A 55485-nucleotide genomic window follows, 5' to 3' on the forward strand; every position below is an offset into this window, starting at 1 on the left:
GGGCCGCTTGCCCGAGAGCACGTGCGACACCGTCGTGACGCTGACCCCCGCCAGCTGCGCCACCTGCTGCATGGTCGGTCTGCTCGTCGGCATCGGCGCCCCCCTCACTGTGCACGGCGCAAATCGCTTTGCACCTGCCGCTCATCCCATCACATCGTCACGCGGAGGGGGTGCGCGATCGTCATTTCGCGACTCGGCCCAGAAGTCTCCCCGCTCGGCGGGCCGCGTTTCGACTCCGTTTCGTGCGGGAAAAAAGGACGTTACGAAGCGGCCGACGGCTCCACCGCGACCCTAGGCTCGGGAAATCCTCACGGGTGCAAAACGCTTTGCGCCCGGCACCGACCGGAACCCAGGTGACCGTGAAAGACCTCGACCTCGCCCGCGCCGCCCAGCGCGTCTCCGTGCCCGTCGTCGCCGTGCTGCTCGCCCTCGTCATCGGCGCGATCCTGATCGCGGTCTCGGGGCGCTCGCCGGGCGACGCGATGGCGGCCATCGGGCAGGCCGCCTTCACCTGCGACCCCGGCTACTGCAACTTCGGCACCGTGCTCACCACCGCGACTCCGCTGATCATGACGACCCTCGGCGCGGTGATGGTGCTGCGTGCGGGGCTCTTCAGCATCGGCCAGGAGGGGCAGTACGGCCTCGGCGCGATCGCGGCCGTGATCGTCGGCTACCAGGTGCAGCTGCCGGGCGGTCTGCACCCGATCGCGGCGCTCGCCGCGGCGGCGGTCGCCGGTGCGCTGGTCGGTCTCGTCCCCGCGGTCTTCCGGGTGTTCCTCGGAGCGAACGAGCTGATCGTGAGCATCATCGTCAACTCGATGGTGGCGCTGCTGCTGAGCTTCCTCATCAACTACCCGCTGCGCGACACCGGAGGCACCGCCTCCTACACGCCCCAGATCGACGAGACCGCGCGGCTGCCGATCTTCGACACCGCGACCAAGCTCGGGGCCAACCTCGTCATCGCGCTGGCCTTCGTCGCGCTCGTCGCGGTCTACCAGTCGCGCACGACGTGGGGGTACGAGCAGCGGATGGCGGGCGAGGCGCCGGTCTTCGCCCGCTACTCGGGCATGCGCACCCGCACCGCGGTGCTGCGGGCGGCCGCCCTCGGCGGTGCGCTCGCGGGCATCGGCGGCGGCATCCAGGTCATCGGGATGAACTACCGCGTCATCGACGGGTTCCTCGACGGCACGGGGTTCAACGGCCTCACGGCGGCGATCCTCGGAGGCACCACCGTCATCGGCGGGTCGCTCGCGGCGATCCTGTTCTCGGCCATCACGGTCGGGGCGATCAACGGGCTCCAGATCCTGATGGGCATCCCGCGCGAGATCGGCGCGGTCATCCTCTCGCTGATGATCCTGCTCGTGGCGATCCAGACCCCGCTCGCCGGCCGCCTCGAGCTCTGGCTCAGCAAGCGGCGCGGTGCGCGCGAGATCGCGGCGCGCGCGGCCGCGGCACCACCGCCTCCCGAGCCCGTCGACACCCCGCCCGACCCCGACCTCGTCCGCGCCCACGCGGAGCCCGAGGCCCCGACCCGCCCCCGGGAGGAGTGAGCATGGACTTCCTCTCGGCCTTCCTCACCCCCGAGCTGATCCACAACGGCATCCAGCTCACCACTCCGATCCTGTTCGGTGCCCTCGCGGCGGCGCTCAGCTCGCGCGCCGGCGTCCTCAACCTGGCGATCGAGGCGAAGATGCTGGTCGGCGCCTTCGTCGGCCTCGTCGCCCTCGACGGCACGAAGTCGCAGCTGCTGGCGATCATCGTCGCCGCCGTCGCGGGCGGGATCACCGGTGCGCTGATGGCCGCCGCGCACCGGGTCGGGGTCGACCTGATCGTCTTCGCGATCGGCCTCAACATGCTCCTGCTCGAGCTCTCGATCTACCTGATGCGGCAGTTCTTCGGCGGCGTCGGAGTGTGGACGCCCGACGTCGAGACGCTGCCCGACATCCCGCTGCCGTTCCTCGAGGACGTGCCGGTGCTCGGGCCGCTCGTCAGCGGCTACAACGGGCTCGTCTACCTCGCCTTCGCGTGCGCCGCCGCCTTCGGGCTGCTCTTCCGCTACCGGCCGGGCCGCCACCTGCTCGCCGTCGGCGAGGCGCCGGGCGCGGCGAGCGCAGCGGGCATCTCGGTGCCGAAGGTGCAGACGCTGGCGCTCATCGGCTCCGGAGCGCTGGCCGCCCTCGGCGGCGCGTTCCTCACCGTCGGCGAGCTCGGGCTGTTCGCGCGCAACATGACCGACGGCGCCGGCTGGATCGCGATCACCGCCGCGCTGCTCGCCGTCAACCGACCCGTGTTCCTGGTGCCGGCCTCGCTCCTGTTCGGCTTCTCGGACGCGTTCGCGATCCGGCTGCAGAGCACGACCGATCTGCCCCAGGTGCTCGTGCAGCTGATCCCGATGGCGGCGACGCTGATCGTCCTCGGGTTCGTCGGCTACCGCGGCCTCCGCGCGAAGGAGACCCTCGGCCTCCCGCGCCGGGCCAGGCGGCAGCTCGCGGCCGTGCGCTGACCCCTCTGCTGCATCTCTCTCCCGCACCTCTCTCTCGCACCTCCCTCCCCAGCCCCCTCCCTGCACCCGAGACCGAAGGACACCATGACCCACCGCAGCTCCGCTCCGACCGGCCGCCGCTCGCGGCAGATCGCCACCCTGGCCCTGCTCGCCGCCTCCTCGCTCGCCCTCGCCGCCTGCAGCAGCGGTGGTGGCGCCTCGGCCTCCTCGGCCGACCCCGACGCCTACTCGGTCGCGCTGGTCGGCGGCGTGGCCGGCGACCTCTCCTACACCGACTCCGCCCTGGCCGGCCTCACCGAGGCGAAGGACTCCCTCGGCGTCAGCACCACGCACATCGAGGCACCCGACGTCGCCCAGGGCGAGACCCTGCTCCGCTCGGCCATCCAGACCTCGCCCGACCTCGTGCTGAGCATCACGCTGCCGCTCGACACCGTCATCTCGATCGCCGAGCAGTACCCCGACCAGAAGATCGGGATGCCCGACCAGAGCCTCGAGGACTCCGAGATCCCCGACAACCTCGAGCTCTACACGATCAACACCCACGAGGGCTCGTTCCTCGCCGGTCTCGTCGCGGGCACGATGACGACCACGAAGAAGGTCGGCGCGGTCGTCGGCGGCGACGCCCCCGGCCTCAACCAGTTCGCCTGGGCCTACGAGCAGGGCGTGAAGGCCGCCTGCTCCGACTGCACCGTGCAGCGCACCTACCTGAACTTCACCTTCAACGACCCGGCGCTGGGCAAGTCGACCGCGCTCGACATGCACAGCGACGGCGTCGACGTCATCTTCCAGGTCGCGGGAGGCTCGGGAACGGGCGTCATCGAGGCCGCCGAGGAGGGCGGCTTCTACGCCATCGGCGTCGACAGCGACCAGGACTCGGTCGCCCCGGGCACGGTGATCACCTCGATGATGAAGCACGTCGACGCGAACGTCCTCAACATGGTCTCCTCGGCCAAGGACGGCGACTTCACCGCCGGAGCGACGAACGTCGGCCTCGCCGACGGCGCGACCGGCCTCTCGTGGGACGAGGGCTCGACGGTCTTCGAGGACGCGCACCCCGAGCTCGCCGACACCGTCGCCGCGGCGAAGGCGTCGGTCGAGGACTACAAGGCGCAGATCCTCGACGGCAGCTTCGAGGTCTGCGACGCCCTGAACGCCCCCGACTCGGCAGCCTGCGCCCCTTACGCCGGCTAGCCGCACGACCGCAGGAGCCGTCGTCCCCCCGCGGCGGCTCCTGCGCCTCCACTCGACGATCCAGTCCCGTCCGGAAGGGCAGCACCATGAGCACGTTCCTGAGGCTCGTCGGCCTCCGCAAGTACTTCGCCTCCTCGGGGGTGCTGGCCGTCGCCGACGTCTCGCTCGAGGTGGCGGCCGGCGAGGTCGTCGCGCTCGTCGGCGAGAACGGGACGGGCAAGACCACGCTGATGAACCTCCTCTTCGGCGCGTTCCCGCTCGACGCGGGCCGCATCGAGATCGAGGGGGAGGAGGTGGCGATCCGCGGACCCCAGGACGCGATCGACCACGGGATCGGCATGGTGCAGCAGCACTTCGCGCTCGTCCCCTCCTTCACCGTCGCGCAGAACGTGCTGCTCGGCCGCGAGCCGCGGCGGCGGGACGGCCGGGTCGACGACGCCGCCGCCGAGCGCGAGGTCGCGGCGCTCGCCGACCGCCTCGGCTTCCCCATCGACCCCGGCAAGCTGGTCGCCGCGCTCCCGATCGGGCTGCAGCAGCGGGTCGAGATCCTGAAGGCGCTCGCGGGCGACACGAGGCTCCTGATCCTCGACGAGCCCACCGCCGTCCTCACGCCCGCCGAGGCGGAGGACCTCCTCCGCGCCGTGCGGCACCTCGCCTCCCTCGGCACCGCCGTGGTGTTCATCAGCCACAAGCTCCCCGAGGTGATGGCGGTCGCCGACCGCATCGTCGTGATGCGCCGCGGGCACGTGGTCGGCGAGATGACGGCCGCGGAGGCGACCCCTCGCGCCATCGCGCGCATGATGGTCGGCCGCGAGGTCCTCCTCACCGCCGACATCCCTCCGAGCACCCCCGGCGAGACCGTGCTGCAGGTCTCCGGAGTGTCGACCCCGCAGGTCAGCGCGGGCGACTCCGGTCTCGACGACGTGTCGCTCGCGATCGCCGCGGGCGAGATCCTCGGAGTCGCCGGCGTCAGCGGCAACGGCCAGGGCGCCCTCGTCGACGCGATCGCCGGGCTCCGCCGGGTGCAGTCGGGCCGGGTCGTGATCGCCGGGAGGGACACGACCGGCCGCGGTCCGCGCGCCGCCCGCGACGCGGGGCTCGCGCACATCGCCGAGGACCGCATGCACGTCGGGCTCAACCGCGGAGCGACCCTCGAGGAGAACGCCGTCTCGGTCGCCTACCGCTCGAGCCGCTTCCACCGCGCGGGCCTGCTCCGCCGCGGTGCGATCCACCGCTTCGCCCAGCAGCTGATCGCCGACTACGTCGTGCGCGGCGCCTCCGCGCGGCGCCTCATCGGCTCGCTCTCGGGCGGCAACCTGCAGAAGATCGTGATCGGGCGCGAGCTCGACGGCGACCCCGCGGTCATCATCGCGAACCAGCCGACCCGCGGCCTCGACGTCGGCAGCATCGAGTTCGTGCACCGGGCGCTGCTCGCCGCGCGCAGCCGCGGAGCCGGTGTGCTGCTGATCTCGGCCGAGCTCGAGGAGATCCTCTCGCTCTCCGACCGCATCGTCGTGCTCTACGAGGGCCGTCTGGCCGGTCCCTTCCCGCGCGGCGCGCTCGAGACCTCCGAGATCGGCGCCCTCATGGCCGGCTCCGACCCCGCGGTGACGAGCCGATGACGCGCACGCTGGTCGTCGCCGACCACGTCCTCGCGCAGGCCGAGGCCGACGAGCTCGGCCCCGCCGTCGTCACCATCGAGGACGGCATCGTGCTCTCGGTCGACAGGCTCCGCGGCAGCCGGCCGACCGGCGCGGGTGTCGTCGACCTCGGCGCGAGCGTCGTGATGCCGGGCCTCGTCAATGCGCACGCGCACGCCCCGATGATGCTGTTCCGCGGCGTCTCCGAGGGGCACTCGCTGCTCACCCTCGAGGGCTGGCTCGGTGCCATCCGCTCGCTCGAAGCGCACCTCACCCCCGAGCTGCTGGCCGCCTCCGCCTCGGTCGCCTGCGCCGAGATGATCGGCAGCGGCACCACCTTCTTCGCCGACCAGTACCTCTTCGCAGAGGCGTACCTGCCGGCCGTCGAGGCGTCGGGACTGCGCTCCCGGGTCGCCTACGGCATCGTCGAGCTCGGCGACGACGACGCCCGTGCCGTCGGGCTCGCGGCCGCGGAGGCCTTCGTCGCCGCCTCGCAGGAGCACCCGCTCGTGCGCGGCTGGGTCGGCCCGCACGCCTTCTTCGTCGACAACCAGATCGAGGCGATCGAGGCCGAGGTGGCGCTCGCGCACCGCTACGGAGTGGGCCTGCACACGCACTACGGCACCTCGGGAGAGGAGGACGCGACCTGCCGCGAGCGCTACGGCCGCGGTGCCCTCGAGATGATGGGGGAGCTCGGCCTGTTCGACGTGCCGCTCCTGCTCGCCCACTCGAACGAGATCGTGGTCGAGGAGCTCGGCCTGCTCGCCGGATCGCGCGCCAGCCTGGTGGCCGCCGCCTCCGTCGCCATGATCAGCGGAGCCGCCGCGCCGCCCGTGCGCCAGACGCTCGACGCCGGCGTGAACGTCGCGATCGGCACCGACAACCTCTGCGGCAACAACAACGCCGACCTCTTCGAGGAGCTGCGGACCCTCGGCAAGCTGGCGGCGTTCGCGGAGCGGCGCCCGAACGCCATCACGTCGCGCGAGCTGCTCGGGATGGCGACGTGGCGCGGGCACCGGGCGCTCGGCGGCGCGACGGAGGACGGGACGCTGGCTCCCGGAGCCGTGGCGGATCTGATCGCGCTCCCCGTCTCGGCCCTGCACCGCGGACCGGTCGGCGCGCAGTCGCTGCACTCGGCGCTGGTCTACGGGGCCTCGGGCTTCGACACCTCGCACGTGATGACGGGCGGCCGGTGGCTGAAGCGCGACGGAGCCGTGCAGACGGTCGACCTCGCGGCGTCGCTCGAGGGGCGGCAGCGCGACTACGACACGCTGATGGAGCGGGTGCGCGCGGTGGCGTGAGCCTCAGTCTGCGGGGGCGAACACGATCTCGCCGGCGGAGTTGCTCCACACCGTGTCCGCGCCGTCGACGGTGATCGTGACGGGCTCGGCGAGGAGAGCGTCGACGAGGACGCTGATGTCGCTCGCCGGAGGCAGGCACGTCGAGAACGTCGCCGACAGCGTCGTGACGGTGAGGACGCCGTCCTCCAGGTGGAACGGACCCGACTTCACGTCGCAGCCGTCGTCGACGGTGAGGCGGTGGTTGCCGTCCTTCGTGAGGGTGAGGGCGAGGGGGACGACCGGGTCGGTGAAGTCGAGATCCGTCGTGCTGCTCGCGGAGACGCTGCGGTACACGCCGGGCTCCAGCTCGGCCACCGGTGCCGGCTCGGGGCGCGGAGCGGTGGCGGCGCACGCGGCGAGTGCGGAGGCGGTCACGGCCGCGAGGAGGAGCGCAGCGGAGCGGGTGGTGCGCACGTGGCCCTCCCGTCGTCGCCGCGCCGAGTCAAGCAGGAGGGACGACCCGGGACAAGGCCGCGTTGCGCCGGGCCGGCCGTCTGCGTGTCCTTCCGTCCGCCCGCTGGTCGAGTAGCCCCGAAGGGGCGTATCGAGACCCGCCGGCGTCAGCAGGTCCGGCGACGCGGGATCTCGATACGCCCGCTCCGCGGGCTACTCGATCAGCAGGCGACGGCCGGCTCGGGATGCGGCTGCGGCGTCGGACCACCGTCGGCCGGCCTCCTGTCCGCCTGCCTGCGCTGCCTCGCGCTCCTGCTGGTCGAGTAGCCCCGAAGGGGCGTATCGAGACCCACCACCTCCAGCAGGTCCGGCGACGCGGGATCTCGATGCGCCCGCTCCGCGGGCTACTCGATCAGCAGGCGGGCAGGAGGCGGCGCAGGAGGTGGTGAGACCGTCGAGCCCGCCGTCAGCGAGCCTCCCGCCCGCCCGCCCGCTGGTCGAGTAGCCCCGAAGGGGCGTATCGAGACCCACCGGCGTCAGCAGGTCCGGCGACGCGGGATCTCGATGCGCCCGCTCCGCGGGCTACTCGATCAGTAGGCAGGAGGCGGTGACACGGCAGTGTCGGTGGTCCCTGATTCAATACTCGTATGGATGGAGCGGGTGAGACCTCAGCGGCAGTCGCGGCGCGGCTCGGCGCGGTCGACGAGCTGGCCGAGCTCGCGGCGCGGGCGGGGTTCTCCTCGGCGCAGCTGCAGTTCACCCGCGCCACGGCCCTCCACCTCGCCCGCCGGGTCGCGTGGGAGATCCCGGAGGCGTTCGCCCGGAGTGGCCGGCTGTCGCGGAGCGAGTCGCGTGACCTCGTGGAGCGGTCCATCCGTGCCGACCTCGCGACCCGGCAGGGCATGACCGAGCGGATGGTGACACGCAACCTCGAGCTCGCCCAGCTGCTGTTCGAGGACCTGCCGCTGACCCGCGCTGCCCTCTCGGAGGGTCGACTGCTGTGGGAGGCGATCGAGGCGATCTGCGACGCCGCCGCCACCCTGCCCGCCACGGCCCGAGGCGCGCTCGACGAACGCGCGGTGGAGGTGGCGCTGACGAAGAATCTCACGCAGCTGCGCCGGGCCGTCGCACGGATGCGAGACGAACTGCACGACGAGCCTCTGGCCGTGCGGCACGTGCGCGCTCGGCAGGATCGCGGCGTGTGGGTGAGTCCCGAGATCGACGGCATGGCCACCGTGTGCGCACTCCTGCCAGCGCCCGTCGCGATGAGCGCGTACAACCGACTCGACCGGATCGCCCGCACCCTCCGCGACGGCGACGCCGAGGCCTCCGGCGACGAGCGCACGCTCGCCCAGCTGCGCGCCGACGCCCTCGCGGACCTGCTCTGCGACGGCGACATCGCCGGCACGACCCCGGTCGACGACGGCCCGGCCGCCCCGCCGACGTTCGTGCCCGGAGTGCGCGCTGACGTGCGGCTGACGCTCGCCGCGAGCACCGCCTCCGGAGCCGACGACGCCCCCGCGCACCTCGACGGCTACGGACTCATCCCCGCCGACACCGCCCGCGAACTCGTCGGCGTCGGAGCGTCCTTCACCCGCATCCTGACGGACCCGGACACCGGGATCGTCGCCTCCGTCGGCCGCACCCACCGCGTCCCACCCCACCGGATGCGCCTCCACCTCCAGCTCCGCGACCAGACGTGCCGCTTCCCCGGCTGCACCCGCCCGGCCTCCACCAGCGAGGCAGACCACACCCTCGAATGGCGCAACGGCGGCGACACCGCCCTCGCGAACCTTTTGAGCCTCTGCACCGCGCACCACCACGTCCGCCACGGCGACCGCTGGACCTACCGCCTCCACCCCGACGGCACCGCCGAGTGGACCACCCCCACAGGACGCCGCGTCACCACCCGGCCACCCGTTCTTCCCGGAGGCCCACCCCGGCCACCGTCTCGCCCCCGGTTCGAGGACGCGCCTCCGCCGTTCTGAGGCGCGCCGCCGCCCCGTGCGGCGCCACGCACCTCTTCCTCGCGCGGAGGCGCCGTCCTGCGAGGGATCCGCCGCCCACGATCCCGACTCGGAGCGGTCCGCTCCCGTGGCGTGCTCGACTGTCGACGCGGAGCCCTCCTGGAGCGACCGGAGCGCGACACCGCGGCTCGACAGGTCAGACGCCCCAGTTCGCCGACGGCGCTGCGATCCGCGACACCGTGATCTCGTCCTCCGCGACGGCCATCACGGAGTTGACGAGATCACCGCCGTTGTGCGAGCCGACCGTCGTCTCGTCGAACAGGAACAGCCCGAGACTCCCTCCCTCCGGGACGCCATCGGGGTGCTGCGCGACCACGTCCCGGGTCGCATCGCCGACCGCGACGCCGCCGAGCGTGCTGATGGCGACATCGCCGACCGAGGGTGCCGTCGCGTCGACCATGAAGTCCGGCTCGGGGAACTCCAGCTCCGGACCGCCCGCGTCGTACACCTCGGTGTCCTTGAAGGCGAACCCCGGCCACCCCGAGACGCGGCTGCGGAACCCCTCGTACGGCACGTCGTCCGACTCGGTCGGCGCGCTGCCGAACGCCTCGGTGAGCGCCTCGACCGCGCCCGTCCCGTTCCGGTAGTCCCAGGTCCCCAGCTCCGTCCCGGAGGCGTCCACGAGCGAGAAGGACGTCGGCCCGATCAGCAGGCTCACCGCGTCCGCCATCGCCGGCGAGGGAGTGGCGGAGCCACCGGGGGCGGGGGTCGCCGACCCGGAGGCGCTCGGGGTCGCCGACGCGGGTGCCGCCGCCCCGCCGGCCGCCGTCGGATCGGCGACCGGCTCGGCGGCGGTGTCGGCGGCGGGAACGCAGCCCGTCAGAGCGGCCAGCACGGTCGCTGCGAGGACGGCGGTCAGGAGCGGGCGCGAACGGATGTGCATGATGGAGGACCCCCGGGAGCAGACTGCGGGGGCTCGGATCGTCCCCCTCCGCTCATCCTCGGGCAGACGGGTCCACCCCGCGAGCGTGACCTGCTGACGATTCGCACCGGGCTCGATCAGCGTGCGGCTCTCACTCCGACGCCCGCGCGAACGACGGCGCGAGCCGCTCCTCCCGCAGCCGCTCGCGCCGCTCGTCGTCGAGGAACCCGGCGGCCAGCGCCGTGCGCTGCGCGCGCTCGATGTCGGCGAGGCCCCAGCCGAACCGGTCGACCATCACCCGCAGCTCGCCCGTGACCCCGGTCCTCGAGAGCAGCCGGTTGTCGGGGTGCACGGTCACCGCGACCCCGGCCGCGTGGAGCAGGCCGACCGGGTGCTGCGCGAGCGTGTCCACGACTCCGCCCGGTTGCGAGTTCGACGTCGGGCACATCTCGAGCGGGATCGCCTCGTCGACGACCCGCTGGGCGAGGGGGCCGAGGCGGAGGCTGTCGCGCCCGCCGCCCGCACGCCGCCAGGCGGCGGCGACCTCGCCGACCGGATGCACGCGACCGTCCACCGCGATGTCCTCGGCGAGCCGCGCTCCGTGACCGATGCGCTGAGCCGCGCAGCTGTCGAGGGCGTCCTCGATGGAGTCGGCACCCGCCATCTCGCCCGCGTGCACCGTCCGCGAGAGCCCGTGCGCCGCCGCGAGGCGGAACCACTCGGCGTGCTCCCGGGCCGGACGGCCCTCCTCGTGCCCGGCGAGGTCGATGCCGACGACGGCGTCGCGGTTCCGGAGCGCCGCGGCGACCACCTCCGGGCCGCGATCGGCGGTGCGCATGATCGAGAGCAGCTGGCGCACGAGCACGGGCCGGCCGTCGCGGGCCGCGTCGCGCATGCCCGCGTCGAGTCCGTCCTGCACGGCGGCGAGGGCCTCGTCCATCGAGAGTCCGCGGGCGAGGTGCTTCTCGGGCGCCCACCGCGTCTCGGCGTACACGACCCCGTCGGCGGCGAGCGTCCCGACGTACTCGCGCGCGATCCTCCGCAGCTGCGGGGCGGTCTGCATCACCGAGGTGGTCAGCCCGAAGAGCAGCTCCCAGTCGGCGCCCGGTTCGAGCTCGGCGAAGTGCGTGAACCAGTGCTGCAGCGCCTCCGGATCCTGGCGGGGGACGGGTGCACCCGACTCGGCCGCGAGCTCGAGCAGCGTCGCGGGGCGCACGGAGCCGTCGAGGTGGTCGTGCAGCGACACCTTCGCCAGCGCGGCGAGGGGATCGGCGGGGTCGACCCAGGTCGTGGTCATGAGTCGGTCCTTCCCGAGAGGCGGAGCAGTGCGTCGGCCGTCGCGAGCAGGTCGACCCCGGCGGTCCCGGGCAGGAGCACGCCCTCGAGCAGGGCGAGCGGCCGGTACGCCTCCAGCGCGCCGGCGCCGGAGGCGGCACCGCAGAGCGCGCCGACGATCGCGGGCGTCCCGTCGGCGGCCCTCGAGATCGAGAGGGCGAGGGGGAGCGCGCGCCCCGCCTCCGCTCCGGCGAGACCGACGACGACCAGCGCGACCGGGAGGGTCACCGCCGCCGCGTTCGAGTACGAGTAGTTGCGCGGGACGAGCCGCTCGATCAGCTCGGGCAGCACTTGGAACGGATCGACGCCCCCCCCGACGAGACCGCGCGCGTCGTCGAGCGCTGCAGCGAGTCGACCCGGGGCGGGTTCGCTCAGCGCCGCGGCGACCACGCTCTGCACCTCCGCTCCTGCGACGAGGGCCGCGACCGCGCGCGCCGTGATCACCGCCGCCGCGAGGCCGTCGCCCGAGTTCGTGATCGAGGCGTACCCGGCGGCGATGCGGCCCGCCCGCTCCACGTCCCCGGCCGCCGCGATCCCGATCGCCACCGCCGCGGGCAGCGCGGTGTCGTCGTCGCGGGCCGGGTTGTCGTCGCCGGTCGCCGGAGGCAGGAGCCCCAGCGCGAGGTTCCGCTCGGCGCTGCGCGCGGCGATGCCCGTCCAGGCGTCGTCTCGGGCGTGCTGCGCGATCCAGTGCGGCAGCAGCGCCGCGACGCGGTGGTCGTCGGGGGAGGCGAGCAGGGCCAGCGCGGCGACGGCCGCGGTCTCGGCGTCGTCGGTCGCGACGAGGCCGCGCGTGCCGTCGAGCGTCGGGGCGAAGGGGAGGAGCGGGCGGCTGACCCGCTGCGCATCGAGCGCGGCCGTCCCGCTGCGGGCGGCTCCGCGCGGCCAGGGGTGCCGGATCGAGCGGTGCGCGTCGGCGGGATGACCCAGGGCGTCGCCGACGGCGAGGCCGAGCAGGGCGCCGCGGGCGCGGTCGGCACGCGAGGTCATCGGAGCGACCCCGCCTCGGCGAGGGCGTCGGCCAGGTCGATCAGATCGGTCCCCGCCGTCGCGGTGATGCAGCGGCCCGAGACCGAGCGCACCGTGTCGCGCCAGAGCGGAGGGATCGCCTCCTCGCCGTGGATCGCGCCGCAGATCGCCCCCGCCATCGCGGCGATGGTGTCGGAGTCGCGGCCGATGTTCACCCCGGCGAGCACGGTGTCGACGAGCCGGCCCTCGTGGGCGGCGACGAGTCCGAACGCGAGCGCGAGCGCCTCCGGAGCCGCGTCGGCCCAGGGGTAGTGCAGGAGCGGGATGCGCTCGGCCAGCGCCGTCTCGGCGGCGGCGACGCTGTCCGCCTCGGCCACGAGGAGCAGGGCGCGATCGACGGTGCGGCGGGTCCAGCTGTCGGCGGGGATCGCCTCGCGTCCCGCGGCGAGCGACTCCCGCCAGTCGCCTCCTCCCACGGCGGTCGCGACCGCCGCCGCGACCGCCTCCGCCGCGAAGACGCCGTCGCGCGCGTGGCTGACGGCGGCGTCGACGGAGGCGAGTCGCGCCGCCTCCACCGGATCGCCCGGGCAGAGGAGCCCCAGCGGAGCCGCCCGCATCGCCGCGCCGTCGCTCCACGACTCGTCGTTGCGCTCGCCGCTGTCCGGCGGCCGGATCCCGCGGCGCAGGTTGTCGAGGGCGACCATCTCCGAGAAGCCGGCGCCCGCGAAGCCGCCGTCCTGCACCGAGAGGGCCTCGAGCCAGAGGTCGGCGACGTCGTCCGAGGTGAGCGCGCGGCCGTGCCGGAGCGCCCCGCGCGCGCAGAGCACCGCGTACTCGGTGTCGTCGGTGCCCGCGGCATCGGGGTCGAGGAAGCCGTCGACCCGGCCCCAGCGCTCGGCGATCGCCTCGCGCGTCATCCCCTCGGTGGGCGCCCCGAGGGCGTCTCCGGAGGCGAGTCCCAGCAGGGACCCGCGTGCTCGCGACTTCAGTTCCATCACCGCTCCGATCACCGTCGTGTCAGGCTACAAAACGTTTTGTATCGTCCGTATGACGATCCGTGGCACGCTGAGCGCATGAGCGCACACCGCCCCCGCGTCGTGTTCGACACCGACCTCGGGACCGACGTCGACGACGCCCTCGCCCTCGCCCTGCTCCTCGGCGCCTCCGACGCGATCGACCTGCTGGCGGTGACGACGGTCTACGGCGACACCCTCCTCCGCGCCCGCCTCGCGCAGCGCTACGCGGGGCTCGCCGGGCGCAGCCTCGCCGTGCACGCGGGCGAGACGGCGACGCACTCCGGCCGCGAGGTCTGGTGGGCGGGGCACGAGGGGAGCCTGCACGAGGGGCTCGAGCGCGAGAGCGTCTCGGCGGAGCCGGGGGTCGACGCCCTCGTCCGCCTGGTCACCGCCGAGCCGGGCACCGTCGACGTGATCGCCGTCGGGCCGCTCACCGACATCGCCGCCGCGATCCGGCGCGACGACCGCTTCGCCGGCTCGCTGCGCCGCCTCTGGTTGATGGGCGGCGCGTTCGGCACCGGCGTCACCGAGCACAACATCCGCAGCGACGCCGACGCCGCGCGCACCGTCCTCGCGGCCGGCATCCCCACGGTGATCGCCGGGCTCGAGGTGACGCAGCGGATCGAGATGCGCGCGGAGCAGCTCGACGCGATCCGCGCGGCCGGCGCGCTCGGCGAGGCCCTGCACCGCGACATCCGGCAGTGGTGGGAGTTCTGGAACGAGACCTGGAACGTGCCGCACGACCCGGTGACGGTCCTCGCGCTCCTCCGCCCCGAGTTCGTCGTGCTGTCGGAGCCGGGCACGGTGACCGTCGGCCTCGGGGGCGATCCGGAGGAGGACGGCCTCACCACCTTCACGCCCGACCCGAGCGGGTCGACGCGCCTCGTGGTCGACCTCGACCCGGAGGCGGTCTCGGCGGCGATCGTCGCCGGGGTGCAGGCGGCGTCTAGGCGCTGATCGCGGCGCGCACCGCCTCCGGGGTCGGCGGCGTCGTCGCGAGCAGGGCGCGGAGGTACTCGAAGAAGCGCTCGCCGTCGATGCGCTCGACCGCCGTCGCGTTCGCCGTCTCGGGCGTCGCCTTCCAGTCGAAGACCGTCGCGCCGAGCGTCGTCCGGCCGTCGGTCTCGACCGCGACCGAGTAGTGCCGCTCGGCGAGCACGATGTCCTCGTCGAGGCTGAGCAGCACCGACAGCGAGTCGGGATGCGTGGACCCGTCGATGCCGACGCGGACGTCGAAGTCGAAGGTGGCCCGGTTGGCCCGCACGAAGAACTGCGAGAGCGGGGTGCCGGCCTCGGCGATCCGCTCGATGCGCGCGGCGTCGAAGACGGCGTCGCGCAGCGTCAGCGGGTCCCAGGTGACGAAGCGCAGATCCGCGAAGCCCGCCTCGGTGACGATCGCGGCCGCCTCCGGATCGACGTAGACGTTGAACTCGGCGGCGGGCGTGATGTTGCCGCGCCCGTTGATCGACCCGGCCATCACCGTCAGCAGCTCGACGTTGCCGACGAAGGCCGGGTCCTTCCGCGCCGCGAGCGCGATGTTGGTGAGCGGCCCGATCGCGACGATGCGCAGCCGGCCCGCGTGCTCGGCGGCGAGCCGGATGAGCGCGTCGACGGCGTGCTCGGGGTCGGGCGCCTGCGCGTCGTCGGGGCGCCGGATGCCGCCGACCCCGTCGCCGTGCACGTCCGTCGCGCTGACCCAGGGGCGCAGGAGCGGGGTCCTCGCGCCCAGGTGCACCGGCACCTCGCCGGCGCGCCCGGCCAGGGCGATGGTGAGGAAGGCGTTGTGCAGCTGCTGGTCGAAGCCCACGTTGCCGGCGACCATCGTCACCGCGCGCAGATCGGCGCGCGGATCGAGGAGGCCGATGAGGAGGGCGAAGCAGTCGTCCGCGGCGGTGTCGGTGTCGATGACGAGGGGGATCACGCCCCGAGCGTAGGGGCGGCGCGTTTCCGTCTCGTGACGGACCGGCCGGGGCGCCGCGCACGGCAGAATGGGTGGGGATGACCTCCACACCGCCTCCCCTCGGCCTGCTCCTCGACGTCGACGGCCCCATCGCGAGCCCCGTGACCCGCACGATCTCGATCCCGGCGATCGCCGACGACCTCGTGCGCCTCGCCAACGCGGGCATCCCGATCGTCTTCAACACCGGCCGCTCCGACGCGTTCCTGCGCGAGCGCGTGCTGCCCTCCCTCCTCGAGCGCGGCGTCTCGGCCGACGCCCGCATCGTGTGCGTCTGCGAGAAGGGCGCCGTGTGGTTCACGGTCGACTACCGCGGCACCTCCGAGCCGATCGTCGACGAGTCGCTCGCGATCCCGGAGGCGGTGGCCCGCGATCTCGAGCGGATGATCCGCTCCGACTACGACGACCTGGTCTTCTTCGACGAGACCAAGCGCGCGATGGTGTCGGCGGAGCAGCTCGTCGACCTCTCGAGCGAGGACTACCTCGAGCGCCAGCTCGTCTTCGACGCCGACGCGCTGCAGATCATGACCGCCGCGGGCCTCGGAGTCGAGCGCCGCGGCATCCGCTACCCGGACGACACCGGGAAGGTCGGCTACCGCATCGACCCGACCGTCATCTCGACCGACATCGAGTCGAACCGCCTCGGCAAGGACCTGGGCGCCCAGCGCGCCGTCGAGCTCCTCGGTGCGACCGGTCCGATCCCGCAGCGCTGGCGCACCGTCGGCGACTCCCGGAGCGACTACGCGATGGCCGACTGGCTCTTCGAGCACGCCTACGACGTCGCCCACGTCGACGTGCGTCCGGCCGAGGGCGTCCCCGAGAAGCCCTACCCGGTGCTCGTGGTCGACGGCCTGGTCAACGACGAGGCCGGCGCGAGCGTGCTGAGGCGCTGGACCGAGCTCGTCGCCGACGAGACGACCCCGGAGGTCGGCGGCGGGATCTCGCTCCACTCCCGCGACTGATCCGCCACCCCTCGCCGGGATCCGCGGAGCCCGTTAGCGTTCGAGGCATGAGAATCGCAGTCACCGGTGGATCCGGCAAGCTCGGCCGCAGCGTCGTCACCCGCCTCCGCGCATCAGGCCACGACGTCGTCAACCTCGACCGGGCGGGCGACCGCGGTGCGGGCTTCGTCCGCATCGACGTCTCCGACTACGGCCAGGTCGTCGACGCCCTGCAGTCGGTGAACGACCAGTACGACGGGATCGACGCCCTCGTGCACCTGGCCGCGATCCCCGCGCCCGGGATGGTCCCCGACATCGCCACCTTCCAGAACAACATGAACTCGACGTTCAACGTCTTCCACGCGGCGATCCGCTCGGGCATCCGCACCATCGTGCACGCCTCGAGCGAGACCGTCCTCGGCCTGCCGTTCGACGAGGCGCCGCCCTACATCCCCGTCGACGAGAAGTACCCGGCCCGCCCGGAGTCGGTGTACTCGCTCACCAAGGTGCTCGAGGAGGCGCTCGCCGTCGAGCTGTGCCGCTGGCACCCCGACCTGAAGATGATCGGCCTGCGCTTCTCGAACGTCATGGACGAGTCCGACTACGCCGAGTTCCCGTCGTTCGACTCCGACGCCCTCGCCCGCAAGTGGAACCTGTGGGGCTACATCGACGGCCGCGACGGCGCGCAGGCGGTCGAGAAGGCGCTCGAGCTGGACGCCACGGGCTACGACCGCTTCATCATCGCGGCCGCCGACACCGTCATGTCGCGCCCGAACGCCGAGCTCGTCGCCGAGGTCTTCCCCGGAGTCGAGATCCGCGGCGATCTCGGAGTGAACGACACCCTGCTCTCGATCGACCACGCCCGCGAGGTCCTCGGCTACGCCCCCGAGCACTCCTGGCGCGACTCGCAGGGCTGACGCCCCGAGGCTCGCACGAATACGTCCGGCTCGCAGGAATCGAGAGATCCTGCGAGCCGGAGGTCGTTTCACGAGCCGGAGATCACTCCGGGATGTAGTTGAACGTGTCGGGGTCGGGTCCCGTGCGGTGCCCGCGGTCGAGCGCCGTGATGGCGGTCATCGACTCGGCGTCGAGCTCGAAGTCGAAGAGCGCGAAGTTCTCCTCGACGCGGGCGCGCGTCACCGACTTCGGGAACACGATGTCGCCGCGCTGGAGGTGCCAGCGCAGCACGACCTGGGCGGGGGAGCGGCCGACGCTGTGCGCGATGCGCACGATGGCCTCGTCGTCGAGGACGAGCCCCTGGGCGATCGGCGACCACGCTTCGATGGCGATGCCGTGCTCGGTGCCGTAGGCGCGCAGCTCCTCCTGGGTCAGGTAGGGGTGCACCTCGATCTGGTTCACGGCCGGGACGATCGTGGCCTCGGCGCGGAGGCGGTTGAGGTGGTTGGTCTGGAAGTTGGAGACGCCGATCGCCTTCGCCTTGCCGCTGCGGTAGATCTCCTCCATCGCCTTCCACGTCTCGACGTAGTCGCCGACCTTGGGCAGCGGCCAGTGGATCAGGAACAGGTCGACGTAGTCGAACTGCAGCTCGCCGAGCGTGACGTCGATCGCGGCGAGGGCGTCCTCGCGGGCGTGGAAGCCGTTGTTCAGCTTGCTGGTGACGAAGACCTCCGAGCGGTCGAGTCCGGAGGCGCGGACCGCCTCGCCGACGCCGGCCTCGTTGCCGTACATCTCCGCGGTGTCGATGTGGCGGTAGCCGACCTCGAGCGCCGCGAGGGTCGCGTCCTTGGTCTCGGCCGGGTCGATCTGGAAGACGCCGAATCCCAGCTGGGGGATCTCGACTCCGTTGTTCAGGGTGATCGTGGGGACAGTGCTGTCCGTGCTCATACTCGAGCGTCCTTTCGTCGGGGGTCGGCCGCATCGTGGTGCGTGCGGCCGGGTACCAGTTCACGCCCCGGAGCCTCCCAGCTGCAAGGCCTTGCGCGGCCCGCGAACACCGGGAGTCCGGGAACGCCGAAGGCCCCCGGCACGGATGCCGGGGGCCTTCGAGGGGATGCTTACGCGCGCGACTTGCGGCCGGTGATCGCGCCGTAGATGAGCAGCACGATGATCGCGCCGACCACTGCGAGGACGATGCTCACGAAGTTGAAGCCCATCGGGTCGTCGCGACCGAAGAGCGCTCCGCCGATGAAGCCGCCGAGCAGCGCGCCGACGATGCCGAGGATGATGGTGATGATCCATCCGCCGCCCTGCTTGCCGGGGAGGATGAGCTTTGCGAGTGCCCCGGCGATGAGGCCGAGGACGATCCAACCGATGATGCCCATGATGTTTTCTCCTTAGTGTCCGTGCCCGATCGGCCGTTCCGATGCGGGCGTCGACGCCGATCGTGATGGCGTCGTGAGTCGAGTGGTGCCGGTCAGCGGATGGAGCGCTGCACCTTGTCGCGAGCCTTGGCCGCGATCTTGGTGAAGTGCTTCGCCTCACGCTTCGAGGACTTCTTGAGCTTCTTGCGCGTCTTCTTCGTGGCCGGGTCGTTCCAGACACCGAGTGCGAGATGACGGAGCTCTTCGTACCGTCCGCGACCGGCGCGGGCGCCGAAGACGTAGGCGGCGAGAGCGACCAGCGCCAGCAGGACGAGGCGAGGATTCATGCGGTGACCCTTCCGACGGAGGAGCACCGGGTCGTGCTCGACACCTACTGTGACTGTCCGGGGCGATCCATGACAATTCAGGGCCAGACCATTGACAGCGACCCCCGTCGTCGTGCGACGCGTGCGCGCCGATCGTCTCAGGCCGGCGAGCAGGCCGGGACCGCGCTCGAGAAGCGCTCGTGCAGGTAGGCGCCGTACCCGCCCTCGACGCGGTTGTCGCGACGGCCGGAGGTGACGACCTCGCCCCGGTCGGTCGCGCCGACGCTCGCGCCGATCCCGCGCAGCCTCTCGACCAGTCCCACGTCCTCGTGCAGCGCCTCCGCCCCGAACCCGCCCGCGGCGAGGTACGCGCTGGCGCGGACTCCGAGGTTGGCGCCGTGGATGCTGCCGATCGACTCCTCGCGGGCACGGGTCTCGCGCCAGCGCTCGTACGCCTCCGGGTCGAGGTCGGCGGGCTCGGGCCGCACCGTCCCGACCAGGGCGTCGTGCTCGTGGGCGTGCTCGACGTGGGCGTGCAGCCAGTCGACGGGCACGACCGTGTCGCCGTCGGTGTTCGCGAGCCAGACCTGGTCGGAGGAGGAGGTCGCGCCGGCGAGCGCGTGCGCGATCCCCGCCGAGCGGGCCGCGCCGACTCCGCAGCGCTCGATCTCGAGCACCTCCGCCCCGGCCGAGCGGGCGTACTCGACGGTCGCATCGCTGCAGCCGTCGGCCGCGACGACCAGGCGCACCGACACGGCGGGGTGCGAGCCCGCGAGGTGCTCGGCGCTCGCCAGCACCGAGGCGACCAGGCGGCCGATCCGCTCCTGCTCGTCGTGCGCGGGGACGACGACGAGGACCTGCTCGATCGACCCGCGCTCGCTCCGCCCGCTCACAGGAGTCCCGTCCGCCGGGCGACGGAGCGCGCGTCACGGGTGTGGACCTCGAGCAGCACGTCCTCCTCCTCGTGCCGCACGAGGCGGTGCAGGCCGAGGCGGCCGACTGCGCGCTGCACCGCGTCACCGTCGAGCTCGACGCCCTCGATCGGGTGCCGCCAGTGCACCGTGACCAGCTCGCCGGCGGGGGAGAGGCGCTCGCGGATGCCGGCGAGGGCGTCGTCGAGTGCCGCCGCGCCGAGGTAGTAGCCGACCTCCGAGAGCACGACCAGGTCGAACGGTCCCTCGGGCACCCCGCGGGTGATGTCGTGGTGCTCGACCCGCACGTGGGACAGCGGAGCGAGCCGGCGGGCGGCGCGGTCGACCGCGGCCGCCGACACGTCGACGGCGAGCAGGCGGTCGGCGCGGGTCGCGAGCGCCTCGGCGAGCACGCCGATCGAGGCCCCGATCTCGAGCACCGAGCCGTAGCGCCGCTCGGGCAGGCTCGCGAGCGTGAGGGCGCGCTTGCGCTCCTCGTACCAGCGGCTCGTGTACCCCCAGGGGTCCTCGTGCCGCTCGTACAACTGGTCGAAGTAGCTCATCGGCACGTCCCCAGTCTGTCCGACCCCGGTGTCCCGTGCGGCATCAGGCGATCCGCACGAGTCGGTCGTCGCCCGCGAAGGTCCGCAGGAACAGCGGGTGCAGCACGGCGTCGGTCCCGCCGGGCCCGGGCGAGGTCTGGCTCCGGTAGCGCGCGAGGGCGCTCCGCTTCCGGCCCCGGGCCTCGGCGTCGAGCTCGACGCGCACGAGGTCGGGCCACGGCACCTCCTCGTGCGAGGGCTCGGCCCAGTGCCAGAGCCAGATCGGCGCCGCGAGTGCGGGATGCCCGAGCTCGGCGGCGACCTCGGCGCAGATCTCGCCCACGACGCGGTGATCGCGGTGGCCGTCCCGGGCCCAGGTCGAGAGCAGCAGCACGCTCCCCGCCGCTCCGGTGGCGCGCGTGCGCACCGCGTCGAGGATGCGGTCCCGGTGCTCGGGCGTCGCCGAATCGGGCACCTCGAGGAAGGCGAGGCCGATGCCGGGGCCCAGCTCGCCGAGCGCCTGCTCCGCCTCGACCCGGCGCTCGTCGGCGAGAGCGGCGGAGGCGTCGCCGTGCGCGGCTGCCCCGTCCGTCACGATCACCACGTCCACCGGTGTCCCGAGCCGCCGCGCGAGCGCGATCGTGCCGCCGCAGCCGAGGGTCTCGTCGTCCGCGTGCGCGACGACCACGAGGATCCGCTCGAGCGCCGGCGCCGCGAGCAGGCGGTGCTCGAGCGGAGGGAGCCGGTCGACGCGTCCGTCCGCCCGCCACTGCTCGAGGGGGGTGCCCTCGAGGTGCCCGTCGAAGCTCACCACTGCTCTGCGCTCCCGGACGCGAGCACGGCCCGCCCGAGCGACTCGTCGTCGCGCTCGGCGTGGTGCTGCCGGACGTAGAGGGAGAGATCCGCGACCCGCTTGGCGTGCTCGGCGTCGAGGGCGAGCGGCGCCGGTCCGAGCGCCCTCCCGGCGCGCAGGAGGATCTCCTCCACGGCGCCCGCGACGCTCGCGCGGGTCCGCTTGGCCAGCAGTGCACCGTCGGCGCCCTGCGCCCGGCCGTCGTCGACCCGTGCGGCGGCCTCGTCGAGCGCGCCGCGCGGCCGACAGGGCCGTGTCGATCGCCCCGAGGTGCGCGAGCAGGTGCGGCTCGGCGCGCCGCGCGGCCGCCCGTGCGACGGTCGCCGCGACCCCGAGGGCTCCGCCGTGCCAGCAGGCCGCCACGCCGATCCCGCCCCAGGCGAAGCCCGGCCGCGAGAGGTACCAGCCCGCCTCGCCGACGGCCCGCGCCGGAGCCGCGGTGAAGCGGACCGGCCCGCTCGGGATCTCGACGAGGCCGCGGGCCTGCCAGGCTCCCGCCTCCGGGGCCGCCCGCCCGCCGCCGAGGCCGACCGCGAAGAGGCGGCGCTCGCCGGAGGCGTCGCCGACGTGCGCGGTGACCAGCGCGGCGTCGAGGCGGTCGGCCAGCGAGCACCACGGCTTCACGCCGTCCAGCAGCCAGCCGTCGCCGTCGAGCCGCGCGACGAGCGGCTCGCCGCCGCCCTCCGCAGCGAACACGCCCCAGGTCGCGCCGGTCGCGATGCCGACGTCGTCGGGCCGGAGCCCCGCCTCGGCGAGGATCGCGAGCGCGTCGAGGTGCGGCTCGATCGCGCGGGCGACCCCGAGGTCGTGCCGACCGAGGCGCTCCAGCAGGCCGAGCAGCTCGGCCGTGCGTCCCGATCCGGGCAGCGGTGCGCCGCCTCCGATCGTGCGGGCGAGCGCGAGCGCGCCGTCGACGTCGTCGGGCAGGGGCGGGAGGTCGCTGGCATCCATTCCCTCCGACGGTACGCAGTCGCCCGCCCCGGGGGAGCCCGATTGCCCGACTCGCCCCGCGGTGCTAGCGGAGAGGCGCCGCCCGAGCGGCCCCCTCAGACCCCGCCGCCGAAGTCGAGTGCGTTGATCCGGTGGAGGAGACCGGCGAACCGCTCGACGTCGTCGAGCTCCCAGCGGCGCAGCTCCTCGTGCATCAGCGCCTGGTTCGAGCTGCGGATCTCGACGAGCCGCGCGGCCGTCTCCTCTCCCACCGCCAGGATCGTGACGCGACCGTCGCCCGGGTCGGGTGCCCGCTCGAGGAAGCCGAACCGGTCGAGCGCCGTGATCTGACGGCTGAGCGAGGACTTGTCCGTCTCGAGCAGCTCGGCGAGCGCTCCGGAGGAGAGCGGTCCGCGCCGCTCGAGGGTCGACAGGATCTTGTAGCCGAGCGGGGTCAGATCGGGGTGCAGCTGCTCGGCGTAGGAGCGCATCGCCGCCCTCACGCGGTTGAGGAGCGTGCTCAGCTCGCCCTCGACCGAGGCGATGGCGGCGTCGGTGCCGGGCGGGGAGGGCGGTGGCGTCATGACTCCAGGATCCTCCAGGCGGTCCCCGACTCCGACTTGCGCCGCACCCCGTGCACGTCGTACGCTCTCCGAAGCCAAAGACCGCCGGTTTCCGGTGTGCGCGCGAGCAGGGCCCAGGCCCCGCGAGATCGCCACCGGACGAAGGATTCGCAGAGCGAATGGCCCGCGCAGGTGTGCAAGAGACTCAGTACCGCGATTCATCGCGATTCCCGAAGCTCCCGCGCTCCTGCGCCGGAGCTTTTTTCTTTGCCTGCTTTCGGGCTACCGGCACGAGAATTCACAGGAGTAACCATGGCGAACAAGGAAGCCTCGGTCGCCGAGCTCACGGACAAGTTCCAGAGCTCGACCGCCGTTCTGCTGACCGAGTACCGCGGTCTCACTGTTGCTCAGCTCAAGACGCTGCGCAAGGACATCAGTGAGCACGCGACTTACGCCGTGGTGAAGAACACGCTGACCAAGATCGCGGCGAACAACGCCGGGATCTCGTCATTCGACGACGAGCTCGCCGGCCCCTCGGCCATCGCGTTCGTGCACGGCGACCCCGTCGCCGTGGCCAAGTCGCTGCGTGCCTTCGCCAAGGCAAACCCTCTGCTCGTGGTCAAGGGCGGTTACTTCGACGGTAACCCGCTGACCGCAGAAGAGGTGGGCAAGCTCGCCGACCTCGAGTCCCGCGAAGTTCTGCTCGGCAAGCTCGCCGGCGCCTTCAAGGCCTCGCTGTTCGGTGCCGCATATCTGTTCCAGGCGCCGCTGTCCAAGGCCGTTCGCACGGTCGAGGCGCTGCGCGAGAAGCAGGAGTCCGCGAGCTGATCCCTCCCTCACGGGAGACGGTGCGCACGCGGTTCGTAGACAAGAAAAACTAGGAGAAAAATCATGGCAAAGCTCACGCAGGACGAGCTCATCGAGGCTTTCAAGGAGCTCACGCTCATCGAGCTCTCTGAGTTCGTCAAGAAGTTCGAAGAGGTCTTCGAGGTCACCGCCGCCGCGCCCGTCGCGGCTGCTGGCGCTGCCGGACCGGCCGCCCCCGTCGAAGAGGTCGAGGAGCAGACCGAGTTCGACGTCGTGCTCGAGGCCGCCGGCGAGAAGAAGATCCAGGTCATCAAGGAGGTCCGCGCGCTCACCAGCCTCGGCCTCGGCGAGGCGAAGGCCGTCGTCGACGGCGCCCCCAAGGCTGTCCTCGAGGCCGTCAACAAGGAGACCGCCGAGAAGGCCAAGGCCCAGCTCGAGGCCGCCGGCGCGACCGTCACCGTCAAGTAAGCAGTTCCACCCCGGCTCCGGCCGGATGCAGGGCGTCGTCTCCTCGGAGGCGGCGCCCTTCGCCGTTCCCGGGCGGGCTCTAGGATCGGAGGCGTGACTGCTCCCGATCCGCTCGCCGGCCTCCCGGCCCGCGATGTCCCGCCCAGCGAGGTCTCGCTCAGCGAGCTGCTGAGCGACTTCGTCTCGGTGACGCACCGGATCACGCGGCTCGCCGCGCAGGCGACCGACAACCAGGAGTCGCAGGCCGTGTGGCGCACTCTCTCGGTGCTGCTGTCGATGGGCCCGATGCGCCTCGGCGAGCTGGCCGTCCAGAGCCGGGTGTCGCAGCCCACGATGACCAAGATCGTGAAGAACCTCGTCGAAGCGGGCTGGCTCGATCGCATCGCCGACCCGGTCGACGCCCGCGCCTGGCAGATCCGCCTCGCCGACGCCGGAGCGGACGCGCTCGCGGCCTGGCGCTCGCAGCTCGGCGACGCGCTCACCCCGATCTTCGACGACCTGACGCCCGAGGACCGCCGCGTCCTCGAGCGCGCCGTCGAGATCATGCACGAGCGCCTCGTGGTGGCCCCCCGCGCCTGAGGGGTGCGCTCAGTCCTCCGGCCAGCGCACGCGCGCCTCGACATCGGGGTGCTTGCGGAGCCACGCCGCGATGAACGGGCAGCGGGGCACGACCGTGAGTCCCGCCTCCGTCACGGCGAGCACGGCCGCGCGGGCGAGGACGCCGCCGAGGCCGTGCCCCTCCCAGCCGTCGTCGATGACGGTGTGGGTCAGGACCACGTCGTCGCCGCGGCGCACGTAGGCGGCGAAGCCCGCGGGCTCACCGCCGACGGAGATCTCGAAGCGCGACCGCTCCCGGTCGTCGCGGACGGTGGGCATCTCGGTATCGGTCATGCTCCGATTCTGACGCTCCTGGGCGCCGAGGTGCTCGTCCTGATGACGAGCGAGGCCGGGATGGTGGTGTGACGCGCCGGGGGAGGGGTCTCGCCGCGCGCGGTCGCCGCGAGCGCCTCGAGGAGGAGCCGCACGGCCAGCTCGCCCTGCTGGCGCGGGTCCTGCCGGATCGAGGTCAGTCCGAACAGCTCGGCGAGGGGGTGGTCGTCGATCCCGATGACCGACACGTCCTCGGGCACCGAGAGGCCGAGCTCGCGCGCCGCGAGGATGATGCCGATGCCGATCTCGTCCGAGGCGGCGAAGATCGCCGTCGGCCGCGTCCTCGGGTCGCCGAGCACCTGCCGGCCCGCCCGGTGGCCGCCGGGGATGTCGAACCGGGTCGGCACGAAGGAGGCGGGGTCGAAGGGGAGCCCGGCCGCCTCCACCGCCTCGCGGAACCCGTCACGGCGCTTGGTGTGGACGTGGAAGTCCATCTCCTCCTCGGCCAGGCCGCCGATGTGGACGAGGCGCTCGTGCCCCAGCGAGAGGAGGTGCTCGGTCGCGAGGCGCGCGGCGGCCACGTCGTCGATGCTGAAGGTGGGGATGCCCGGGAGCTCGCCGCCGATGCCGACCACCGGCTTGCCCAGCGCGAGGAGCGCCTCCGTCTCGTCGGGTGAGATCTCGAGGGTGACCGCGACGATCGCGTCGACGCGCTTGCGGACGAGGTAGTACTCGAAGACGCTGCGCCGCGCATCGAGGTGCTTGTCCATGTTGTAGAGGAGAAGGTCGTAGCCGGCGGCGAGCAGGGCGTGCTCGATCCCCTCGATGATCCCGCCGAAGAACCACTGGTTGATGACGGGGATGACGACGGCGATGTTGTTGCTGCGTCCGGTCACCAGGCTCGAGGCGTTGGCCGAGACGACGTAGCCGAGGCTCGCCGCCGCACCCTCGACCCGCTGCTTCGTGCTCGCCGAGACGTAGCCGCGACCGCTGAGGGCCCTCGAGACGGTCGCCTTCGAGACTCCGGCGAGTTCGACGACCTCTTCGATGCCCGGCACGGCGTTCCTCCCGACCGTCCGGCGTCGATGCTGGAAACGGTTCCAGGAATGTATACCCCGTAGGCAGGAGGGCTGCCAGCGCGAGATCGATCTCGGGCCCCCCTTTCGGCCTGAGAACGCCGGTTTGACGCCGAATCGTTATCTCAGAGAGCGCTCTATCGTGGCCGTTGTGATTTCATCGAACCTGTGGAAAGGTTTCCCTCCGTGGGATCCCGCCCACAGCAACCCGGTGATCCGCTCGGAGTTCCTCCTGGCATCGCCATCAGCACCATCCGAGTCGTCGCGACATCCGCTTCGAGCCGCCACAGCCCGCCGGTCCCCGGCCGGGTGCGGCACGCGCCGCTCGTCCCGGATCGACGCTGGACCACCACTCAATGAGGAGGAAGTATGCGGTCATCCCTGCACCGCCGTATCACCGTCCCGGTCGCCGTCCTGGCGGCCGCCGGAATCGCGCTCTCTGGCTGCTCGAGCAGCAGTGACCCCAACGACCCCAACGCCGGCGGCGGCTCCGCCGGGACCGTCGGCACCGCCGACGGCGTCGTCAACGTCTACGGCACCATCAACGGTGACGAGGCGACCCTCCTCGAGCAGTCCTGGGCGGACTGGGAGGAGGAGTCGGGCATCGACATCAAGTACACCGGCGACAAGGAGTTCGAGAAGCAGATCGGCATCAAGGTCCAGGGTGGAGACACCCCCGACCTCGCGATCTTCCCGCAGCCCGGTCTGCTCGCCGACACCGTCGCCTCCGGCAAGGTGCAGGAGCTGCCCGAGGGCGCCCTCGCGAACGTCCAGGAGAACTGGTCCGAGGACTGGCAGAAGTACGGCCAGGTCGACGGCACGCAGTACGGCGCGCCGCTGATGGCGAGCGTCAAGGGCTACATCTGGTACTCGCCGGCGAAGTTCGCCGAGTGGGGCGTCTCGGTCCCCACGACCTGGGACGAGATGGAGGCGCTCGGCAAGACGATCGCCGAGAAGTCCGGCGGACCCTCCTGGTGCGCGGGCTTCAACTCCGGTGAGGCGTCCGGCTGGCCGGGCACCGACTGGATCGAGGACGCCGTCCTCCGCGAGGCCGGCCCCGACGTCTACGACTCCTGGGTCGCCGGTGACACCCCGTTCACCGACCCCGAGATCAAGGCGGCATTCGACTCCGTCGGCTCGATCCTGCTCGACCCGACCCTGGTCAACGCCGGCTACGGCGACGTCTCGTCGATCAACTCCACCGCCTTCGGCGACGTCGCGCAGAACATCGCCAACGGCTCCTGCGCACTGACCCACCAGGCGTCCTTCTTCGAGGGCTTCCTGATCTCGGCCGGCGCCACGGTGGCCGAGGACGGCGATGTGTGGGCCTTCCTCACCCCGCCGACCAACGCCGACGACCCCCAGGCCGTCACCGGTGGTGGCGAGATGGTCGCTGCGTTCTCGAACGACGAGGACACCGCGAAGGTCCAGGAGTACCTCGCCAGCGCTGACTGGGCGAACAGCCGCGTCTCGCTCGGCGGAGTCATCTCGGCCAACAAGGGTCTCGACGCCGCGAACGCCGGCAGCGACATCCTGAAGGACTCGATCGGCATCCTGCAGAGCGAGGACACCACGTTCCGCTTCGACGGCTCGGACCTCATGCCGAAGTCCGTGGGTGCCGACAGCTTCTGGAAGGGCATGGTCGACTGGATCGACGGCTCGAGCACCGACCAGGTCCTCGAGGAGATCCAGGCCGGGTACACCTCCTAGCGGTCACGAGGACGAGGGCCGCCGCTCCCTGGGCGGCGGCCCTCGTCCTCGCTAGGCTTCAGCTGAGTTCAGAGTCGCACTCGAAAGGGCGTCCATGTCCGCATTCTTCCAGTGGCTGGCGAGCATCCCCCCGCTCGCGCAGATCCCGCTCATCCTGATCGCCTTCGCGGCGGTCGTGGCGATCATCCTCTTCTTCGTCGAGGTCGCACCGCGTCGCGGCACGGGCTACACGATCCTCCGCCTCGCCGTCTCGGTCGTGGTCCCGGTCGCCCTGCTCCTCGCCTTCGGCCTGTACAACTCCGTCATGTGGGTCGCGGTCGTCGCGGCCGTCCTCGGCGGCATCCTCTTCCTCCTCGACTTCCGGTCCCGCAAAGGCGCGGGCTACGCACTGCAGCTGATCGCGTTCATGGCGCCGGCCGCGTTCTTCATCCTCATCGGCCTGATCTACCCGACGATCACGACCGCGCTGAACGCGTTCATGAAGAACGACGGCTCGGGCTTCGCGGGCCTGGACAACTTCATCTGGGTCTTCACGAGCCCCGACGGCGTCACCGCGTTCCTCAACACCGTCGTCTGGGTGCTGCTGGCCCCCATCACGGCGACCGCGATCGGCCTCGCCTACGCGGTCTTCATCGACAAGAGCCGCGGCGAGAAGTTCTTCAAGCTCCTGGTCTTCATGCCGATGGCGATCTCGTTCGTCGGCGCGTCGATCATCTTCAAGTTCTTCTACGACGTGCGCCAGGGCGAGCAGATCGGTGTCCTCAACGGCATCCTCACCGCGTTCGGCGGCACCCCGGTCGACTGGCTGGGCCTCGAGCCGTGGAACACGCTGTTCCTCGTGGTCGTGCTCATCTGGACGCAGGCCGGCTTCGCCATGACGGTCCTCTCCGCGGCGCTCAAGGGCGTCCCGGCGGAGCAGCTGGAGGCGGCGTCGCTCGACGGCACCAACGCCTGGCAGTCGTTCTGGAACGTCCAGGTGCCCGGCATCCGCTCCTCGATCGTGGTCGTGCTGACCACGATCTCGATCGCGTCGCTGAAGGTCTTCGACATCGTCTCGGCGATGACCGGCGGCCGCTCCGACACCACGGTCCTCGCGTTCGAGATGGTCCGCCAGTTCCAGCTCGGCGCCCGCAGCGGCTACAGCGCGGCCCTCGCGGTCATCCTGTTCCTGCTGGTCCTGCCGATCGTCGTCTACAACGCCCGCCAGCTCGCCAAGCAGAGGGAGATCCGATGAGCGTCACGCCCACTCCGATCCAGGTTCCGGTCGACCGCACCACCGAACGGCGCCTCCTGCGCGGGGAGTCCCGGATCGAGGCCGCCAGCGGCAAGGTCAAGAAGGCCACCACCTCGCGCGGAGCGACGATCGCGGCGCTGATCATCGCGGTCATCTGGACCATCCCGACGCTCGGCCTGTTCATCTCGTCGTTCCGGCCGGCCAACGACATCAAGACCACCGGCTGGTGGACGGTCTTCGCGAACCCCGGGTTCACGCTCGACAACTACGTCAACGCCCTCAACTCGGGCGACAGCCTGACGCTGGGCAAGGCGTTCGTGAACTCGCTCGTGATCACGCTGCCCGCGGCGCTGATCCCGATCACGATCGCGAGCCTCGCGGCGTACGCGTTCGCGTGGATCGACTTCAAGGGCCGCAACACGCTCTTCGTCCTGGTGTTCTCGCTCCAGATCGTGCCGATCCAGATGGCCCTCGTGCCGCTGCTGCAGCTGTTCTCGGACGGCCTGCGCATCGGCAACCTCTACATCCTCCCGGGGCTCGGAGTGAACGGGTTGGACGGCTCGTACGCGAAGGTGTGGATCGCGCACACGATCTTCGCGCTGCCGCTGGCGATCTTCATGCTCCACAACTTCATCTCGGAGATCCCGGGAGAGGTCATCGAGGCCGCCCGCGTCGACGGCGCCGGTCACGGGCAGATCTTCTTCCGGATCGTCCTGCCCCTCGCCGTCCCCGCGATCGCGTCGTTCGGCATCTTCCAGTTCCTCTGGGTCTGGAACGACCTGCTGGTGGCGACGGTGTTCACCTCGGGACAGGGGCTGCCGATCACCAAGGCCCTCCAGGACCTCTCGGGCTCCTACGGGCAGTCGTGGGAGCTGCTCACGGCGGGGGCGTTCATCTCGATCATCGTGCCGCTGATCGTGTTCTTCTCCCTCCAGCGGTTCTTCGTCCGCGGCCTGCTCGCGGGCGCGACGAAGGGCTGACGCTCCTCCGATCCGCTTCTCCGGCCCGGTGCTCCTGTCCTCAGGATCGCCGGGCCGGAGTCGTTCTGCGGGCGTGCTCGACAGCACATCTTCGCCGTGGGCGGAAGCCGACGGCGGTGTCGGCGGGCGGGGTTAGGGTCGAGCGATGAGCAGGATGGGTGACGTCGCGGCGGGCGGCGGGATGCGCGGCGGAGCGGTGCGCGGCAGGATCTCGAGCGGCGACCCCGACAGCCAGCGCCGCGCCAATGCCGACGCCCCGCGGATCGACGGACTGTTCGGCCGCATCGCCGAGCTGTTCCGCGACCACCGCGCCAAGCTGACCCTGACGGTCGCCCTCGTGCTGGTCGGCGCCGCGCTGACGGTGGTGCCGCCCCTCCTGACCCAGCTCGCCTTCGACCGGGGGCTGTTCCCGCCCGAGGGCGGACCGGACTTCCCCGTGCTGCTCGAGCTCGTCGGCATCATGGTGCTCGTCTGGGCGCTCTCGGCGATCCTGGGCGTCTGGCAGACCTACCTCACGGCGACCGTCGGCAACACGGTGATGGGGGAGCTGCGGATCCGGCTGTTCCGCCACCTGCAGGCGATGGAGCTCGGCTTCTTCACCCGCACCCGCACCGGAGTGATCCAGTCGCGCCTCGCGAACGACGTCGGCGGCGTGGCGAGCGTGCTGACGAACACGGTCTCGAGCGTCCTCGGCAACACGGTCACGGTGATCGCGGCCGTGGTGGCCATGCTGCTGCTCTCCTGGCAGATGACGATCGTCGCCCTGGTGCTGACCCCCGTGCTCGTGATCGCGCAGCGCCGCGTCGGCCAGGTGCGCGCGCGCATCGCCACGAAGACGCAGGAGTCGCTGTCCGAGATGACGGCGATCACGCAGGAGACGCTGAGCGTCTCGGGCATCCTCCTGGCCAAGAGCTTCGGCCGCCAGGAGTCGGAGGTGACGCGCTACGCCGACGAGAACGGCCGCCAGATCGACCTGCAGGTGCGCCAGCAGATGTCGGGCCAGTGGTTCTTCGCGATGGTGCAGATCTTCCTCTCGGTGATCCCGGTCATCGTCTACCTCGTCGCCGCGTGGCTCATCCTCGGAGGCACGACCGTCACCGCGGGCACCGTGGTCGCCTTCACCACCGTCCAGGCGCGGCTGATGTGGCCGCTGCTCGGGCTGATGCGCGTCGCGCTCGACCTGCAGACCGCCGGCGCCCTCTTCGCGCGCATCTTCGAGTACCTCGACCTGCGCCCGGCGATCGCCGACCGGGCGACCGCGCACGACGTCAGCGGCGAGCTGGGCCGGGTCGAGCTCGACGACGTCGTCTTCCGCTACCCCGACCAGACCGACGAGGCGCGCCCGACCCTCGATCACGTCTCCGTCTCGATCGCCCCGGGGCAGTTCGTCGCGTTCGTCGGCCCGTCGGGCGCGGGCAAGACGACCATCTCGTACCTGGTGCCGCGCCTCTACGACGTGACGGGCGGCTCCGTGCGGTTCGCCGGTTCCGACGTGCGCGAGCTGCGCCAGGCGTCGCTCGTGTCGCACATCGGGATCGTCAGCCAGGAGACCTACCTCTTCCACGCGTCGATCGCCGACAACCTGCGCTACGCGCGCCCCGATGCGACGCAGGAGGAGCTCGAGGCGGCGGCGCGCTCGGCCAACATCCACGACACGATCGCGTCGTTCCCGGACGGCTACGACACCCTGGTGGGCGAGCGCGGCTACCGCCTCTCGGGCGGCGAGAAGCAGAGGCTCGCGATCGCGCGGGTGCTGCTGAAGGATCCGGCGGTGCTCATCCTCGACGAGGCGACGAGCGCGCTCGACACCGTCTCGGAGCGGATCGTGCAGACCGCGCTCGACGACGCCTCCCGCGGACGCACGACGATCGCGATCGCGCACCGCCTGTCGACGGTGGTCTCGGCCGACGTGATCCACGTGGTCGACGGCGGCCGCATCGTCGAGTCGGGAACCCACGCCGAGCTGCAGCAGCGCGGCGGCCTCTACGCCTCGCTCTACGCGCAGCAGGTCGAGACGGCCGTCGGCGCCTGAGCCGGGCGGGCCGGCGGCGCGGTCAGACCGCCGGGCGGTCGGCGAGCATCTGCTCCATGAGCGAGATCTCGGCCTCCTGGGCCCTGACGACGGAGGTGGCGAAGTCGGTGGCGACCGTGTCGCGGCTGCGGGCGAGGAGCGCCTCCGCCATGTCGATCGCGCCGCGGTGGTGGGCGATCATCAGCTGGAGGAAGAGGCGGTCGAGATCGCGACCGGACGCCGCCGTGAGCTCGTCGATCTGGTCCTGGGTGGCGAGACCGGGCATGCTCGACGGCACGACTCCCTCCTCCGTCCCCATGCCCATCGAGGAGTGCTCGTCGGCGGCTCCCGCGAGGGTCGGGCGGCCCATCCACGTCATAGACGGCTCGGGGGAGGCCTGCGGGAGACCCCACGACGTCAGCCAGCCGAAGAGCTGGCCGGACTGCTGCTGCTGCGTGAGCAGGATGTCCTTCGAGACGGTGAGCACCTCGTCATCGGTGCTGCGCTCGTGCGCGATCAGGGCCAGCTGGGCGCCCTGCAGGTGGTGGACCTGCATGTCGCGCGCGAAGCCCGCCTCCGCGCTGGTGCTCGACGGAGTCGCGGCCCGCGAGAACGGGGCGAGGGCGCCGAGGACGTACCCGCCCGCCGCCCCGAGGAGCAGGGCCACCACGGCGACGGCCGCGACGAGGAGACGACCCCTGCTGCCCGCGGGCGTCATCACTGCTTGCCGGGGGCGTCGATGCCCCCGGTGCAGGGCGCGCCGGGCTCGGGAGCGGTGGACGCCTGCCAGAAGCGCTCGACGAACGCGTCGATCCGGGGGTCGTCGGGGGAGTCGATGGCGACCTGGGCGTCCCACGCGCTGAGGACGATCGGCGAGTCGAGACCCTCGTAGGGCGAGACGACGGCGTAGGTGTCGGGCATCGCCGCGATCAGCGCGTCGACCTCGCTCTGCGGGAGGGAGGGGTCGTAGGTCGCCCAGACGGCGCCGTGCTCGAGGTCGTGCACCGCGTTCTCGTTGGGGACGGGCTGGTCGTAGACGCCGCAGTTCATCCAGACGGAGTTGTGCGGGCCGCCGGCGGGCGGGGTCTGCGGGTAGTCGACGGCGCCGGCGACGTGGGTCGCGTCGTTCTCGAAGGTCTGCAGGCCGTCGATCTGGCGCGCCTCGACGATCTGCTGATTGCCGATCACGGTGACGGCGACGATGGCGCCGACGGCGATCACGGCGAGAGCGGAGAGCGACCAGATCCAGATCCGGCCGCTGCGCTTGCGCTTCTCCTGCTCGCGGCGGTAGGCCTCGAGCTTCTCCTGGCGGGCACGGTTCTTGGCGGACATCGTGTCTTTGGGCACGCGGCGTCTCTCGTTCTGGTCGCGGGATGGCGCGCCGGCAGCGGGCGCAGGCGCCTGAAAAGCGCTCTCAGAGGATAACGAGACAGGCTCCGGATCGGATCAACGCCGACGTCGGAGGGAGTCCTGCGTCAGGGGGCGAAGGTCAGCCAGAGGAGCAGGCCGTTCAGCACGATCAGGCAGGCGGCGGCGAGGGTGGCGCCGAGAGTGGTGAACCAGCGGTTGGCCTGGTCGCCCATCAGGCGGCGGTCGCGGGTGAGGATCACCAGCGGCACCAGGGCGAACGGGATGCCGAACGACAGCACGACCTGGCTGAGCACGAGCGCCCGCGTGGGGTCGAAGCCGATCGCCAGCACGAGCAGCGCCGGGATCAGCGTGACGAGGCGTCGCGCGACCAGCGGCACCCGCACGTGCAGCAGGCCGTGCATGATCTCGGCCCCGGCGTACGCGCCGACCGAGGTCGAGGCGAGACCGGAGGCGAGCAGGCCGACCGCGAAGAGCGTCGCGACGACCGGCCCGAGGGCGGCGCCGATCGCGGCGTGAGCGCCCTCGAGGCTGTCGGTGCCGTCGACTCCCGAGAGCGAGTGCGCGGCGAGGAGGAGGATCGCGAGGTTCACGGTGCCCGCGATCGCGAGCGCGACGGTGACGTCGATCCGCGTGGCGACGAGGATCCGGCGGCGCGCGCCGACGCCGTCGACGCGGCCGAAGCGGTCGCGGGCGAGTGCGGAGTGCGCGTAGATCGCGTGCGGCATGACGGTCGCGCCGAGGATCGACGCGGCGAGGAGCACCGACTCCGATCCCTCGAACCGCGGGACGAGGCCCGCGAGGGTCGAGCCGGCGTCGGGCGGATCGACGACCACGCCGACGGTGAAGCCGATGGCGATGAGGACCATGAGCAGCGTGATGACGCGCTCGAAGGGCTGCGCGCCTCCGCGGGTCTGCACGAGCAGGAGCGCGAGCGACACCGCCCCCGTCACCAGGCCGCCGACGGGGAGCGGCAGACCGAAGAGCAGGTTGAGCGCGATCGCGCCGCCGATCACCTCGGCGAGGTCGGTCGCCATCGCGACCGTCTCGGCCTGCAGCCAGTAGGCCCGCCGCCCCCAGCGGCCGCGGAGGCGCTCGCCGAGCAGCTCGGGCAGGCTGCGGCCGGTCATCAGGCCGAGCTTGGCCGAGAGGTACTGGATCAGCCACGCCATCAGGTTGCCGAGGACGACGACCCACACGAGCAGATAGCCGAAGCGGGCGCCCGCCGTCATATTGCTGGCGACGTTGCCCGGATCGAGGTAGGCGACTCCGGCGACCATGGCCGGGCCGAGCAGGCGCAGGAGGTGCGCATCGGCCGGACGCCGCGGCGGTGCGGCGATCGGAGAGGTCATTCGTGGTCCGTTCCGGTATCGGCGGCAGCGCTCGCGGACCCCCACGATAGGGCACTGCGGATCGCGGCGACAGCACCTGGCGGGACCCGGCCAGGGGCTCGGTCGGCGGTGGCCGGGGGCTCCCGTCATACGCTCCGAACCGGTTGGTACCCTGGCGTCATGACCCTCGATCGAGCCCTGCCAGCACGCCCCGAGACCGGGATGGCCTACGCCGAATCGGTGCTCGACCTGATCGGCGACACCCCGCTGGTGAAGCTCGGACCCACCGCCTCCGGAGTGCGGGCGACCGTCCTGGTCAAGGTCGAGTACCTCAACCCCGGCGGCTCGTCGAAGGACCGCATCGCGACGCGCATCATCGACGCGGCCGAGCGCGACGGGCTCTTGAAGCCCGGCGGCACGATCGTCGAGCCCACGAGCGGCAACACCGGCATCGGCCTGGCGCTCGTCGCCCAGCAGCGCGGCTACCGCTGCGTGTTCGTGCTGCCCGACAAGGTCGGCGAGGACAAGCGCAACGTGCTGACGGCCTACGGGGCCGAGATCGTCGTCACGCCGACGGCCGTCGCCCCGGAGGACCCCGACTCCTACTACTCCGTCTCGGACCGCCTCGCCCGCGAGATCCCCGGCGCGTTCAAGCCCAACCAGTACGCGAACCTCAACGGCCCGCTCAGCCACTACGAGACCACCGGGCCCGAGATCTGGCGCGACACCGCCGGGCGCCTCACCCACTTCGTCGCCGGCGTCGGCACGGGCGGCACGATCAGCGGAGTCGGCCGCTACCTCAAGGAGGTGTCCGACCGCCGGGTGCAGATCATCGGCGCCGACCCCGAGGGCTCGGTGTACTCGGGCGGCGGCGGACGGCCCTACCTCACCGAGGGCGTCGGCGAGGACTTCTGGCCCAGCGCCTACGACCCGAGCGTCGTCGACCGCATCATCGCGTCCAGCGATGCGGAGTCGTTCGCGATGACCCGGCGGCTCGCCCGCGAGGAGGGGCTGCTCGTCGGCGGCTCGAGCGGCCTGGCCGTCTCGGTCGCGCTCAAGGCGGCGGCCGACCTCGGCCCGGACGACGTGGTCGTGGTGCTGCTGCCCGACGGCGGGCGCGGCTACCTCGGCAAGATCTTCAACGACCGCTGGATGCGCTCCTACGGCTTCCTCGAGCGGCCCGAGGAGGGCACCGTCCGCGACGTCCTCCGCGCGCGCGCCGCGAATCCGCAGGTCGGCGAGCTGCCCGCGCTCGTGCACGCCCACCCGAGCGACACGGTGCGCGACGCCATCGAGATCATGACGAAGTACGGGGTCTCGCAGCTCCCCGTGCTCAGCGCCGAGCCGCCGGTGGTGATGGGCGAGGTCGTCGGAGCGGTCGACGAGCGCGAGCTGCTCGACCGCGTGTTCAGCGGGGCCGCGGCGATGACCGACCCGCTGGGCGCCTCCTCCGGCGACTCGCTGCCCCTGATCGGACTCGGCGAGAGCATCTCGTCGGCCCGCGCCGCGCTCACCGAGGTCAGCGCCCTGCTCGTCACCGACGAGGGCAAGCCGGTCGCCGTGATCACCCGGCAGGACCTGCTCTCGTACGCCACCGCCTGACCGGCGCCCCTCCTCCTCCCCACCCCGACCCGGAAAGCACGCAGCCATGCCCAAGAAGCAGCACTTCGACACCCGCGCCATCCACGCCGGTCAGGAGTTCGACCCGACGACCGGCGCCGTCGTCCCGCCCGTCTACATGACCTCGACGTTCGTCCAGGACGGCATCGGCGGGTTCCGCGGCGGCTACGAGTACGCCCGCTCGGCGAACCCGACCCGCGACTCGCTGCAGGAGCTGATCGCCTCGCTCGAGGGCGCCGACGTCGCCTACTCCTTCTCGTCCGGCCTCGCCGCCGAGGACACGCTGCTGCGCGCGGCGCTCGCCCCCGGCGACCACGTGGTGCTCGGCAACGACGCCTACGGCGGGAGCCACCGGCTGATCGACCGGGTGCACGGCGCGTGGGGCATCCGCAACACCGCCGTCGACATGTCGAACCTGCGCGAGGTGCAGCGGGCGATCGTCCCCGGCGAGACGAAGATGCTCTGGGTCGAGACGCCGTCGAACCCGCTGATGACCGTCAGCGACATCGCGGAGCTGGCCGACCTGGCCCACGCGCACGACCTGATCGTCGTCGTCGACAACACCTTCGCCTCCTCCGCTCTGCAGCAGCCGCTCGCGCTGGGTGCCGACGTCGTCGTGCACTCGACGACGAAGTACCTGGGCGGGCACTCGGACGTCGTGGGCGGCGCTCTCGCGCTGCGCTCGGGCCCGCTCGCCGAGAAGGTCGCGTTCCTGCAGTTCGCGGTCGGCGCGATCTCGGGCCCGATGGACGCGTGGCTCACCGTCCGCGGCATCAAGACCCTCGGGGTGCGCATGGAGCGGCACTCGAAGAACGCGCAGGCGGTCGCGGAGTTCCTCGTCGAGCACCCGGCCGTCACCGCCGTGCACTACCCGGGACTGCCCACGCACCCCGGCCACGAGCTGGCGAAGCGCCAGATGTCGGGCTTCGGCGGGATGATCTCCCTCGAGCTGGCGACGCCGCGCGCGGCGCGGAAGTTCGCGGAGTCGACGACGCTGTTCCAGCTCGCGGAGTCGCTCGGCGGGGTCGAGTCGCTGATCGGGTACCCGAGCGAGATGACGCACGCCTCGGTCAAGGGCACGCCGCTCGAGGTCTCGGAGTCGCTGGTGCGGCTGTCGGTCGGGCTCGAGGACGCGGACGACCTGATCGCGGACCTGGCGGCGGCGCTGCCGAAGAAGTAGCGGTCGGTCCGTGTCCCGATCCGGACGGGCGGTGGCAGTTCTTCGCGGGACGCGGTGATACTGCCACTGCCAGGATCGGGGCATGACCTCCTCCGCACGCCGCATCGTCGACCTCAGCCACACCGTCTCGGACGGCCTGGTGACCTACCCCGGGCTGCCCGCGCCGCGCATCCGCCCGCATCTCACGCGGGAGGCGTCGCGCGCCGCGTACGCGCCGGGCACCGAGTTCGCGATGGACGTGATCGAGATGCTCGGCAACACCGGCACGTACCTCGACAGCCCGTTCCACCGCTACGAGGGCGGGCGCGACCTCGCCGACCTCGAGCTCGAGACGCTCGTGGATCTTCCGGCGGTCGTCGTCGACAGGAGGGGGAGCGGCCGGGCGATCGAGGCGGAGGCGTTCGCGGGGCTCGACGTCCGCGGCTGGGCGGTGCTGCTCTCGACCGGCTGGGACGCGCACTTCGCCACCCCGGCCTACGCGCACGGCGCCCCGTACCTCACCGAGGAGGGGGCGGCGGCCCTCGTGGCCGCGGGTGCGGTGCTGGTCGGCATCGACTCGCTCAACATCGACGACACCGAGGGCCCCGGCGCGCGGCCGGCGCACAGCCGCCTGCTCGCGGCGGGCGTGCACGTGGTCGAGCACCTGACCGGGCTCGGGGCGCTGCCGCCCACCGGCGCGCGCTTCACCGCGGTCCCGCCGAAGGTGCGCGGCTTCGGGACCTTCCCCGTGCGGGCGTACGCGACGTTCGACGCCGCCTGACCGGCACGGGGCGCCCAGGGCGTCCTGACTATCCTGGATCGATGCATCCCGCCCTCGCCGCGCTCGGCCGACGACTCCGTCCCCGGACCAGGCTCGCCGCGCTCGGCCGCCGGGTGCGACCGAGGACGCGGATCCTCGCGGTCGCCGGGGGGCTCCGCGAGCGCCGGGCCGCGGCCGTCGCCGCCCGCCCGATCGATCACCCGCGCTCCCTCGCGTTCCGCCGCGAGCTGCTGGTGCTCGAGCTCGCCAACCGGTTCTCTCGCCGCCCGGTGACCGATCCGGGCGGCGAGGTCGTGGTCACCATGACGACGCACGGCGACCGCATCCACCGCGTGCACGTCGCCCTCGAGTCGATCGCGCGCGGCTCCGCCCGACCGGCCCGCCTGGCCCTCTGGCTCGACGACCCGGCGCTCGTCGCGGCGCTGCCCGCGAGCCTCGAGCGCCTCCGCCGGCGCGGCCTCGAGATCCACCTCGTCGAGGGCCACCGCGTGCACACCAAGTACTACCCGCACCTGCTCTCGGGTCGTGCCGGGGAGCGCGATCTCGTCACCTCCGACGACGACATCGTCTACCCGCGGCACTGGCTCCGCGGGCTGCTCGACGCCCGGGCGCGGTACCCGCGCGAGACGGTGCTGTGCTACCGCGCGCACCGGGTCGCGGTCGTCGACGGTGTCGTCGCGCCCTACACGAGCTGGCGCCCGGTCGAGGACACCCGCGCGGGGTTCGACGTCTTCGGCACCTCCGTCTCGGGCCAGCTGTTCCCGAGCGAGCTGATGGAGGCGGTGGCCGCGCACGGCGACGCGTTCCGCGAGGTCGCTCCGGACGCCGACGACATCTGGCTGCACGTGCGCGCGGTCGACGCGGGCTACCGGATCGCCCAGATCCAGCCGGAGGCGGAGCTGTTCCCGTTCGTGCCGCGCACCCAGCAGTCCGGGCTCTACCTCGTCAACTACTGGGACGGCGGCAACGACCGCCAGGCACGTGCGACCTACACCCCCGCCGTCACCGAGCGCATCGCCGCCGATGCCGGGCGCGGTGCCCTGTGACGGACCCGGAAGGACCGATGCGACTCCTGTTCCTCAGCAACCTCTACCCGCCGCAGGTGCTCGGCGGCTACGAGATGACCTGCGCCCGCGTCGCCGAGGCGATGGCGGCCCGGGGGCACGCCGTGCGCGTGCTGACCACGCCGACCTACCTGCCTCCGGAGGCCTCGCCGGTCGAGGTTCACCGGACGCTGGGACTGCGCACCTACTTCCCGCTGCCGCAGACCGGCGGCGAGATCGTGCAGCTGATGCACCACGAGAGCGCGGTGTCGCGGTTCGAGAACACCCGCATCCTGCTCGAGGAGCTGCGCGACTTCGCGCCGACCCACGTGGTCGCGTTCAACATCCTGGGGCTCGGCGGGCTCGCCCTGATCGACCTCCTGCGCACGGTCGACGCCGGCTGGATGTGGAACCTGGGCGACCGGATCCCGAACGCGCTCGTCGACGGGCTCCCCGAGCGCGTCCTGGAGGTCTACGGCGCCGACGCCGCCGATCACTTCGACCGCGGGGAGATCGTGGCGGTCAGCCGCTCCCTCGTCGACGCGATCGAGGCGGGCGGGCTCGAGCTGGGCGAGGTCGAGGTGATCGGCCGCGGCGTGAGCGTGCCGCCCGACTCCGGTGAGCCCCGCCGGTACCGCGAGGGCGGGATCACGCGCTTCACCTTCGCGGCGTCGCTCGGCGAGCACAAGGGCGTCGAGCTGGTGCTCGAGGCGGCGGCCCTGCTCGCGGAGGAGACCCGCGACTTCCGCGTCGACCTCTACGGCGACGGCGACGTCGACGGCTACCGGGCGCGCGCGTCGGAGGCGGGTCTCGACGGCCTTGTCGAGTTCCACGGTCCGACACCGCGCGAGCAGGTGCTGGCGGCGCACGGAGCGGCCGACGCGTTCCTCTTCCCGACCTGGGCGGGGGAGGCGTTCGGCGTCGCCCCGGTCGAGGCCGCGGCGGCGGGGTGCGTGCCGATCGTGACGGGATCGAGCGGAGTCGCCGAGTTCCTCATCGACGGCGTCGACTGCCTCAAGATCACCCGGTCGACGGCCTCGCTGCTCAAAGCGATGCGCGACGTCGTCTCGGGAGCCGTGGATCTCGAGGCCCTCGGCCGCCGCGGACGGGCGGCCGCCCGCGGACCGCTGTCGTTCGAGCGCTCGGTCGAGCTCCTCGAGCGCTCTCTCGAGCGCCGCAGCCGACCGGGGCTCGCCGAGCGCACCGGCGACACCGGCCTCGAGGCCGACATCATGGACAAGGATCGGCGGGCGATGGATCAGCTCCACCGCCGGCTCTCCGGACGGGACGACGACGATGACCAGTGACCACGACTACCGCGAGAACCCCGGCTCCGTGCCGACCCGCTTCGGCCGGGGCGGCGCGGCCCTGCGCGAGGCGGTCCACCGCCTGGTGGCCCCGTACTTCGAGCAGGCGCGACTGCGCACCGAGGAGGTGCGCGGCGAGACCGCGGCGCTGCGGGGCGAGATCACCGCGGTGCGGGAGGAGATCGCCGGGCTCCGGGCGGAGCTGGACGACGTCCGAGCGACGACGGGCGAGCTGCGCGACTCGGTCGCCTCGTGGCGCGCGTCGGCCGACGAGGTGCTGACCGCGACTCCGCCCCACCTCGCCGCCGTCGACGAGAGGGCCGAGCTGGCCGAGGAGCGCCTGCGCGGAGTCGAGCTCGAGCTGCGCGCGGTCACCCGCCGTCTCGCGGAGGCGCTGGAGCCGAGCGGGGCCTGACGGGGCCGGGCGGGCGGCGGGATCAGGCCGGCACGGCGAGCCGGGCCAGCAGCTCGGAGATGCGCCCCGCGCAGCCGCCGCAGCCGGTCCCCGCGCGGGTGGCGGCTCCGACGCACGCGACCGTGCCGGCGCCGGCCGCGATCGAGTCGGTGATGGCGGCGGCCGAGACGCCGTTGCACCAGCAGACGGTCGCCTCGGGGGCGAACGGGTCGCCGGTGGGCGCCGCCCCGGCGTCGGGTGCGTCGAGGCGGAGCAGGCTCGAGCGGTCGGCCGGCAGCTCGGAGCCGCGCTCGAACAGGAGCGTCAGCTCGGCGCCCGCGCGGGGCAGGCCGACCGAGACGAATCCGCGCAGCACGCCGCCGACCGTGACGAGCTTCGTGTAGCCACCGCGGGCGGGGTCGGCCCAGACGGTCACCTCCGCGTGCTCGGAGCAGCCCGTCGCGTGGGGAGCCGCATCCCACGGCTCGGCGGAGGCGTCGCCGCCGGCGACCAGGTCGACGCCCTCGGCCTTCAGCATCACGACCGCAGGGCGCGGCTCCGGTACGCGCTCGTCGGCCGGGCGGCCCTCCGCCTCCGCGCCGAGGCGCGCCGCGAGGCGGTCCGCCTGCTGCCAGCCCGGGCCGATGAGTCCGCTCGGGCCGCCGGGGACGCGGCCGTCGGGCAGAGCGGAGCCGGGCGCGGCGACGTGCGCGCAGTCGCCGATCGCGAAGACGGCGGGGTCGCTCCAGCTGCGCTGGTGCTCGTCGACGAGGATCCCGGTCGACACGGCGAGGTCGGCGCTCGCCGCGAGCTCGGTCCGGGCGCCGACACCGCACGAGAGCACGAGCAGGTCGCCCTCGATCTGCTTGCCGTCGGCGCAGAGCAGCGCCTGGAAGTGCGCGCGGCCGAGCTCGTCGTGGGCCAGCAGCACGCTCTCGGAGCGGGCGTGCGAGACCATCTCGACGCCGGCGGCGCGAGCGGCCGCGGCGAGCATCCGCCCGCCCCCGTGATCGAGGTTGCGGCCCATCGGGATGTCGCCGTGGTAGACGACCACCACCTCGGCGCCCTGCTCGGCGGCCGCGAGCGCGAACTCCACGCCGAGCACCCCCGCGCCCAGCACGACGATGCGCGACCCCGCCCGTACGGCCTCGCGGACGACGCGCGCATCGTCGAGGTCGCGCAGGGCGACGACGCGCTCCGGCAGCGGCCTCGCTCCGCGGTCGAGGGTCTCCGGTGAGTCCGCGCGGGCGCGGCGATCGCGGCGCGACCGCTCCATCCCGGCGAGGGTGGGCACATTGGCGCGCGCGCCGGTCGCGAAGACGAGGCGGTCGTAGGGGAGGCGCTCGCCGTCGTGCAGCCGCACGACGCGGCGCGCGCGGTCGAGGCCGACGGCGGCGGCGCCGAGCCGGAAGACGACCCCCGCCTTCTCTGCCGCGATCCGGTCGCCCAGGTCGAGGCGCTCGCGGGTGGCTCGGCCGACGGCGTACTCGGCCAGCAGCACGCGGTTGTACGCGTCGTCGCTCTCGGCGCCGACCACCGTCAGCGCGACCGCGCCGGAGCGGACGGTCGGCAGCAGCTCCTCGACGAAGCGGGACCCGACCGGGCCGTGGCCGAGGAGGAGGATCCGGAGAGGCTCAGGCATCGGTGGTCCCTTCCGCGCGGACCCAGACCCGCGTGCGCTTGAACTCGGGCATCGACGAGACCGGATCCACGACCGCCTCGGTCAGCAGGTTCGCGCACTGCTCGCCCGCGTAGTGGAACGGCAGGAACACGGTGTCGTGGCGGATGTCGGCCGTCACCGCGGCCCGCGCCCGCACGACTCCTCGGACGTTGCCGACCACGACCGGTGCGCCGTCGCTCACGCCGAGGCGCGAAGCGGTCGCCGGGTGGATCTCGAGGCGCGCCTCCGGGCGCGCGGCGTCGAGCTCGGCGACGCGGCGCGTCTGCGTGCCCGACTGGTACTGCTGCAGGTAGCGGCCGGTGATGAGCGTCAGCTCGTCGCCGCGGTCGGTGACGGGGGCGGAGCGCGCCGTCACGGCGACCAGCCTCGCGCGCCCGTCGGGGTGGCCGAAGCGCTCACCGAACAGGCGCGGCGTGCCGGTGCTGCCCGCGGGGTACGGCCAGTAGGCCTCGACTCCCGTGTCGAGCAGGGCGTGCGAGAGTCCGGAGTAGTCGGCCGGGCCGCCCTCCGACGCGCGGGCGAGCTCGTCGAAGACCTCGGCGGGCCTCGTCGACCACGTGCCCGGCGCCCCGAGGCGGCGGGCCAGCTCGCTCAGGATCCACAGCTCGCTGCGGACGCCCGCGGGCGGGTCGATCGCCCTCCGGCGGCGCAGGACGCGGCCCTCGAGCGAGGTCATCGTCCCCTCCTCCTCGGCCCACTGCGGCACGGGCAGCACGATGTCGGCCAGCGCGGCCGTCTCGGAGAGGAAGAAGTCGCACACGACGAGCGTGTCGAGCGCGCGGAGCCCCGCGCGCACCGCGTGGACGTCGGGCGCCGACACCACCACGTTCGAGCCGTGCACCAGCAGGCAGTGCACCGAGCGGCCGAGCTCGGCGAGCAGGGCCACGGCGGGCAGGCCGGCGCCCGGGAGGACCTCGGGATCGACGCCCCAGACGGCGGCGACGTGGCGGCGCGCCTCCGGATCGCGGATCGAGCGGTAGCCCGGCAGCTGATCGGCCTTCTGCCCGTGCTCGCGGCCGCCCTGGCCGTTGCCCTGGCCGGTGAGGGTCCCGTAGCCGGATCCCGGCCGGCCGACGAGCCCCAGGATCAGCGCGAGGTCGATCGCGGCCGTCGCCGTGTCGGTGCCGTCGACGTGCTGCTCGACCCCGCGCCCGGTGAGCACGTACACGCGCCCCTCGGCCAGCCGCCGCGCGGTGCTGCGCAGCAGCTCGGTCGGCACGCCGGTGACGGAGGAGGTCCGCTCCGGCCACCACGACGACACGCTGCGCCGCACCGCGTCGAACCCGGTCGTGCGAGCGGCGAGGTACGCGGTGTCGGCGAGCCCCTCGGCGAGCACCAGGTGGGTGAGCCCGAGCAGCAGCGCGAGGTCGGTGCCCGGGGCGGGCTGCAGGTGCGTCCCCGCGCCGTCCTCGGTGAGGCGGGCGGTGGCGGAGCGGCGCGGGTCGACGACCACGAGACCGCCGCGGGAGCGGGCACCGGCCAGATGCGCGAGGAACGGCGGCATCGTGGCGGCGACGTTCGAGCCGAGCAGGAGGATCGTGTCGGCGTCGTCGAGATCGGCGACCGGGAACGGCAGGCCGCGGTCGATGCCGAAGGCGCGGTTGCCGGCGGCGGCGGCCGACGACATGCAGAACCGGCCGTTGTAGTCGATCCGGGAGGTGCCGAGCGCGATCCGCGCGAACTTGCCCAGCTGGTAGGCCTTCTCGTTGGTGAGCCCGCCGCCGCCGAAGACGGCGACCGCATCGGCGCCGTGCCGCTCGCGCACGCCGCGCACCGCCTCCGCGACCGCGTCCAGCGCCTCGGCCCACGACACCTCGCGGAGCTCGCCGTCGGCAGCGCGCATCAGCGGGGCGCGGAGCCGCTGGCCGCTCGCCAGCAGCTCGGCGGCGGTCCAGCCCTTGGCGCAGAGCCCGCCCCGGTTGGTGGGGAACTGCCTGCCCGCGATGGTCACGGGCGTCGCGCCGTCGGCGGGCGTCAGCGTCATCGCGCACTGCAGGGCGCAGTACGGGCAGTGCGAGTCGGTCGGGGCGGGCGCGGGCGTCATCGTCAGATCCGGGTCCCCGTCTTCGCGGACAGCCGGAGGTAGACGCCCGCCGTGAGGGCGAGCATCACCGCGTAGGCGCAGACGAACCAGCCCAGCGCCGTCGTGTAGTCGCCGAAGGTGGTCTTCGAGTAGCCCAGCAGCTGGGGGATCACGAAGCCGCCGTAGGCGCCGATCGCCGAGACGAGGCCGAGGGCCGCCGCGGAGGTGCGCTGGGCTCCGACTCCGTCGCCGCCCTTCTCGCGGGCCCGGAGCGCGAACACCGTGGGGATCATCCGGTAGGTCGCCCCGTTGCCGATGCCGGCCGCGGCGAAGAGCACGAGGAAGCCGAGCAGGAACAGCCAGAAGCTGCCCAGGGGCAGTGTCGCGATGACTCCGAGGATGCCCGCGCCCATGGCGACGAACGCCGCGATGGTCACGGGGGCGCCGCCGAAGCGGTCGGCCAGCCGGCCGCCGGAGGGCCGCGCGAGCGAGCCGACGAGCGCGCCGAGGAACGCCAGCGTCAGCGTCGCCGAGCCGACCGCGAACGACGAGTACTCGGGGAAGGTGTCGGCGATGAGCTTCGGGAACACTCCGGCGAAGCCGATGAACGAGCCGAAGGTGCCGATGTAGAGCACGGCGAGCAGCCACAGGTGCGGCTCGCGCAGAGCGGCCAGGGAGGCGGCGACGTCGGCCTTGGCGGTGGAGAGGTTGTCCATCCGCTTGTACGCGCCGACCATTGCGACGACGATCAGCGGCACCCAGATCCAGCCCGCGAGCGGCAGATCGAGGGTCGCCGCCGCTCCGAGGGTGATCGCGATCGGCACGATCAGCTGCGCCACGGAGGCGCCGAGGTTGCCGCCGGCGGCGTTCAGGCCCAGCGCATAGCCCTTCTGGGCGTACGGGTAGAAGAAGGTGATGTTCGCCATCGAGCTGGCGAAGTTGCCGCCGCCGAAGCCGGCGAGCGCCGCGACGACCAGCATCACGCCGAAGGGGGTCTCGGGGTTCCCGACCGCCAGGGCCAGGCCGATGCTCGGGATGAGCAGGAGTCCCGCCGAGACGATCGTCCAGTTGCGCCCGCCGAACCGGGGGACCATGAAGGTGTACGGGATGCGGAGCGTCGCGCCGACGAGGCTCGGCATCGAGATCAGCCAGAAGATCTGCCCGGTGTCGAACGTGAAGCCCGCCGCGGGCAGCTGCACGACCACGACGGACCAGAGCTGCCAGACGACGAAGCCGAGGAACTCGGCGAAGATCGACCAGCGCAGGTTGCGGGCGGCGACCGAGCGGCCCTCCGCCTCCCACTGCGCCGGGTCCTCGGGGTTCCAGCCGTCGATCCAGCGGCCGGGCCGGCGGGTGAGGCCGGAGGCGGCGATCGGGGCGGGGGCGGTGGTCGGGGGTGCAGCGGTCATCGTGGTCCTCCGGGAGGTGGTCGGCGCGCGAGAGCGCCCGGGAAGGGGGGGGAGGTGCGGTGGTGCGGGAGCGGAGCGTTCAGGCGTTCCGGCCGAACAGCTCCGAGACGATGTCGACCAGCTCGCGCGCGGGCGGGTCGACGGCGGTGAGCAGGGGGGCCGAGGTCAGGTCGGCGCCGGCCGAGGCGGCGAGGCCGGCGAAGTAGCCCGGCGCGAGCAGATAGGTCGCGACGACGACGCGGGCGCCGGCGTGGGCGGCGCGCTCGGCGGCCACCACCTCCGGGACCCGCGGCTCGGCGGCCGAGATGAACGAGACGGCGACCTCGCGGCCGAGCTCGGCGGCGAGCAGGCGCCCCGTGGTCCAGCAGTCGTCGACCGCGTCGGCGTCGCTCGAGCCCGCGGCCGCGAGCACGACGCGGTCGCCGTCGGCGAGCCCCGCCTCGCGCAGACGCCGGGCGAGCACCCGGGCGAGCCGCGGGTCGGGGCCGAGGGCGCCCGACACGCGGACCGGCCGCTCGGCCTCCGTCGCGGCCTCGGCGAGATCGACGTGCACGTGGTAGCCGGCCGAGAGCAGGAGCGGGACGACGACGGCGGCGCGCCCAGGCTCGAGAGTGCCCAGTACCGCCGGAACGTCGGGCTGCTGCACGTCGACGAAGGAGTCGAGGACGTCGACCGCCGGGTTCGCCCGCCGCACGGCATCGACCAGGGCGGCCACCGCCCGGCGGCCGTCGTCGTCGGAGGTGCCGTGCGAGGCGGCGACGAGCGCGGTCCGCTGGGCCACCTCGATCACTCCGTCGACCTCGCGGACGCTCCAGGTCGCGAGGTGCAGGTGCTCCTTCGTGTAGCACCGGCCGGTCTCGAGGTCGAAGACGTCCTTGTGCAGCGGCGACGCGATCGTCGGCCGCTGCGCTCCGTCGACGCTGCGGGATCCGACGATGCCGCGCGAGAGCACGGCCGCTCCGGTCGCCGGGTCGAGGTTCGACACCGCGAAGACGCGGCCGTCGGGGAGGAGGAAGAGCGCGAGCTGCACGCCGCCGACCAGGGCGGCCTCGCCCCAGAGCGGCTCGAGCTCGAGCCGGTTGCAGACCGGCGCCCAGGTCGTGGCGGGTGCGTCGAGCACGGTCATCGTCGCGCCTCCTCGGCAGGGTCTCGTGGCCGCATCCGATCGGAGGCGGTGAGGCCACGCTAGAGAGGCCACGTTTCGCCGGAGCACGCCGCCGGTGTCGCGGGCGTAACGAAGCCCTCACGGTGGCCGATGGCTCTCGTGAGACGCCGGTCACACGGTGTTACGTCGGGGCAACGGCCGCGAAACGGTGCGTGCCTACGGTGGGGGCATGACTCCAGGAGCGATCCCCGCAGCACCCCGACGCGTGCTCGTCGTCGGCGCCGGTCCCGCCGCGCACCGCCTCGTCGATGCGCTGGTCGCGCGGGCCTCGACCCCGCTCGACATCACCGTCTTCGGCGAGGAGGCGCACCACCCGTACGACCGGGTCGCGCTCTCGAAGCGCCTGGAGGGCGCCGTTGACCTCACCCTCGGCGAGGGTGCGCTGTGGGAGTCGGCGCGACTGGTCACCTCCTCCCGCGTCACTGCGATCGACCCCGAGCGCCTCCGCGTCGAGCTCGAGGACGGGCGCGTCGTCGACGGCGACGAGATCGTGCTCGCCACCGGCTCCTCCGCCACGGTGCCGCCGATCGACGGCGCCGAGCACGGCCGGGTCTACCGCACCCTCGAGGACGTTGACTCGCTCGTCGCCGACCTCGCCGCGTTCCGCCTCCGCAGGGGCCGCCCCGCCAACGTCGTCGTGGTCGGAGGCGGGCTGCTGGGCCTCGAGGCCGCCGGAGGCGCGCACCGGCTCGGCGCGCGCACCGCGCTCATCCACTCCGGCCGCTGGCTGATGAGCGCGCAGCTCGACGAGGGCGCCGGCCAGGCCCTCGGCCGCATCATCACCGCACAGGGCATCAGCCTGCACCTCGGCACGCGCCCCACCGCCGTTCTCACCTCGCCGACCGGCACGGTGCTCGGGGTGAGCACGACCGACGGCAGCAGCATCAGCGCCGATCTCGTCGTCTTCTCGATCGGCATCACCGCCCGCGACGAGCTGGCCCGCGCCGCCGGCATCGAGGTCGCGCCGCGCGGAGGCGTCGCGGTCGATGACGCCTGCCGCACCAGCCGCCCGCACGTCTGGGCGATCGGCGAGGTCGCGGCGATCGAGGGCCGCACCGTCGGCCTCGTCGCGCCGGCGAACGCGATGGCCGAGGTCGTGGCCGACCGCCTCCTCGGCGGCGACGCGACCTTCCCCGGTGTCGACGACGCGACGAAGCTCAAGCTCTCGGGCGTCGAGGTCGCCAGCTTCGGCGACGCGCTCGGCGCGGGCGAGGGCGCGCTCGAGGTCGTCTACGCCGATCCGGCACGCGGTCTGTACCAGAAGATCGTGGTCTCGGACGACGCCCGCACGCTGCTCGGCGGCATGTTCGTCGGCGACGCGGGCCCCTACTCCTCCCTGCGCCCGCTGCTCGGCCGCGAGCTGCCCGCCGAGCCGAGCGCCTACCTCGCGGCGGCCGGAGCCGAGGCGCCCTCGGGCGACCTGCCCGACGACGCCCAGCTCTGCTCCTGCAACAACGTCTCGGTCGGCGACGTGCGCCACGCGATCGGCGAGGGCTGCACCGAGCTCGGCCCGCTCAAGGCCTGCACCCGCGCCGGCACCCAGTGCGGGTCGTGCGTGCCGCTGGTCAAGAAGCTGCTCGACACCGAGCTGACCCGCGCCGGGGTGGAGGTCTCGCGCGCCCTCTGCGAGCACGTCGCGCTCAGCCGGAGCGAGCTGTTCGAGTCGGTGCGCATCCTGGGCCTGCACTCGGCCGAGCAGGTCATGGAGCGCTTCGGCTCCGGGCTCGGCTGCGACGTCTGCAAGCCGGTGATCGCGTCCGTGCTCGCGACGCAGACCAACGCCTACATCCTCGACGGGGGCCAGGCACCGCTGCAGGACACCAACGACCGCGCCCTCGCCAACATGCAGAAGGACGGCACCTACTCGGTCGTCCCGCGCATCCCGGGCGGCGAGATCACCCCCGCGAAGCTCAAGGTCATCGCCGAGGTGGCCGAGCAGTACGGCCTCTACACGAAGATCACGGGCGGCCAGCGGATCGACATGTTCGGCGCCCGCCTCGAGCAGCTCCCCGAGATCTGGCGCCTCCTCGTCGACGCGGGCTTCGAGTCGGGGCAGGCCTACGGCAAGTCGCTGCGCACGGTGAAGTCGTGCGTCGGCTCGACCTGGTGCCGCTACGGCGTGCAGGACGCGGTCGGCATGGCGGTCTTCCTCGAGGAGCGCTACCGGGGCCTGCGCTCGCCGCACAAGTTCAAGCTCGGAGTCAGCGGCTGCGCCCGCGAGTGCGCCGAGGCCCGCGGCAAGGACATCGGCGTGATCGCCACCGACACCGGCTGGAACCTCTACGTCGGCGGGAACGGCGGCTACCAGCCCGCGCACGCGCAGCTGCTCGCGCAGGATCTCGACGACGAGACGCTCGTGCGCTACATCGACCGCTACGTGATGTACTACGTCCGCACGGCCGAGCGCCTGCAGCGCACCGCGCGCTGGCAGGAGGAGCTCCCCGGCGGGCTCGAGCACGTGCGCGACGTCGTCTGCGCGGACTCCCTCGGGATCGCCGCCGAACTGGAGGCCGCCATGGCGACGCACGTGGACACCTACGTCGACGAGTGGGCCGCGACCCTCGCCGACCCCGACCGGCTCCGCCGCTTCCGCTCCTTCGTGAACGCTCCCGACACCGCGGACCCGCGGGTGGCGACGGTGCGCGAGCGCGGGCAGTCGCGGCCGGCCGGGCGCGATGAGAGGCCTGACGGGCCGGTGCTCGTGGCCGGCCCGACGATCCCGGTCGGGATGCCGGGGAAGGACGCCTGATGCAGCTCGCACTCGATCTCACCGGGCGCCGCGTCCTCGTCGTCGGCACCGCCTCCGGAGCGCGACGCGTGCTCGCCCGCTACCGCGCGGCCGGCGCCGTCGTGTCCCGGACCGAGGAGCCGGGGGACCGGGCCGTCCGCCCCGACCTGGTCGTCTGGGTAGAGGGGGAGGCGTCCCACCGCGCCGCCCTCGCCGGGGACGGGCTCTGGATCGTCGACGAGGCGCCCGCCGCCCACCGGCCGATCGGGCACGTCAGCATCGTCGGCGGCGGCCCGGGCGACCCCGACCTGATGACGCTCGCCGCGCGCCGAGCCCTCCGCGAGGCCGACGTCGTGCTCTTCGACCGCCTGGGCCCGCACGACGGACTCGCCGACTGGGCCCCCGGCGCCGAGCTCGTCGACGTGGGCAAGACCCCCGGGCATCACGCCGTCCCCCAGCACGAGATCGAGCGCCTGATGGTGTCGCGCGCCCTCGACGGCCTCGACGTCGTCCGCCTCAAGGGCGGCGACCCGTTCGTCTTCGGCCGGGGGTCGGAGGAGGTGCGGGCGTGCCGCGTCGCCGGAGTCCCGTTCACGATCGTCCCCGGGGTCACCAGCGCGATCTCGGTGCCCGCCGCCGCCGGCATCCCCGTCACCCACCGCGAGGTGAGCCGGGCGTTCACCGTGGTCTCGGGCCACGCGCCCTTCAGCGAGGAGGAGCTCGGGCACCTGGCCGGCCTGGGCGGGACGCTGGTCGTGCTGATGGGCGTGAACACCCTCCCGCACCTGGTCGCCGGACTGCAGCGCGCCGGGACGACCCCCGACACGCCGCTCGCGATCGTCGAGCGGGGCTGGTCGCGCGACCAGCGCACCACGATCACGTCCGTCGGAGGCGTCCTCGGGCTGCTCCCCGGGCTCGCCCCGCGCTCGCCCGCGGTGATCGTCATCGGCGAGGTCGTGCGGCAGGCCGCATGCGATGATGCTGGGGATCCCGAGAGCATCGCCCGCGCGGTCGATGCCCTGACCACGTGAGAGACGCCAGGGGGCCGCAGATGACCGACCTCGACCCGTCCCCGGGCTTCCGCCCCGACCAGCTCGACGGCTTCCGCATCGGAGTGACATCCGACCGCCGCTCCGAGGACCTGATCGCCGCCTTCGAGCGCCGCGGCGCCGACGTCACCCACGCACCGACGATCCGGATGCGCGCCGTCGACACCGAGGGCGTCCTCGAGGACGAGACCCGCGCGATCATCGCCGCCCGGCCCGACGTGCTGCTCGCCACCACCTCCTACGGCCTGCGCCGCTGGCTCGAGGCGGCCGACGCCGCAGGGCTGGGCGACGGACTCACCGACGCGCTCTCGGGCGCGCGCATCCTCGTCCGCGGCCCCAAGGCGCGCGGGGCGATCCGCGCCGCGGGGCTCGACGACCACGGCATGAGCGAGCGCGAGACCACCACCTCCCTCGTCGACCTGGCCCTCCGCGAGGGGGTCGAGGGCCGCACCATCGCCGTGCAGCTGCACGGCTTCACCGACCCGGCGCAGCTCGAGCGGCTCGCCGCCGCCGGGGCGAGCGTGCTGACCGCCGCCCCCTACCGCTGGAGCGCGCACGAGGACTCCGCGCGCGTCCTCCGGCTGATCGACGCGGTGTGCGGCGGCGGTGTCGACGCCGTCACCTTCACCAGCGCTCCCGCGGTCGACGCCCTCTTCACCGTCGCGGAGGCGGCGGGGCGCCTCGACGACCTCCAGGCCGCCTTCCGCGAGAGGGTCGTCGCCGCGGCAGTCGGCCCGGTCACCGCCGCACCCCTCGTCGACGCGGGCATCCTCCCGATCGTGCCCGACCGCTTCCGGATGGGCGCCCTCATCCGCCTCACCTGCGAGCACCTCGAGCAGTCCGCACCCCGCATCGACACCGAGTACGGCCTGCTCGAGCTGCGCGGCCGCCACGCGGTGCTCGCGGGCACCCGCGTCGCCCTCACACCCGTCGCCCTCGCGCTCTTCCGCACTCTCGTCGCGGCGGAGGGCGCGACCGTGGCCCGGCACGTGCTCGCCGCCTCCGCCCCCGAGGCGCTCGACGACCACGCGGTCGACGTCGCCATCAGCCGGCTGCGCCAGGCGCTCCCGGAGCCGCGGCTGGTCGCCACCGTCATCAAGCGCGGCTTCCGCCTCGCGACCCCCGTCTAGGTCCGCGGGTCTCCGCGCCGCCGGCTGGGGCGTTGTCGTCGGTTGCGATACCTCCGGTATCGCGTCCTCCGCCTTGCATGCGACGGCATGGAGACCAGCGGACCGCCTTCAGGAGTGGGGGCAGAGCCTGGGCGGACCGCGGGGGAGAGGAGGATCGGCAATTCGGCAGTCTTCGCCTGCTCGAGGCGGTGGAACTGGCGAGAAGTGCCGAACCCCGCTGGGGACGGAGAGGCCATTCGCCAGCGCTCGCCCAGTGCACGGCGGCGGAGGGGTGAGGACTGTCGAACGCGGGGCCGGTCGGTCGCGCTCGGCGCGACAGTTCGACGATCTGTGGCCACTCCGGCCGGTCGGAGGGGCGGATCGTGCCGGATGGGCGGCTGGGCGCTCGCTCTCGGTTCGCCCGTTCGGCAGTTCTCGCCTTGTCGGCTGCGGTGGAGGGGCGAGGACTGTCGAACGTGGGGTCGGCTGCTCGCTCGTGGCACGTCGCCGGGTGAGCGAGAAGGAGGAGCGCGCGTCACGAAGCAGAGGTCGATCGGTGGCAGCGGTCAGCTCGCGGGGCGCCAGCCTGCGGCGTGGAGGCGCGAGCGAACTCGCGCCGCGCAGCCGGCGGGGTCTCGCGAGAACGAGGCGTCCGCGATGCGGACGACCGCGTACCCGGCCGCGACCAGCCGCTCGTAGCGGAGGATGTCGCGGTCCCACTGCTCGCGATCGGTCCGGTGGTGGTCGCCCTCGTACTCGGCGACGACCGCCCAGTCGCGGAAGAGGAGATCGACGCGTCCAATCACACCCTCCTCGTCGACGACCTCGATGTTCAGCTCGGGTTCGGGGAGCCCGGCTCCGAGGAGCACGAGGCGCAGGAGTGTCTCGCGCCGCGACTCGGCCCCCACGCGCACCGCGGCGAGTGCCCGTCGGGCCGCCCTGCACCCGGGGCCGGAGTAGTGCTCGACCCGACGGCGCAGGATGTCGATCGAGACCCAGGGCCGAGGATCCGAGCCGTCGCCGTGGACAGGCACCTGCACCAGCGCGTCGCCGACCGCGACCAGATCCTCGAACCGAAGTGACAGGGCCAGATGGCAGAACAGGCTCGCGCCGTCCGTGGCCCGCAACCCGTGGCGACGGACCGCGCGGATCTCCGGGTCGCGGAGCGCGTGGCCGGTCACGCCGCGCCGCCTCGGGGCGCGCTCCGGGTGACGGACCGCGACATGCACGGGCTCACCCGCAGCCTCGGCGGGAAGCGGGAGCGGCCAGATCCGCGCTGCGGTGAGATGGCTGAAGACCGCGGCTTCCGGCAGTACGGTCGCGAGAGCCCGAGCCCGGTCGACGACAGACGACGCTGCTCCGCGGGGCGCGCGGACCCCGGAGAAGGGTGACTCGAGGTCGGAGGCGCGGAGCCGCTTGCCGCTGACCGCCGCGGCCTCCGCCTCCGCCACTGAGAACGGACGGCCCTGAAGGGCGTCGGGGAGGGGCGACGGACGGCGCATCGCGACATCCTGCCCGAGGCCGGGCGAGGCCCGCCGGAGTTCTCCACAGGTCGAGCCGCAGACCCTCCGCTGCCAGACTGGGCCGCATGAGCAGTGCAGCCCTCCGCGTCGTCATCGCCCCCGACTCCTTCAAGGGGTCCGCGACCGCGGTCGAGGTGGCGGAGGCGCTCGCCGCCGGGTGGCGCGAGGCGAGGCCGGGGGACGAGCTCGTGCTCGCGCCGATGGCCGACGGCGGAGAGGGCACGGTCGACGCGTTCGCGGTCGCGGTCCCGGAGGCGCGCCGCCGCACGCTCACGGTGGTCGGCCCGGACGACCGCCCGGTCGAGACCGCGTGGCTGCTGCTCCCGGACGGCACGGCGGTCGTCGAGCTCGCGTCCGCGAGCGGGATCACGCTGCTCGACCCGCTCCGCCCGCTCACCGCCCACACCCGCGGGTTCGGCAGCGCGATCGCCGCCGCTCTCGACGCCGGCGCGCGCGCCCTCCTCCTCGCGATCGGCGGCAGCTCCTCGACCGACGGCGGTGTCGGCGCCCTGCGCGAGCTCGGCGCCCGCTTCGTCAGCGTCGCGGGGCACGACCTCGGCGACGGAGGCGGTGCGCTGCACGAGCTCGCGGCGGTCGACCTGCACGCGCTCCGGCCCGTGCCGAGCGGAGGGGCGCGCATCCTGAGCGACGTCACGAACCCGCTGCTGGGCGACTCCGGTGCCGCGCACGTGTTCGGCCCGCAGAAGGGCGCGACCCTCGACGACGTGCTGCGCCTCGACGACGGGCTCCGCCACCTCGCGGCGCACCTCGACGCGGACCCGGAGGAGGCGGGCACCGGTGCCGCGGGCGGGACCGGCTTCGGGCTGCTGGCGTGGGGCGCGCGACTGGCCCCGGGCTCGGCGGCCGTGGGTGAGGCGCTCGGGCTGCCGGCGCTGGTCGAGGGCGCCGACCTCGTGATCACGGGCGAGGGGCGCTTCGACGCGCAGTCGATGGCGGGCAAGGTGCCGTCCTACCTGCTCGGGCTGGCCCGGGCGGCGGGTGCGCGGGCGATGCTGGTCGCCGGCGCGATCCAGGCGCCCGCCACCGGCTTCGCCGCCGCCGCGTCGCTGACCGAGGCGGCGGGATCCACCGCTCTGGCCATCGCCGACCCGCTGCCCCACCTGCGCGCCGTCGCGCGGGGTCTCGCCTCCGGTGTCGGTGGTCGGGCGTAGCGTTCGGGCATGGATACGGACACCCGGCGACCCCTACATGTGGTGGTCGCCCCCTGCCCGCGACCCCGGATGTCGGGAACAGCGACACGCCGACGAGCGTTGTACACAGGGAACCCCGGAGGCTCCTCCACAGCGGTGGATAACTCTCGGCGATCCGCGTCCTCCCGCGGATCCGCGGGCTCCGGCCTGTGGATGGATCGGGGAGGGAGCGGTGGATAACTACACGAATGTAACTACTAGCCCTAGTGGGCCCCCGTCGGGCGCCCCCCTATATGTAGTATTGCTGAGCAGGTCGGAGCGGACGCCCCACCGGCGCCCCGCACCACCACAGACGTACCACCCACGACCGCCTCCCACCCCGATCGGCACGCCGACGGGAAGCCTTGGAGCCGGCCCAGGACACCTCCCGGAAAGGACGACACGCATGGCCGTGACGGTCTACACCAAGCCCTCCTGCGTTCAGTGCACGGCGACCTACCGCGCCCTCGACAGCAAGGGCATCGACTACGAGGTGTTCGACCTCTCCGTCGACGAGAAGGCCCTCGAGGCCGTCAAGGCGCTGGGCTACCTCCAGGCCCCCGTCGTCATCACGGACGACGACCACTGGAGCGGCTTCCGCCCCGACAAGATCGCGACGCTCGGCGCCTGATCGGTCGGCCCTCATGCTCCGTCGGTCCGGGTGAGCAGGCTCTGCCCCGGACCGACGGTGGATCCACCACGACACGGGAGGGGCGGGACATGAGCGGACTCGTCTACTTCTCGAGCAGCTCGGGCAACACGCACCGCTTCATCGAGAAGCTGGGGCGCCCGGCGCAGCGGATCCCGCTGCACGCCCGGCGCGACGGGACGAAGCTCGACACGCTCCACGTCGACACGCCCTACGTGCTCGTCCTCCCCACCTACGGCG

52 protein-coding genes (2 of these 52 only partly in view) are annotated in these 55485 nt (G+C 73.0%); 28 read left to right on the forward strand and 24 right to left on the reverse strand.

All coding sequences use genetic code 11. From position 1 onward, the window contains the following. A protein-coding gene (locus tag GSU68_RS04425) for a LacI family DNA-binding transcriptional regulator (RefSeq protein ID WP_159905878.1) crosses the window boundary here: on the reverse strand, positions 1-93 show its start. The gene continues 915 nt to the left of window position 1, outside the view; the window shows 93 of its 1008 coding nt (coding positions 1-93); its start codon is at positions 91-93; its stop codon lies beyond the left edge, outside the window. 266 nt (positions 94-359) lie between these two features. On the opposite strand from GSU68_RS04425, the gene GSU68_RS04430 reads away from it, so the two are divergent. The 5 genes from GSU68_RS04430 to GSU68_RS04450 all read left to right on the forward strand — a co-directional run bounded on the left by GSU68_RS04430 (position 360) and on the right by GSU68_RS04450 (position 6635). Beyond that, entirely contained in the window at positions 360-1550 is a 1191-nt protein-coding gene (locus GSU68_RS04430) for an ABC transporter permease (protein WP_159905879.1), read from the forward strand. Positions 1551-1552: 2 nt separating this feature from the next. Then, entirely contained in the window at positions 1553-2503 is a 951-nt protein-coding gene (locus tag GSU68_RS04435) for an ABC transporter permease (RefSeq protein ID WP_159905880.1), read from the forward strand. Positions 2504-2587: 84 nt separating this feature from the next. Next, entirely contained in the window at positions 2588-3694 is a 1107-nt protein-coding gene (locus tag GSU68_RS04440; protein ID WP_159905881.1) for a BMP family ABC transporter substrate-binding protein, read from the forward strand. Positions 3695-3780: 86 nt separating this feature from the next. Then, on the forward strand, positions 3781-5316 hold the full coding sequence (locus GSU68_RS04445; protein ID WP_159905882.1) for an ABC transporter ATP-binding protein: 1536 nt from the start codon (positions 3781-3783) through the stop codon (positions 5314-5316). Then, a complete protein-coding gene (locus GSU68_RS04450; RefSeq protein ID WP_159905883.1) occupies positions 5313-6635 on the forward strand; it encodes an amidohydrolase family protein in 1323 nt (440 codons plus the stop codon). The genes GSU68_RS04445 and GSU68_RS04450 overlap by 4 nt, the downstream gene beginning before the upstream one ends. 3 nt (positions 6636-6638) lie before the next feature. Here the strand turns inward: GSU68_RS04450 and GSU68_RS04455 are convergent, their stop codons facing one another. Then, positions 6639-7088, reverse strand: a complete 450-nt coding sequence (locus GSU68_RS04455) for an META domain-containing protein (RefSeq protein WP_159905884.1) — start codon at positions 7086-7088, stop codon at positions 6639-6641. A 626-nt stretch (positions 7089-7714) separates the two neighbouring features. Here GSU68_RS04455 and GSU68_RS04460 point away from each other — a divergent pair. Further along, positions 7715-9055: an HNH endonuclease signature motif containing protein gene (locus tag GSU68_RS04460; protein WP_159905885.1), complete on the forward strand. Its 1341-nt coding sequence runs from the start codon at positions 7715-7717 to the stop codon at positions 9053-9055. A gap of 175 nt (positions 9056-9230) precedes the next feature. On the opposite strand, the gene GSU68_RS04465 is transcribed toward GSU68_RS04460, so the two are convergent. The 4 genes from GSU68_RS04465 to GSU68_RS04480 form a co-directional block, all read right to left on the reverse strand. After that, on the reverse strand, positions 9231-9977 hold the full coding sequence (locus tag GSU68_RS04465) for a hypothetical protein (protein WP_159905886.1): 747 nt from the start codon (positions 9975-9977) through the stop codon (positions 9231-9233). Between the two features lie 130 nt (positions 9978-10107). Continuing rightward, positions 10108-11253 (reverse strand): adenosine deaminase family protein, encoded by a 1146-nt coding sequence (locus tag GSU68_RS04470; RefSeq protein ID WP_159905887.1) that lies wholly within the window; start codon positions 11251-11253, stop codon positions 10108-10110. Further along, positions 11250-12281, reverse strand: coding sequence for an ADP-ribosylglycohydrolase family protein (locus tag GSU68_RS04475; RefSeq protein ID WP_159905888.1), 1032 nt, complete (start codon positions 12279-12281; stop codon positions 11250-11252). Before GSU68_RS04475 ends, GSU68_RS04470 begins: the two co-directional genes overlap by 4 nt. Beyond that, a complete protein-coding gene (locus tag GSU68_RS04480; protein ID WP_159905889.1) occupies positions 12278-13255 on the reverse strand; it encodes an ADP-ribosylglycohydrolase family protein in 978 nt (325 codons plus the stop codon). Before GSU68_RS04480 ends, GSU68_RS04475 begins: the two co-directional genes overlap by 4 nt. Positions 13256-13333: 78 nt before the next feature. Between GSU68_RS04480 and GSU68_RS04485 the strand changes: the two genes are divergently transcribed. Further along, positions 13334-14233 (forward strand): nucleoside hydrolase, encoded by a 900-nt coding sequence (locus GSU68_RS04485; RefSeq protein ID WP_159905890.1) that lies wholly within the window; start codon positions 13334-13336, stop codon positions 14231-14233. On the opposite strand, the gene GSU68_RS04490 is transcribed toward GSU68_RS04485, so the two are convergent. Continuing rightward, complete coding sequence (locus GSU68_RS04490; protein ID WP_159905891.1) at positions 14223-15197, reverse strand: nucleoside hydrolase; 975 nt, start codon at positions 15195-15197, stop codon at positions 14223-14225. The genes GSU68_RS04485 and GSU68_RS04490 overlap by 11 nt on opposite strands. Positions 15198-15274: 77 nt before the next feature. Between GSU68_RS04490 and GSU68_RS04495 the strand changes: the two genes are divergently transcribed. Further along, positions 15275-16195: a hypothetical protein gene (locus tag GSU68_RS04495; protein ID WP_159905892.1), complete on the forward strand. Its 921-nt coding sequence runs from the start codon at positions 15275-15277 to the stop codon at positions 16193-16195. A 47-nt stretch (positions 16196-16242) separates the two neighbouring features. After that, positions 16243-17091, forward strand: coding sequence for an NAD(P)-dependent oxidoreductase (locus GSU68_RS04500; protein WP_159905893.1), 849 nt, complete (start codon positions 16243-16245; stop codon positions 17089-17091). An 82-nt stretch (positions 17092-17173) separates the two neighbouring features. Here GSU68_RS04500 and GSU68_RS04505 read toward each other — a convergent pair whose 3' ends face one another. From GSU68_RS04505 to GSU68_RS04540, 7 genes are all read right to left on the reverse strand, one after another. Then, positions 17174-18019 (reverse strand): aldo/keto reductase, encoded by an 846-nt coding sequence (locus GSU68_RS04505; RefSeq protein WP_159905894.1) that lies wholly within the window; start codon positions 18017-18019, stop codon positions 17174-17176. A 170-nt stretch (positions 18020-18189) separates the two neighbouring features. Continuing rightward, positions 18190-18456: a GlsB/YeaQ/YmgE family stress response membrane protein gene (locus tag GSU68_RS04510; RefSeq protein WP_159905895.1), complete on the reverse strand. Its 267-nt coding sequence runs from the start codon at positions 18454-18456 to the stop codon at positions 18190-18192. Positions 18457-18548: 92 nt separating this feature from the next. After that, on the reverse strand, positions 18549-18782 hold the full coding sequence (locus tag GSU68_RS04515; protein ID WP_159905896.1) for a hypothetical protein: 234 nt from the start codon (positions 18780-18782) through the stop codon (positions 18549-18551). Positions 18783-18919: 137 nt separating this feature from the next. Next, positions 18920-19654, reverse strand: a complete 735-nt coding sequence (locus GSU68_RS04520; protein ID WP_159905897.1) for a glycosyltransferase — start codon at positions 19652-19654, stop codon at positions 18920-18922. Then, entirely contained in the window at positions 19651-20235 is a 585-nt protein-coding gene (locus GSU68_RS04525; RefSeq protein ID WP_159910123.1) for an SAM-dependent methyltransferase, read from the reverse strand. The genes GSU68_RS04520 and GSU68_RS04525 overlap by 4 nt, the downstream gene beginning before the upstream one ends. 43 nt (positions 20236-20278) lie before the next feature. Then, entirely contained in the window at positions 20279-22018 is a 1740-nt protein-coding gene (locus tag GSU68_RS19835; RefSeq protein WP_244259389.1) for a PIG-L family deacetylase, read from the reverse strand. A 95-nt stretch (positions 22019-22113) separates the two neighbouring features. Next, entirely contained in the window at positions 22114-22581 is a 468-nt protein-coding gene (locus GSU68_RS04540; RefSeq protein WP_159905899.1) for a MarR family transcriptional regulator, read from the reverse strand. A gap of 291 nt (positions 22582-22872) precedes the next feature. Here GSU68_RS04540 and rplJ point away from each other — a divergent pair, with 291 nt between their 5' ends. The 3 genes from rplJ to GSU68_RS04555 all read left to right on the forward strand — a co-directional run bounded on the left by rplJ (position 22873) and on the right by GSU68_RS04555 (position 24414). Beyond that, entirely contained in the window at positions 22873-23388 is a 516-nt protein-coding gene (gene rplJ, locus GSU68_RS04545; protein ID WP_159905900.1) for a 50S ribosomal protein L10, read from the forward strand. A 63-nt stretch (positions 23389-23451) separates the two neighbouring features. Next, positions 23452-23835, forward strand: a complete 384-nt coding sequence (gene rplL / locus GSU68_RS04550; protein ID WP_056041673.1) for a 50S ribosomal protein L7/L12 — start codon at positions 23452-23454, stop codon at positions 23833-23835. Positions 23836-23928: 93 nt separating this feature from the next. Further along, on the forward strand, positions 23929-24414 hold the full coding sequence (locus GSU68_RS04555) for a MarR family transcriptional regulator (protein WP_159905901.1): 486 nt from the start codon (positions 23929-23931) through the stop codon (positions 24412-24414). Between the two features lie 9 nt (positions 24415-24423). Here the strand turns inward: GSU68_RS04555 and GSU68_RS04560 are convergent, their stop codons facing one another. Beyond that, the gene (locus GSU68_RS04560) at positions 24424-24726 is read right to left on the reverse strand and encodes a GNAT family N-acetyltransferase (RefSeq protein ID WP_208544649.1); all 303 of its coding nucleotides are present in this window, start codon (positions 24724-24726) and stop codon (positions 24424-24426) included. Continuing rightward, a complete protein-coding gene (locus GSU68_RS04565) occupies positions 24723-25763 on the reverse strand; it encodes a LacI family DNA-binding transcriptional regulator (RefSeq protein ID WP_159905902.1) in 1041 nt (346 codons plus the stop codon). The genes GSU68_RS04560 and GSU68_RS04565 overlap by 4 nt, the downstream gene beginning before the upstream one ends. A 387-nt stretch (positions 25764-26150) precedes the next feature. Here GSU68_RS04565 and GSU68_RS04570 point away from each other — a divergent pair, with 387 nt between their 5' ends. The 4 genes from GSU68_RS04570 to GSU68_RS04585 all read left to right on the forward strand — a co-directional run bounded on the left by GSU68_RS04570 (position 26151) and on the right by GSU68_RS04585 (position 31737). Then, positions 26151-27491, forward strand: coding sequence for an ABC transporter substrate-binding protein (locus tag GSU68_RS04570; protein ID WP_159905903.1), 1341 nt, complete (start codon positions 26151-26153; stop codon positions 27489-27491). A 94-nt stretch (positions 27492-27585) separates the two neighbouring features. After that, the gene (locus GSU68_RS04575) at positions 27586-28725 is read left to right on the forward strand and encodes a sugar ABC transporter permease (protein ID WP_159905904.1); all 1140 of its coding nucleotides are present in this window, start codon (positions 27586-27588) and stop codon (positions 28723-28725) included. Further along, positions 28722-29705, forward strand: a complete 984-nt coding sequence (locus GSU68_RS04580) for a carbohydrate ABC transporter permease (protein ID WP_159905905.1) — start codon at positions 28722-28724, stop codon at positions 29703-29705. The genes GSU68_RS04575 and GSU68_RS04580 overlap by 4 nt, the downstream gene beginning before the upstream one ends. 154 nt (positions 29706-29859) lie before the next feature. Next, positions 29860-31737, forward strand: a complete 1878-nt coding sequence (locus GSU68_RS04585; protein ID WP_159910125.1) for an ABC transporter ATP-binding protein — start codon at positions 29860-29862, stop codon at positions 31735-31737. Positions 31738-31759: 22 nt separating this feature from the next. On the opposite strand, the gene GSU68_RS04590 is transcribed toward GSU68_RS04585, so the two are convergent. The 3 genes from GSU68_RS04590 to GSU68_RS04600 form a co-directional block, all read right to left on the reverse strand. Further along, a complete protein-coding gene (locus GSU68_RS04590) occupies positions 31760-32434 on the reverse strand; it encodes a DUF305 domain-containing protein (protein WP_159905906.1) in 675 nt (224 codons plus the stop codon). Next, a complete protein-coding gene (locus tag GSU68_RS04595) occupies positions 32434-33063 on the reverse strand; it encodes a DUF3105 domain-containing protein (protein ID WP_244259390.1) in 630 nt (209 codons plus the stop codon). Before GSU68_RS04595 ends, GSU68_RS04590 begins: the two co-directional genes overlap by 1 nt. Before the next feature lie 128 nt (positions 33064-33191). Beyond that, the gene (locus GSU68_RS04600; RefSeq protein ID WP_159905907.1) at positions 33192-34436 is read right to left on the reverse strand and encodes an Nramp family divalent metal transporter; all 1245 of its coding nucleotides are present in this window, start codon (positions 34434-34436) and stop codon (positions 33192-33194) included. Positions 34437-34637: 201 nt separating this feature from the next. Here GSU68_RS04600 and GSU68_RS04605 point away from each other — a divergent pair, with 201 nt between their 5' ends. From GSU68_RS04605 to GSU68_RS04630, 6 genes are all read left to right on the forward strand, one after another. Beyond that, positions 34638-36017 carry a cystathionine beta-synthase gene (locus GSU68_RS04605; RefSeq protein ID WP_159910127.1) on the forward strand — a complete coding sequence of 460 codons (1380 nt, stop codon included), beginning with the start codon at positions 34638-34640 and terminating at the stop codon, positions 36015-36017. Between the two features lie 46 nt (positions 36018-36063). Next, positions 36064-37215 (forward strand): cystathionine gamma-synthase, encoded by a 1152-nt coding sequence (locus GSU68_RS04610; protein WP_159905908.1) that lies wholly within the window; start codon positions 36064-36066, stop codon positions 37213-37215. 82 nt (positions 37216-37297) lie between these two features. Next, a complete protein-coding gene (locus GSU68_RS04615) occupies positions 37298-37975 on the forward strand; it encodes a cyclase family protein (protein WP_159905909.1) in 678 nt (225 codons plus the stop codon). Positions 37976-38016: 41 nt separating this feature from the next. Continuing rightward, positions 38017-39021 carry a glycosyltransferase gene (locus GSU68_RS04620; RefSeq protein WP_159905910.1) on the forward strand — a complete coding sequence of 335 codons (1005 nt, stop codon included), beginning with the start codon at positions 38017-38019 and terminating at the stop codon, positions 39019-39021. Positions 39022-39038: 17 nt separating this feature from the next. Further along, a complete protein-coding gene (locus GSU68_RS04625) occupies positions 39039-40325 on the forward strand; it encodes a glycosyltransferase (protein WP_159905911.1) in 1287 nt (428 codons plus the stop codon). Beyond that, on the forward strand, positions 40315-40740 hold the full coding sequence (locus GSU68_RS04630; protein ID WP_159905912.1) for a hypothetical protein: 426 nt from the start codon (positions 40315-40317) through the stop codon (positions 40738-40740). The genes GSU68_RS04625 and GSU68_RS04630 overlap by 11 nt, the downstream gene beginning before the upstream one ends. Positions 40741-40762: 22 nt before the next feature. Here the strand turns inward: GSU68_RS04630 and GSU68_RS04635 are convergent, their stop codons facing one another. The 4 genes from GSU68_RS04635 to nirD all read right to left on the reverse strand — a co-directional run bounded on the left by GSU68_RS04635 (position 40763) and on the right by nirD (position 46958). Continuing rightward, a complete protein-coding gene (locus GSU68_RS04635) occupies positions 40763-42361 on the reverse strand; it encodes an FAD-dependent oxidoreductase (protein WP_159905913.1) in 1599 nt (532 codons plus the stop codon). After that, on the reverse strand, positions 42354-44444 hold the full coding sequence (locus GSU68_RS04640) for a molybdopterin oxidoreductase family protein (protein ID WP_159905914.1): 2091 nt from the start codon (positions 44442-44444) through the stop codon (positions 42354-42356). Before GSU68_RS04640 ends, GSU68_RS04635 begins: the two co-directional genes overlap by 8 nt. A 2-nt stretch (positions 44445-44446) precedes the next feature. Beyond that, complete coding sequence (locus GSU68_RS04645; protein ID WP_159905915.1) at positions 44447-45832, reverse strand: MFS transporter; 1386 nt, start codon at positions 45830-45832, stop codon at positions 44447-44449. A 79-nt stretch (positions 45833-45911) separates the two neighbouring features. After that, positions 45912-46958, reverse strand: a complete 1047-nt coding sequence (gene nirD / locus GSU68_RS04650; RefSeq protein ID WP_159905916.1) for a nitrite reductase small subunit NirD — start codon at positions 46956-46958, stop codon at positions 45912-45914. Between the two features lie 208 nt (positions 46959-47166). Here nirD and nirB point away from each other — a divergent pair, with 208 nt between their 5' ends. The 3 genes from nirB to GSU68_RS04665 are packed head-to-tail and all read left to right on the forward strand — an operon-like array spanning position 47167 to position 51904. Continuing rightward, positions 47167-49746, forward strand: a complete 2580-nt coding sequence (nirB, locus tag GSU68_RS04655) for a nitrite reductase large subunit NirB (RefSeq protein WP_159905917.1) — start codon at positions 47167-47169, stop codon at positions 49744-49746. After that, positions 49746-50756 (forward strand): uroporphyrinogen-III C-methyltransferase, encoded by a 1011-nt coding sequence (cobA, locus tag GSU68_RS04660; RefSeq protein ID WP_159905918.1) that lies wholly within the window; start codon positions 49746-49748, stop codon positions 50754-50756. The genes nirB and cobA overlap by 1 nt, the downstream gene beginning before the upstream one ends. Before the next feature lie 20 nt (positions 50757-50776). Then, positions 50777-51904 (forward strand): uroporphyrinogen-III synthase, encoded by a 1128-nt coding sequence (locus GSU68_RS04665; protein WP_159905919.1) that lies wholly within the window; start codon positions 50777-50779, stop codon positions 51902-51904. 545 nt (positions 51905-52449) lie between these two features. On the opposite strand, the gene GSU68_RS04670 is transcribed toward GSU68_RS04665, so the two are convergent. Then, a complete protein-coding gene (locus GSU68_RS04670; protein WP_208544650.1) occupies positions 52450-53064 on the reverse strand; it encodes a hypothetical protein in 615 nt (204 codons plus the stop codon). A 407-nt stretch (positions 53065-53471) separates the two neighbouring features. Here GSU68_RS04670 and GSU68_RS04675 point away from each other — a divergent pair, with 407 nt between their 5' ends. The 3 genes from GSU68_RS04675 to nrdI form a co-directional block, all read left to right on the forward strand. Further along, entirely contained in the window at positions 53472-54578 is a 1107-nt protein-coding gene (locus GSU68_RS04675) for a glycerate kinase (protein ID WP_159905920.1), read from the forward strand. 424 nt (positions 54579-55002) lie between these two features. Then, the gene (gene nrdH, locus GSU68_RS04680) at positions 55003-55227 is read left to right on the forward strand and encodes a glutaredoxin-like protein NrdH (protein WP_055791091.1); all 225 of its coding nucleotides are present in this window, start codon (positions 55003-55005) and stop codon (positions 55225-55227) included. An 89-nt stretch (positions 55228-55316) separates the two neighbouring features. Next, a protein-coding gene (gene nrdI / locus GSU68_RS04685) for a class Ib ribonucleoside-diphosphate reductase assembly flavoprotein NrdI (RefSeq protein ID WP_159905921.1) crosses the window boundary here: on the forward strand, positions 55317-55485 show its start. Its footprint extends 248 nt past the window's final position; the window shows 169 of its 417 coding nt (coding positions 1-169); the start codon lies at positions 55317-55319; its stop codon lies beyond the right edge, outside the window.

The sequence above is a fragment of the Rathayibacter sp. VKM Ac-2759 genome (genome assembly GCF_009834225.1).
Classification (GTDB): domain Bacteria; phylum Actinomycetota; class Actinomycetes; order Actinomycetales; family Microbacteriaceae; genus Rathayibacter.

Coding starts and splice junctions, on each gene's coding strand:
- GSU68_RS04435 (WP_159905880.1), top strand. CDS start 1,553: ATGGACTTCCTCTCGGCCTTCCTCACCCCCGAGCTGATCCACAACGGC.
- GSU68_RS04440 (WP_159905881.1), top strand. CDS start 2,588: ATGACCCACCGCAGCTCCGCTCCGACCGGCCGCCGCTCGCGGCAGATC.
- GSU68_RS04445 (WP_159905882.1), top strand. CDS start 3,781: ATGAGCACGTTCCTGAGGCTCGTCGGCCTCCGCAAGTACTTCGCCTCC.
- GSU68_RS04450 (WP_159905883.1), top strand. CDS start 5,313: ATGACGCGCACGCTGGTCGTCGCCGACCACGTCCTCGCGCAGGCCGAG.
- GSU68_RS04460 (WP_159905885.1), top strand. CDS start 7,715: ATGGATGGAGCGGGTGAGACCTCAGCGGCAGTCGCGGCGCGGCTCGGC.
- GSU68_RS04465 (WP_159905886.1), bottom strand. CDS start 9,977: ATGCACATCCGTTCGCGCCCGCTCCTGACCGCCGTCCTCGCAGCGACC.
- GSU68_RS04470 (WP_159905887.1), bottom strand. CDS start 11,253: ATGACCACGACCTGGGTCGACCCCGCCGATCCCCTCGCCGCGCTGGCG.
- GSU68_RS04475 (WP_159905888.1), bottom strand. CDS start 12,281: ATGACCTCGCGTGCCGACCGCGCCCGCGGCGCCCTGCTCGGCCTCGCC.
- GSU68_RS04480 (WP_159905889.1), bottom strand. CDS start 13,255: ATGGAACTGAAGTCGCGAGCACGCGGGTCCCTGCTGGGACTCGCCTCC.
- GSU68_RS04485 (WP_159905890.1), top strand. CDS start 13,334: ATGAGCGCACACCGCCCCCGCGTCGTGTTCGACACCGACCTCGGGACC.
- GSU68_RS04495 (WP_159905892.1), top strand. CDS start 15,275: ATGACCTCCACACCGCCTCCCCTCGGCCTGCTCCTCGACGTCGACGGC.
- GSU68_RS04500 (WP_159905893.1), top strand. CDS start 16,243: ATGAGAATCGCAGTCACCGGTGGATCCGGCAAGCTCGGCCGCAGCGTC.
- GSU68_RS04505 (WP_159905894.1), bottom strand. CDS start 18,019: ATGAGCACGGACAGCACTGTCCCCACGATCACCCTGAACAACGGAGTC.
- GSU68_RS04510 (WP_159905895.1), bottom strand. CDS start 18,456: ATGGGCATCATCGGTTGGATCGTCCTCGGCCTCATCGCCGGGGCACTC.
- GSU68_RS04515 (WP_159905896.1), bottom strand. CDS start 18,782: ATGAATCCTCGCCTCGTCCTGCTGGCGCTGGTCGCTCTCGCCGCCTAC.
- GSU68_RS04525 (WP_159910123.1), bottom strand. CDS start 20,235: ATGAGCTACTTCGACCAGTTGTACGAGCGGCACGAGGACCCCTGGGGG.
- GSU68_RS19835 (WP_244259389.1), bottom strand. CDS start 22,018: ATGGATGCCAGCGACCTCCCGCCCCTGCCCGACGACGTCGACGGCGCG.
- GSU68_RS04540 (WP_159905899.1), bottom strand. CDS start 22,581: ATGACGCCACCGCCCTCCCCGCCCGGCACCGACGCCGCCATCGCCTCG.
- rplJ (WP_159905900.1), top strand. CDS start 22,873: ATGGCGAACAAGGAAGCCTCGGTCGCCGAGCTCACGGACAAGTTCCAG.
- rplL (WP_056041673.1), top strand. CDS start 23,452: ATGGCAAAGCTCACGCAGGACGAGCTCATCGAGGCTTTCAAGGAGCTC.
- GSU68_RS04560 (WP_208544649.1), bottom strand. CDS start 24,726: ATGACCGATACCGAGATGCCCACCGTCCGCGACGACCGGGAGCGGTCG.
- GSU68_RS04570 (WP_159905903.1), top strand. CDS start 26,151: ATGCGGTCATCCCTGCACCGCCGTATCACCGTCCCGGTCGCCGTCCTG.
- GSU68_RS04575 (WP_159905904.1), top strand. CDS start 27,586: ATGTCCGCATTCTTCCAGTGGCTGGCGAGCATCCCCCCGCTCGCGCAG.
- GSU68_RS04580 (WP_159905905.1), top strand. CDS start 28,722: ATGAGCGTCACGCCCACTCCGATCCAGGTTCCGGTCGACCGCACCACC.
- GSU68_RS04585 (WP_159910125.1), top strand. CDS start 29,860: ATGGGTGACGTCGCGGCGGGCGGCGGGATGCGCGGCGGAGCGGTGCGC.
- GSU68_RS04590 (WP_159905906.1), bottom strand. CDS start 32,434: ATGACGCCCGCGGGCAGCAGGGGTCGTCTCCTCGTCGCGGCCGTCGCC.
- GSU68_RS04600 (WP_159905907.1), bottom strand. CDS start 34,436: ATGACCTCTCCGATCGCCGCACCGCCGCGGCGTCCGGCCGATGCGCAC.
- GSU68_RS04605 (WP_159910127.1), top strand. CDS start 34,638: ATGGCCTACGCCGAATCGGTGCTCGACCTGATCGGCGACACCCCGCTG.
- GSU68_RS04610 (WP_159905908.1), top strand. CDS start 36,064: ATGCCCAAGAAGCAGCACTTCGACACCCGCGCCATCCACGCCGGTCAG.
- GSU68_RS04615 (WP_159905909.1), top strand. CDS start 37,298: ATGACCTCCTCCGCACGCCGCATCGTCGACCTCAGCCACACCGTCTCG.
- GSU68_RS04620 (WP_159905910.1), top strand. CDS start 38,017: ATGCATCCCGCCCTCGCCGCGCTCGGCCGACGACTCCGTCCCCGGACC.
- GSU68_RS04625 (WP_159905911.1), top strand. CDS start 39,039: ATGCGACTCCTGTTCCTCAGCAACCTCTACCCGCCGCAGGTGCTCGGC.
- GSU68_RS04630 (WP_159905912.1), top strand. CDS start 40,315: ATGACCAGTGACCACGACTACCGCGAGAACCCCGGCTCCGTGCCGACC.
- GSU68_RS04635 (WP_159905913.1), bottom strand. CDS start 42,361: ATGCCTGAGCCTCTCCGGATCCTCCTCCTCGGCCACGGCCCGGTCGGG.
- GSU68_RS04640 (WP_159905914.1), bottom strand. CDS start 44,444: ATGACGCCCGCGCCCGCCCCGACCGACTCGCACTGCCCGTACTGCGCC.
- GSU68_RS04645 (WP_159905915.1), bottom strand. CDS start 45,832: ATGACCGCTGCACCCCCGACCACCGCCCCCGCCCCGATCGCCGCCTCC.
- nirD (WP_159905916.1), bottom strand. CDS start 46,958: ATGACCGTGCTCGACGCACCCGCCACGACCTGGGCGCCGGTCTGCAAC.
- nirB (WP_159905917.1), top strand. CDS start 47,167: ATGACTCCAGGAGCGATCCCCGCAGCACCCCGACGCGTGCTCGTCGTC.
- cobA (WP_159905918.1), top strand. CDS start 49,746: ATGCAGCTCGCACTCGATCTCACCGGGCGCCGCGTCCTCGTCGTCGGC.
- GSU68_RS04665 (WP_159905919.1), top strand. CDS start 50,777: ATGACCGACCTCGACCCGTCCCCGGGCTTCCGCCCCGACCAGCTCGAC.
- GSU68_RS04675 (WP_159905920.1), top strand. CDS start 53,472: ATGAGCAGTGCAGCCCTCCGCGTCGTCATCGCCCCCGACTCCTTCAAG.
- nrdH (WP_055791091.1), top strand. CDS start 55,003: ATGGCCGTGACGGTCTACACCAAGCCCTCCTGCGTTCAGTGCACGGCG.